The organism is Halorussus ruber (genome assembly GCF_004765785.1).
Taxonomy (GTDB): Archaea; Halobacteriota; Halobacteria; order Halobacteriales; family Haladaptataceae; genus Halorussus; species Halorussus ruber.
The window spans coordinates 337,569-390,210 of sequence record NZ_SBIT01000006.1; the positions used below are offsets into that span (position 1 = coordinate 337,569).

Below are 52,642 nucleotides of genomic sequence, written 5' to 3' on the forward strand. Positions count from 1 at the left end.
TGGGCGTGCCTCGTCTTCGTCACCGAGCGCCCCGTCACGGGGGCAATCCACCGGTTCGGCCCCGTTGTTGGCGATGTGGGCGCGAGTGGTGTCGAAGTGGGTGTTGTTGGGCACGTAGTCGCCGTCCTCGACCAGCGCGCCGTAGAGGACGTTCTCGGCCCCGCGGCCCTGATGGGCGGGGATGATTCGCTCGAATCCCATCACGTCCGAGACCGCCGACTGGAGGCGCTCGAAGCTCCGGCTCCCGGCGTAGGCCTCGTCGCCCTTCATTATGGCCGCCCACTGGTTCTCGCTCATCGTGCCCGTCCCGCTGTCGGTCAGCAGGTCTACGAACACCGCGTCAGAATCCAGATTGAAGACGTTGTATCCTGCTTGCTGGAGGTTCTCCTCGCGCTCGTCGCGGTCGGGGAGGCGAATCGGGGTGACGACCTTCGACTTGTAGGCTCGCATAGCTACACACTCGTCGTCCTCGCTGGTATGGTTTCCGCGCCGGTTCTGGCCCGAGATGCCCGCTTACGGCGACTTTCTCCCGTGTCTGCCCATCGCTTGTCGGACTTGTCGAGGAGGTCGCCGGACCTGTCGAGGAGTCCTCGCGGACGCCGACTGTCGCGGTTCGACGGCCCGGTTTGGGTAGCTGAATCCGGTTATCGTTTACGTAAACGCAAACGCTAACGGTTTCACTCGTTGATTTTATCGTCGCTGTCGTGTCTGCCCGACAGAACTAACCCTTCCGGGCCTCTGCCATGAGGTAACATGTCTGACGATCGCTCCGGTGGGGACGACCTACCGCCGTGGTTCGACGCGGGACCGTTGGACGGCGGAGAATCCATCGACTTGCTGGCCGACGCGCTGGCAGACCGGCGCGCCCGCCACGTCGTCTCCGCTCTCGAATCCCGGTCGGAGAACACCGTGGAACTCGGCGACCTCGTGGATAGCGTGGTCGAGCGCGAGGCCCGAGCGGAGCAGCCCGACGAGAAACCGGACCGGAGTGGACCGGCCGACAGGGAGAATCACCGCCAGCGAGTCGCCATCGCGCTCCACCACCGGAGTCTCCCGAAACTCGACGACGCGGCCGTCCTCGACTACGACCCGCGGACGAACACGGTCCGGTTCTGGGGCGACGGCCGAATCTCGGCGTATCTCGAATTTTTCGACCGCGAGGCGAATGTTTGAGACCGGTTTCCGTTCCGGTTCGATTCACGACAGAAGTAATTTGAGGCTCGTAGCCGCTAATTATATGGGCGCTCGCCCTCTATTCGTTCGTCGTTAGCGGGGGGAGGGGACGACTCGGCCGTGACGCGGGAGTCTGTCCTGTTGCCCGTTCACCGAACCTCGGTGATGCCATGATAGACACGAACGAGACCCGAGACGACGCTCCCGAGCGTCGAGCAGAACCGCATCGCGTTCACTACGACCCGGCGTCCGACGTGACCGCCAGCGAACTACTCGTCACGGCAGTCGCGGACATCGCGGACGCCGACCCGCTCGACCTCGACCCGCTCTACGAGACAGTAGACCCCGACATGATAGACGACTTCGTGGGGTCGGGCGGCACCGCCGACGTAGACGGTCACGTTTCGCTCGTCTACGAGGGCTACGCCGTGGGCGTGTACGCCAGCGGTCTCCTCGAAATCGAACCCGCGAGCTAATTCTCCTCGCTCGCCTCGCCTGCGCTCGCCAGCGACCCGCTTTCAGTCGCTTGCCTCGCCCGCGCTCGCCAGCGACCCACCCAACAGGTACAGCGGCGCGCCGAACAGCAGGCCGAGGAGCGTGAGGACGGCGGCGATGATGGCGACCAGTCCACCGGCCACCGAGGCCTCGGTGAACGAGACGAATCGGAGCGGCAGGGCCGCGACGAGCGCGAACGCGACCACTGCGGCCCGGCGCTTCGCGCGAGGGGCGTCGCCACCGAAGGCGTACCCGAGGGGGAACGTCGCTGCCAGCGGCACGGCGAACAGAATCGTCTCGGAAACTCCTCGGAGCGTGTTCGGATAGCTCACCAGCATCTCTACCGGGGCCGCGACCGCCGGGGTAGCCAGCGCGGGGGCGAGCAGCCACCACCACGAGATGCGTCGTCGGGAGCCGAATCGCTCGAACCGCCCGAATCGCCCGAATCGTTCGACGGAGAGCGCCGTGGCAGCGACCAGCGCGTAGGCGACTCCCGCGGCCGTCACCGGCGGGATGTAGTCGTTGACGAGCGGCACCGACCCCGCGTAGAATGGGTGGCCGACCGCCAGCAGGCCGATTGCGAAGATTCCCGCGGCGAGTCGCGTCGGTCGCTCGGAGGCGAAGTACCTAGAGACGACGGACCGGTAGCCGCCGAACCCGACCGCGAGCGCGATGCCCGACGGAACCAGGAGCGCGAGGTTGCCCAGAACCGTCGGGAGCGCCCGCCCGACGAGCGCGATTCGGAGCGCGACGCCCTGCAAGAGGCCGTCGTGCGGGCCGAACGCGATGTAGCTGTCCTCGACGTAGGAATCGACGTGGTACTCGTCGGACTCGGCGTAGTTAGTCCACACTACCTCGCCTGCGCTTCTTCCGCCTGCAGTGCTTCCTCTGTCCGTGCTTCCGCCGGTCGCTGTCGCGTTTCGGCCGACGGTCACTTCGCTGTCGTCGTCCCAACTCTCGTCGGGACCTTTCAGCACTCGACTTCCCTCGGGACCGATGACGGCGAACCGGTCGGCGACGAGGCCGTATCCCCGGCGACCGTCGGCGTGGAAGTACTCGACCAACAGGACGCCGCTTCCCACGTGGTCGGCGAAGTTCTCGTAGGCGAAGGTCACGACGACGGTCTGGTTCCGGACGCTGGTCGAGACGTTCGAGAGGAGATTCGGATTCGGCTTCCGGTAGCTATCGCCGAGCGCGGTGCGGACGATTCGGTCGAGGCGGTCCGGGTCGTTCCGGAGGCGGTCGGCGACCGATTCGTTTTCGAGGCGGTTCCTGACGGTCCACAGGCCCGTGCCGTCCTCGCGGACGCGGACCGTGGCCTCGCCGTGGGTGACGTTTGCTTGGAGGCCTCGCTCGTCGGCGGCGCGCTCGAAGCCGTCGTCGCAGACCGAACAGAGGGGCTGGGGCGGCGAACTCGCCGGGACGACGGCAGGCGCGACCGCCGTCAGCGCGAGGAGGGCGACGGCGAGGGAGGTGATAGCGGGGCACTTCATGTTGGCGGATGCTCGGGGCGTCGGTAAGTGCTTTCCGTCGTCGGACTGACCTTTGGGAAATAAGACTATTTACTAAAGAAATGAAACTCTTGCTTCAATCCGACCGCGAGACGCTCTGCTCCTCGGAGTTGGAACGCGAGAATCGGCGAACCCGAGAATTGAACTCGGACGGGAGACGTTTTCCACGACCTGTACGGCTCTTCTGACTTCTGTCAGTTTCACGAACGCCGTTTACACGACGTCCGTTACTTGGCCTTCACACCGCTCCTCCATGGTGGAGCGGTTCCGGGTCGCTGTGGTTCTCCTTCGGGGCTTTGACCTCGTGACCGTTTTACCGGCCATTTAGTGTTCGCCCTTAAACGACCTCTAATCGCCCTAATGGACGGTTCGAGACCGTTCGTCCGATGTGTCCTCCCGACTTCGCCGCAACTACACGTAGGAGCGAGACGGTATTAAGCGTTTTTCGGGATTTCGTGATATATGTTAACGTATAAAACTCCGGGCGACAGGTCCGTCGGGCGATGCGTTCATGCCCGTGGGGCCGAAACTGGCGACCAATGGCCGAGAACCCGCTCAAACAGCGGTTCGTCCTCGACACCTCGCTGTTCTTCACCGAGGAGATTCGCCGGGACGACGAGGACCTACAGGAGGCGGTTCTCCGCCTGCTGGATTTGATCGCCGAGGCGAAGCTCCGACTCAACATCTCCTGTTACGCCCCGCCGTCGATTTACGACGAACTCACGTCGATGCTCGAAGACCGCGGGGTCTCCGAGGAGGTGTTCTCGAAGCTCAACACGTGGGTCATCAAGAAACACCCCTCGCGCTTCGAGGTCTCCATCCCGGCCGAAATCGTCTTCGAGTTCATCGACGAGATGAGCGACCGGGTGGACCGCGGCCTGCGCGTCTCCGAGGAGGCGGTCCGCGAGGCCCAAGAACTGGAAGGCAAACCCCTCGACGACCAGGAGTACATGACCGACGTGGACCAACTTATCTCGGACCTCCGGGGAAAGTACCGCCGGGCGCTCCGACAGGGGGTGCTGGACTCCCACGAGGACTTCGACCTCCTCATTCTGGCGCGGGAACTCGACGCTGGCGTCGTGACCGAGGACATGGGCATCATCAACTGGTCGGAGGACTTCGGCCTGCGCTATCTCAGGGGCCGGGACTTCCCCTCCCTGCTGGAGGAGTACCTGAACGCTGGCGAGCAGTCCGAGTAAGCCGACTCACACCTTCGCGGCCAGACGAATCAAGACGCGGGTCGTAGTGCTACCGTACACGAATGTCTCAGGCCGAAAAACTCAGAGTCGGCGTCATCGGCGGCGGCTACATCGGCACCACGGTCGGACGACTGTTCAACCAAGACCCGCGCTCTACCGTCACGGCGCTGGCGGACGTGGACGCCGAGACGCGCCAGACCGGCGGCAAGACGCTCTACGTCGGCGACGGCTCCCGGTACGAGGACTACCGCGAGATGCTCGACGCCGAGGCGCTCGACGCCGTCCTCATCGGGACTCCTCACACGCTCCACTACGAGATGGTGACGGCGGCGTTAGACCGGGAACTCCACGTCTTCTGCGACAAGCCGCTGACGACCGACTTGGACCGCGCCCGCGAACTCGCCGACCGGTCCGAGGAGACCGACCGAGTCCTGATGGTGGGCTACCAGCGCCACCTGAATCCGGCGTTCGAGACCGCCCGCGAGCGCTGGCAGGGTAGCGCAGGGTCGGAGCAGGGAGCAGACGGCCGAGAAGATGATTCGACTGCTCTCGAACCTGACTTCCTCAGCGCCGAAATCACGCAGGACTGGATCGACCGCTTCGAGGGCAAGTGGCGGACCGACCCCGACCTCTCGGGCGGCGGGAACCTCTACGACACCGGGAGCCACCTCATCGACGCGGTGCTGTGGACCACGGGCCTGACCCCCTCGGCGGTCAGCGCCGAGATGGTCTTCGCGGACGACGAGAATCGAGTGGACGAGCGCGCGGTCCTCACCGTCGAGTTCGAGAACGGCGCGCACGGCACCATCTCGGTCCACAGCGACGCCCCGTGCGTGCGCGAACACATCCACGTCTGGGACGACGAGGGCGCGGTCTACCTCGAAGGCCGCCAGTGGGAGGAGCGCGACTTGGCGGAAATCGACACCGACAGCACGACGGTCATCCCCTACATCGACCCCGACAAGCAGAAGAACAAAGCCGAGGCCTTCATCGACTGCATCGAGACCGGGGAGGAGCCACCTGCGACCGCTCGGGACGCGCTGGCGGTGACGGCGTTGACGGAGGCGGCCTACGAGGCGGCTAGAAGTGGGGAGAAGGTGAGCGTGGAGTTGGAATAACCCTTCTCACTCGGGCCGACGGAACCCGCAGTCAGGGCACTCCAGAAACTGGACTCCATCGAGACCGAGCGACCACTCCAACCTCGCGCCACAGTCGTCACACGCTTTCGAGTCGGTCTGCTGTCCCTCCGAGGAGTCCGAACAGTGACAGTCCTTTCCGGGGATCGGTTGCATAGCTGGTCGCTCGCACGACAGGGTCAAAAGGTTGGGTGTTTCGGACGTCCAACGGAGTCAGGTTTCGAGTTCATCCACGACTTCCCGCACCGCCCGCTTCGTTTCCACCTTCCCGTCGTACCTCTCCCGCTCGACATCCACATCGACCACGTCGTCTCGCACGTCGCCGTCCATCTCCTCGGGAACGGGCACGTCCAGTAGCGAGCAGGCGGTCGGCGAGAAGTCGGTCAGGTCCACCGTCACGCCGGTCTCGCTCTCGACGGGGCCGCCCCACGCGTAGAAGATGCCGTGCATCTCGTTCATCGAGGTGTGCGAGCCGGTCTTGGGCGGGTCGGCGAACACGCGCTTGGTCTTCATCGTCTGGGGGTACTGAATCTGATACCCCGGCGCGGGCATGCAGACGAGGTCCGGGCGAGTGTCGGCGTACTCGTCGCCGTAGACGTCCTCGCCGTAGAGGACCGAGTCGATGACGCGGTCTCCTCGCTCGGGGTGTTCGATGGCCAGCAGTTTCTCGCGGAGGCGCTCGCGGACCTCGTCGTACTTGTGGTCCGGAATCGCGCCCTCGGCGTGGTCGTCGGTGTTGAGGTAGATTTGGCCCCCGCTGGCGACCGTGAAGGCCGCGGTCTTCGACCAGTCGATGTCCTTGCGCGAGATGGTCAGCAGTTCCGCGAGGTCCGGGCCGGAACTCCCGCCGCTGGTCCGGGCCACGCCCATCTTGAGCTTCGAGAACAGGTTGAGTTCGCTCATCACCGTCTCGACAGCGTCGTAGACGTGGTTGTAGCCGAACTGCTTGAGGCGGGTCCACGGCCGGGACTCGAGTTCGAGGTAGCCCGCGTTGTAGAGCCACGAGTTGAGGTTGATGGTCTGGTAGACCGGGCCGTGGCCGTGGTCCGAGAGGACCATCATCGTATCGTCGTCGTCCATCTGGTCCATCACCCAGCCGAGGAAGTCGTCGTAGAGTTCCAGCAGTTCGAGGGGCTTGTCGTCGAACCGGGCCGCGACCTGCGGGTCGTGCTTGGGGTGAGTCTCGTCCAGCACGTGGCCGAGGACGTGGAGGACGTTGTCCGGCCCCGAGAAGACCAGCGAGTAGAAGTCGCAGGGGTACTCCTCGACGAGCAACTTGGCGACCTCGATGCGGTTCTTCTCGATTTCGAAGAAGTTGTCGAGCAGGCCCTTCAGGTTCTGCTCGTCGGTCCCGTCGTCGTAGCCCTCGTAGGGGTCCACGTCGTACTCGCCGACGCGCTGTTCGATGTCCTGCTGGAGTTCGTCGGGGAAGGCGTACGAGCCCGAGGAGGGCGTCGTGATGTTGTCCGAGATGTGGAAGCCCGAGGTCCGAGAGGGCGGGTAGCCCGGCATGACGTTCATCACGCCCGAGCGATGCCCCTCGGCGTCTAAGTACTCCCAGACCGGCACGGACTGCTCGCGGAGGGTGTCGGCGTTGACGAAGTCGGTGCCGTACTCGCCCTCCTCTTTGAGCATGAAGTTGTAGATGCCGTGGTTGCCGGGGTTGCGCCCGGTGGCGAACGAACTCCACGCGATCATCGAGAGGGGCGGCACCGTAGAGCGCGTCGTGCCGTCGGTGCCCTCGGCGCGCATCCGCTCGAAGTTGGGGAGTCGCCCGGCGTCGATGCCTCTGTCGACAAGTTCGGGCGGGACGCCGTCCAGCCCGAAGACGTAGACTGCGCCGTCGCTCATCGTCACTTTTCGAGGTACCCCAGTTGTTCGAGGCGCTCCTCGACTACTTCGTCGTCGGCGCTGTCGGCGGCCGAGGCGGTGTCGCCGCGCTCGATTTCCTCGGCGGTGGCTTCGAGGACGTACTCGGCGAGTTCGTCGGGGGAGTCGAAGCCGTCGAGTCGGTCGGCGAGCGGTTCGTAGCGGTCGCGGAGGTTTGCGGGTAGCTGAACGGTAGTCATGATTCTGTTGGTGTTATTGGTTTTCCTTGGAGGGAATCGGTCGTCGTCGCTTGGCGAGTCGCGCGAGAAAGAGCATGACCGTCAGGCCGTGCTTGATGGGATTGTAGGTCTGGCCTTCGAGGTCGTCGTACCGGGCGTCGATGGGTCGCTCGGTGATGTCGAGGCCTTCGCTGGTGGCGGAGTCTATCATCTCGCTCTCGACGCCCATCCCGTCGGTGGTGAGCGAGAGTGCTTCGAGCGCCTCGGGGGAGAACGCCCGGAACCCGCTCTGGGTGTCGGTCAAGTCCGACCCCGTGACGCGGGAGGTGCAGTAGTCGAGGACGACTTGCCCGAGCCTGCGATAGACGGGCGTCTCGTCGCCCGGGTCGCGGTCGAGGTACCGGCTCCCGATGACCATGTCGGCGTCCTCCTCGACCACGGGCCGGGCCAGCGTGGGGATGTCGGCGGGGTCGTGCTGGCCGTCGGCGTCGAGCATCACCAGCGCGTCGCAGTCGGTGCGCCGCGCGTGGGCGAACAGGGTGCGGACCGCCGCCCCTTTGCCCCGGTTGCGCTCGTGTCGCAAGACCGTCACGTCGGCCTGCTCGACGATGGCAGGCGTGCGGTCGGTGCTTCCGTCGTCTACGACCACCACGTCGTCGGCCCACCGCTTGACGGCGAGGACCGTACTGCCGACGGCGTTCTCCTCGTTGTAGGCGGGGATGCCGACGACGACGTGGGCGTTGCCGAGTGACTCCTCGGCGGACTGGGCGGTTTTCCCGCCCTCCGCAACCTGTAAGCTCATGATTCCTTCGGCGTATCCATCCGCTTGTGTACACTTTGTTCTCCAGCGCCTATACGAAAATAGCGGGAGTTTGGCCGACTATAGGACGGTCGTACGGCGGTGGCCGTGTTTACGAAACGGTACAGGGTTCCTACAACTACGGAAAGCGATGATTTCTACGTATTTGATTGGGATTGCTTACGCCCCTACAGGCCGAGATTAGCCTACAAGCGATGGAAAACGAACCGAAGCGAGAGCCAGAAGAAACTGAATTCGGACGACCAGTGGGGAAGGTCGAGTTGTCGGTGAGGGGAAGTCGAGTAGCGCGGCCACGCGGAGAGACTGGATTCGAGCCGATGCCGGTCTGAATCCCGAAACGGAACCGAAGGGGGCGCGAGCGCGGTCCAGCGGACCGCGCTCGCGCCTTCCCACCGGAGCAAACTACGTATTGACAAAAGACAAGTAATCAGTCTCTAAGAAATTATTTACTAGTCTCAAAGAAATAGAAAGATGTTCTCAGTCGGATACGTCGCTCTTCGACCGTCTCCCGCCGCGTCGCCTACAGCACCGACTCGTAGACGCCTTCGATGCGCTCGCCCATCCGTTCCAAACTGATGTCTCGGACGGCCTCCCGACCGTCCGAGGGCCGAGGGTCGGCCAGCACGTCGGCCAGCGCGGCGGCCAGTTCGTCGTCGTCGTCCGAGACGCGGGACGGCGAGACGCCGTCGAGCCGTTCCGCCACGTCGCCCACGTCCACCGAGAACACCGGGAGGTTACAGCTCAGGGCCTCCTTGACCGAGTTGGGCGACCCCTCGTGTTCGGAGGTCAGCACGAGCGCGTCCGAGGCGTTCATGTACGTCGCCACCTCGGCGTGGGGCACGCCGTAGACGACTTGCAGGTTCACGTCGGCGTCGACTCGGTCGCTGGCGCGTTCGACCACCCGCTCGGCCCGGTCGTGGTTCTTGACCTCCTGCGAGGGCGGGTAGGGGAACAGGACGTGGCGGGCGTCTCGGTCCCAGCCGAGTTCCGCGCGGGCCTCCTCCTTGGGCCGAGGAGCGAACTTCTCCATGTCGATGCCGTGGGGGATGACGTGGCAGGGGTCGCCGAACTCGCGGGCCATCTCGTCGGACATCACGATGACGGCGTCGCAGTAGCGCGCGCACCGCTTCGTGAGCCACCCGTACTCGCCCATCAGGTCGGTCCCCCACAGCGAGAGGACCACCGGAAGCCGGACCTGCGCGAGCGCGGCCGGGGCGGTCAGGCCGTAGTTGGCGTGAACCACGTCGTAGCCGTCCAGCGATTCGGAGATGACCTCGGGGACGAACCGGAGGTAGTCGCCCGCCGTCCGCTCGGTCATGTCCTCTCGCGCGAGGTGGTCGCCCGGCGGGGTCGCCGTCGTGCAGTCGATGCCGCGGGCCTCCAGCGTCTCGACCTGTTGCTGGTAGAATCGGGCGTCCTCGTTCGAGACGAGGTTGAGGACGTTCATCTGTCGCGCCCTCCGCGTCCGCCCCGCTCGCCGTCGCATTCCTCTCGACCCCGCTCGGGACCCCCGTCGCTCCGGACCGCGTCGAGGCCGATTCCGCGACCCTGCTGTCGCTTCTGCCGACGCTCCACGCCGCCGATGCGGTCGATGCGGTCGGTGGCGTGAATCGACTCGGCCACGTCGAGGAGGACCTCGGTGAGGTTCACCTTGTCCGCCAGATAGTCGTCGCGCAGGTTCCGCCAGCGCTGGTCGGCCTCCTCGTCGGCCAGAATATCGGTCGCGGCGTCCAGCACGGCGTCGAACGCTCGGAGGTTGTAGATTAGCCCCGCGCGTTCGAGGTCCACGAAGTTGCCCATGTCGTCCTCGCCGACGAAGGAGTTCGACCGAATCGCCGGAGTGCCGAGCAGGGCCGCCTCCGTGACCATGGTCTGGGTGTCCGCGACCAGAAGCGAAGCTTCCGAGAGGGCGTCGTGGAGCAGGGCGGGGTGCAGGTCGAACGCTTGGGCGGGGGCCTCGTTCAGGTCCATGTCGCCGCCCTCGTCGGAGACGAAGACGGTGGCCTCCGCTGCGAGGGCATCCACGAGTTCCCGGCGCTTTGCGGGCGTGAATCCGGCCTCGCCCACGTCGTGGTGCGAGCCGAAGGCGTTGAGCCGGACGATGGCGTACTCCTCGTCCGGCCCCACGCCCAACTGTTCTCGAATGTCGGTCTGCGGCTCGTACTCGTCGGGGTGGAGGTAGGCGAGTTCCTTGAACCCGCGGAACTCGTAGTGTTTCTCGCCGAGGTCCTTGTCGAAGGTGTGGGGCGTGAGGACCACGTCGGCGAGCGGGACCGAGATGGCGTGGTCGATGTCGGTGTTGCCCGAGTCGTCCACGAGGACGACCGGCGCGTCGCCGACCGTGCCAGCGACGGCGGCGTACGCTCCGCGCCCGAACACGCAGTCCGGGTCGTACCGCCGGGCCTTCAGGGCGGCCTTGACGAGGTGTTTGGGCAGCTCGCGGGCCAGCGAGAACTTCTGGGTCTCGCACCGTCCGAAAATCTCGTAGGGGAGGTCGTAGTGGTCGAGCAGGGCCTCGGTGCAACCGTAGTCCCGCGCGAGGACCAGCACGTCGTGGCCGCGCTCTCGTAATCCCGCGACTGCTCGCCTGTACTGGTGGGCCTGCGCCGGGGTGTTAGTGAAGAACAGATACTTCATGGTGGTCTCTGGGTTCGGCCGGGGTCCGGTCGAGACACCGGCAGTCGCTGGGCGAACGTATCCCCGGAACGGCCATTGTTATGCGGTGCCTGAAGTCGTTGTGTGGCGCTGACAGGACGAAAATCGCGTGCGTGCCACTCTCACTCAGTCTGACATCTCTGTAAGATAGAACCCATAGCTGGGTGTTTCGAGTGAGAAATTGAATTTAACGGCCACCAAGCTTATAATTATAGAGGAACTATCGCCTTTCGTAACTCATGCACGACCTGACTGGTTTCCAGCGGGACCTGCTGTACGTCATCGCGGGCAAGGACGAACCTCACGGCCTCGCTATCAAGGAAGAACTCGAATCGTACTACGAGAAGGAAATTCACCACGGCCGACTCTACCCGAACCTCGACACGCTCGTGGACAAAGGTCTCGTGGACAAGGGTCAGCGCGACCGCCGCACCAACTACTACGCGCTCACCGACCGCGGGAGCCGCGAAATCGAGGCCCGCCGCGAGTGGGAGTCGAAGCACATCGGCGAGAAGGCTTCCGTCACCGCATAGACCCGCAGTCCCTCCTTTTGCCGCCCTTCACGCAGGTCGTCGAACGACGCTTCGCGTAGCGAGAGGTTCTTCACACGAGATAAAGCGTTCTACGCGGGCCGGACGCCCGAGTCGTCTACCTCCTCGGACTCGCCCTCCCCGCCCTCGAAGGTCTCGGGGCGCGAACCGCGGTAGGCCGACCGCAGGGAGAGCGCCAGCGCGCCCAGTCCGAGCAGGAAGACCGCGAGGTCCACCAGTCCGCCCAGAATCGGGACGCGAACGACCAGTGCCACCGCGACGAACCCGGCCACCAGCGCGACCCATTGGTTGTTCACGTCGGCGAGTTCCGCCAGCCACGACCCGACCGCGAACCGGCCGTAGAGCGCACCGGCCCACGCCGCGAGGCCGAACAGCACCGCGCCGATGACCGACAGCGGGATGCCGACGATGGTGATTGCGAGCAGGACCAGCGCGACGGGCACGGCGACTAGCGCCAGCAGGCCCACGCCGCCGGTTCGGAGAGGAGACTCGGTCGCTCGGGTCGCCACGCCGCGGGAGAACCGCGGGAAGACCACGAGGAGGGCCGCGGCCGCCGCGAGGCTCACGACGAACCCGTAGAGGTCGAACGCCCCCGAGCCAGCGAGGGGTCGCTCGAAGACGACCGGGCCGGTCCCGAGGTTGTCGCGGGTGACAGCGCCGGAGACGGTCGCGCCCTCGGCGAGCGAGAGCTTGCCGTCGTAGGTGAGGTCACCGCCGACCGTGCCGTAGACGACGACAGTTCCGCCGAAGGCTTCGAGGCCGCCGGTAATCGTTTCGCCTTCCGCGCCGACGACGGTCCCGCCAGCGCGGGGGTCGGCCGCTGCGACTCCGGCGGTCGTCGAGACGACGAGGAGGAAGACGAGCGATACGGCTACCAGTTGCTTGAGTACGGAGTTCATACTTCTAGATGCGTCGAGAAGTATCTTAAATTCGTAGCGAAAGGGTGTAGCACGGCGCGATACGCGACTTCCGGCAATCACTCGGCGCGGACGACAACGGTGTCGGCCAGCAAGTCGCCGACGCGCTGGGCGCGGTCGGACCCCAGCATCGAGAGGAACCCCAGCGCGTAGAACGGAACGAAGTCGAGGGGTCGGAGCAGGTTCCGGACGACGACGGCGCGTCGCGTGGCTCTCGACCCGTCTTCGGCGACGACGACCAGTCCGAGGAGCCACTTGCCGGGGGTGCGGCCGAACAGGACCTCCCAGACGACGAAGTAGAGGGCCGGGGAGGCGACGAGTCCTGCGAGGAGGCCCGAATCGAGGGCGGAATCGCCGAACGCGAGGGCGGCGACGGCACCGAGTGAGATACCGCCGACGAGGGCGGCGACGACGGCTCCGGCGAGGTCGAGAACCGCGGCGAGCGTTCGCCTGCCGAGTACGTCGGTCTCGGTACCGAGTCGGCCGTCGGGTCGGGCGAGACCGAACGCGGTCCGGAACCAGCCGAGTCCGGAGGTCTCGCCCAGCGACTCGGGGTCCGGATTCTCGGTCGCGTCGTCGGAGGGCCTGAGCCACCGGGAGACGTGCATGCGGCGGGTGTCGATGTCGCGGCCCCCGTCTTCCGCGAGACTGAGGAGGCCCGCAAGGTGAGCCTTCCCGGTGACGAGGCAGGCGTGGTCGTACTCCTCGCGGTCGCTGATTTCGCCGACTCTCCGGAGCATGTTGCGGTTGCGATGCTCGTTGATAGTACCCGCCGAACCGAGATAGAACAACAGCAGGACGAGAAGCAGACCGGTCGAGACGAGTCCGCTCGTCACGCTGAACCAGAGAACGCCCCACGTCGCGGGGATTGCGACGAGGAGCCAGAGCCGCCTGTCGAGGCGGGCCGCGCCGATAGTCACCGCGCTCGCCAGAATCAGGGCCCCCGCGGTGGCCAGAAACGGAACGCGAAAGAGCAACGCCAGCGCGGCGAGAGCGAGCCAGTTGGCCGCTATCCAGCGCGGTCCCGCCCTACTCGCGTAGAGGACGGGGTGGTCGTCTACCTCGTGAATCGGCAGGCCGCGCTCGTCGGCGATTCGGCGAACCGCGATGGCCTCGGCCTCGTCGTACTCGCGGTTCAACGCGACGTAGAGGGGCGTGAGGGCGACGAGTTGCAGGAGCGCCCCGAGGAGGAACACCGGCGCGCGAACGGCGGTGCGCCCGAAGGTTTCGAGCGTGATTTCCTCCTCGGGTTGTTCGATGAACAGCGCGTCGGCGTCGGCGGCGAAGCCGTCTAGTTCCGCTCGGACCTTGCCCGGCCGGTCCACGTGGAAGACGCCGAACAGGTCGAGCGTCGGCGATGACATGGACCGAACTGGTCAGCGGGGCGGTATAAATCCCCGCCCGACCGGTCGGGACCCTAGTGTCGCCCTCGTTCGACCGGTCCGCCGTCTCACACCCCGAACCGACTCCGGAGGAAGGAGGCCCCGGCCTTGAATCGGGAGGGGCGCTCGACTCGGACCATCTCGGTCGCGGTGAGCCTGAAGTCGAAGATGTCGAGGTTCTCTCGGAGGTGGTCCTCGCTGGTGGATTTGGGAATCGCAATCACGCCGTCCTGCTGGACGGCCCACCGGAGCGCGACCTGCGCGGGCGATTTCCCGTACTTGACGCCGAGTTCCCGAAGCGTGTCGTCGCGGAGGATTCCCCCGTGGGCTAGCGGACTGTAGGCGGTCAGAAGCACGTCGTGGGCCTGACAGTACGCCCGGAGGTCTCGCTGCGGTTGGTAGGGGTGAAACTGGACCTGGTTCGTGAAAATCGGCGCGTCGGCGTTGGCTCGGGCGGTCTTGAGCTGGTCCACGCCGAAGTTGCTGACGCCGACGTGGCGGGTGAACCCCTCGTCGCGGCAGTCGTCGAGTCCGGCCATGACCTCGGCGGTGGAGGCGATGGGATTGGGCCAGTGGATGAGCAGCAGGTCCACGTACTCGACGCCGAGCTGGGCCAGACTCGACGCGGTCGAACCCCGGATGGCCGTTCTATCGACGTGGCCGGGCCAGACTTTCGTGGTCAGAAACACCTCCTCGCGGGGGACCGACGACTCCTCGATGGCCCGCCCGACTTGCCGCTCGTTGTCGTAGGACTGCGCGGTGTCGATGTGACGGTAGCCCGCTTCGAGCGCGGCGTGGACCGTCTGCCGACAGATTTCCCCCTGCATCCGCCACGTTCCGAGGCCGATTTTCGGCACCTGCTCCCCCCGAACCGTCTCGTATTCCATGCCAATAGGATAGGGTGCGAGCGGGCAAAGAGGTGTGGGCGGGAGTGGGAGCGGGCAGACGCTACTCGACCAGTTTGGCGTGACGCCAGAGCGACCAGAGGCTAGCGAGCAGAAACAGCGTGAACCCCGCCCCGAGGAGCGGCCTCCCGACCAGAAATAGGTATCCCGCGCCAAGAGCGAAGACCGCGGCGACCAGCATCGAACTTCCTCGATTCGCTCGAAACTGGTGCAACTGGCGTCGGAACCGAGGCGACGCGTATTCGAGGACGAAAACGACGCCAGTCGCCGCCCAGAGAAGGGTCGGCCACGGTCCGGACTCGCTCCACCGGCCAGTCGCGGCGTATTCCCACAGCGAGAGCGCGGTCAGGAACAGCGCCAGCAGGCCGATAACCAGTCGGGCCTCGCGGAGTTGCTCGCTCGTCGGCACAGGTTCTGACTACGGGCGGGAGTCGGTTCACCGTTGGGGACGTGACACTTTTGAGCCTTCGTGTCGTTCTCACGACACTTCCGTGGCTCCCTTCGAGTGGCTGACACCCGACAAGACGATGCAGTCGATAGGGCTATTCGCCGGTCTCGGCATGCTCGCGGTGGGGCTGATCAGCCTCTACTTCGGACTGACCAGTCCCTCGGAGTGGGTCCTGTTCGGCGTCGATTCGCTGCTGGTCATCGGCGGTCTCCAAATCGTCTTCGGCATCTTCTTTCTCGTCGAGACGTTCGCCTTCCGACCGCGGGTCCCGCCGCGAAACTCGGAGTGAGGTGGTCGGCATTCGAGCAATGTAATCATTTCCTAAATATAGGAAAACAATTGATTACAAACTGTATAGATTGCTTAATCGCCGCTCTCGTCCGCGAGGAGGACCGCGACCTCCTCGCCGTGTTCGAGGTCCGCGTCCTCCAGCAGGCGGAGCATCGTCACGTCCTCGCCGCCGTCCACGACCCGAGCGCGGAGCGGGGTGCCGGTGGCTTTCGCGCCCGTGACCGCCGACTCCAGCGAGTCGAGTCGGTCGAGGACTTCGAGGCGGAAGGTCTCGGCCTCCCCGACGGCCGGGTACTCCTCGGGGTCCGGGGTCGAGGCGGCCGAGTCGGACGCCGCGGCGTCCGACTCGGCGGCAGCGGTTGGAGCATCCGACTCGGCGACAGCGGCGGGAGCGTCGGACACCGACGCCTCTGTCGCCGCGCCTCCCGCGGGCGATTTCGCCGAATCGTCGTCGCCCGACGACGACTCGGCTTCGCCGCTCGACTCCGCTTCTCGCGGGCCGAACCGACTGTCGAATCGGGCTACGTCGAGCCCCTCGGCTTCGAGGTCGGGTTCCGCGGCGCGGGCCACGCAAGGCAGGCCGTCGCCGTCCGACGCGATGCCGCCGAACCGACCGCCGTTCGACCGCCAGTCCTGTGCGCGGATAGACTGGACCGCCGTCTCGCTCAGCCACGGCGGCGGTGCCCACCGGCCCTCCTCGTACAAGGTCTGCTCTCGGTCGTCGTCGCTGGCCCAGACGAATCGCTCGTCGTACCGACCCCGGAAGTTTCGGAGCGCGCGCCGGGGGCCGTGGCCCGCGACGACGTGAATCGGGTCGAGGGCCTCGACCACGTCGTCGATGACCGAAATCGAGGTGTGGTTGACCACCTCGTAGTCGTAGACGGTACAGCCCGCGGTCTTGACCGGGTTGGTCGCGCCGCCGGTCAACTGGACGAGCGTGGCCCCCGAGTCGTCCTCGATCGCCCGGAACAGCCGACAGGCGCTCCCCTCGGTGGGGACCTCCGGCCCGGCGAAGGTAACGGTCCCGCGTTCGAGCAGTTCGCCGGGCGACTCGAACACCGGGGTCGCCTCGACGTTCGGCACGTCGTAGCCGAAGTCGGCGTAGAGTTTGGCGGCCTGCCCGGCCAGCGTGACGGGAATGGACTCGCCCAGCCGCTCGCCGAGGTGGCCCAGCAGGTAGGCGTAGTGGACCGCGGTCAGCGCGCTCGCAGTCGCCAGCACCGACGACCCGGCCTGCACGCGCTCGACGATGGTGAAAAGCGAGTCCGAGAGTGTCTCCTCGAACTCGTCGGTGGTCGAGACGTTGACGAACAGCGCGTCGATATCGACCGGGAGGTCGGTCGAGAAGCCCGGATAGCCCGCGACCCGCCGAGTGGTGAAGTCGCCGGTAAAGAGCAAGTGGTTGGTCCGCGACCCGTTCTCGAATCGGACGACGAACCCGGCCGCGCCGGGCGCGTGGCCCGCCGGAACCGGTGCCACGTCCACGTCGGGGACGACGGTCTCCCACCCGTCGATGGGTTCGACCGCCTCGGCCGCCGACTCCGCCGCGCCGATTTCGTAGTTCTTCTCGCCTTCGGTCAGTACGTCTTCGAGGACGGCGGCCGTGGGTTCGGCCGCGTAGACCGGCGCACCGTCCCGAATCGATTCCGCCAGCGAGGCGTAGTGGTCGAGGTGTGCGTGGGTCAACAGAATCGCCGCGAGATACTCGTCGTCGCCCAGAAGCGAGTCCAAATCGACGCCGACGCCGGAGTCCACGAGGAGGCAGGGAGTTCGTTCGAGAGATGCGTCTCGGAAGCGAAGGAGGTACGAGCCACCACCGGTCGATGGGTTCGCGTGCTGATAACTCAGGTTCATCGGTATGGGACTCGACCGTCACCTCTCTCTGTTCCGACACACGTCATATCGTTCCACAACGAACCGGGGTAACGTAAACTTTACTTAAACACCTTGAAGTACAAGGCCACTTTATATAAATCGGGTCGAAATTGCCGGAGGGCGTCGGAATCTCCCGCCCGAAATTGTCACTCCAAAACCATTAGTCTTCGTACGAAGTGACCCGACCCCACGAACTTTTCTTCCCCCAGAGACCGGAGCGCATGCACTCCAGTTCCACGATTTGAGAGTTGTCCACGAACAGGTTGACCTCCGGCCCGAAGTTCTTGATGTACCACTCGAACACCTGCGGGTCCGCGGCTTCGAACACGCAGTTCTCGGTGCCGACTTCGTTGGCGATTTCGAAGGCCACGTCGGTCCGCCACTCGCGGACTCGCTCGGTGATGCCCTCGGACTCGACCATGATTTTGTACGCGCCAGCGTCGAGGTGGCGTTCGGCCTCCCGAATCGCGCTCGCCGGGTCGATTGCGGCCTCGCTCTCCAGTTCCTCGACCGAGGAGGCCCCGCCAGCGCCGAACTGGACGTTGATTTCCGGCTTGGCCTTCAGGCCCTTCTGTTGGACCATCTCGGTCAGCGCCACCAAGTCGTCGGCGTCGATGGCGATGAACCCCGAGGAGATTTCAACGATATCGAACCCCAGTTCGGCGGCCTCCTCGACGTACTCCTCGACGTGGTCGTGGTCCCTGACGAGGACGCTCTCGACGAACCCGCCGGTCGAGACCTGCACGTCGTACTCGTGACAGGTCTCGATGAGTTCGGTCACGGCCTCCTCGGGCATCAGGGCGAACGACCCGCCCGAGAACTTGTAGATGTCCACGTACTCGCCCATCGTGTCGAGGATGTCGCGGAGTTCTCGCGGCCCCATCGGGTCGTAGTACGGTCCCCGAATCTCGGTGATGCCCTTCTCCCGCGGTTTCGATTCGCGCTCGTTGACGTGCAGGAAGTCGAATGCTCTGTCCATCGGAAACCCCGGCCCGAGTACGACGAACTGCCACTTTACTGTTGGCCGCCGGACACCGCCTGCCCCAGAACCCAATTGTCTCGAACCCGTACCTCGGCTATGACCTACCAAACTACGGCCGGGTGGTCGCTGGTCTCGTCGGGCGTCGTCACGCTCCTGCTCGCTTTCCTCCCCGGAGACTCGCTGTGGTGGGGCGTCCTGCTCCTCGCGGCGGGCATCGGGTTGCTGTACGTCAGGCAGTAAGCGAGTCGCCTACTTCTCCCCGACATAGACCCGGGTGACGTGGCCGCCGCACCCGCACTGCTCGACGTACTCCCACGAGAGGTCGTCGCCGAATGCGCCTTCGAGCGCGTCGTAGAGGTACTCCTCGGGGTGGCCGTGTTCGCCGTGGGTGACGAGGTTGACGTGGTTGCCGCCCGCGGTGTGTTCGACCGCGACTTTGGCCTGTTCGACCACGAGGCCCCGACTCCCGGCGTGATGGGGCTTTTCGAGGTTGGCCGACCACGAGTTGTCGTGGACGCGGTCGGTGATTGGCTCCACGTCACCGTCGAGGTCTGGGTCGGACTCCCGGCTACTGGTTCTCATATTTAAATCGATAGTGCGCGCGTGCGAACCGATTTCCCCGAACGTGTTCGGTCCGGCGCGGTGCCGAGAGTTTCGCTCGCTAACAGCTTCTAACCTCCCGTGTAGCAAGGTTTATGAATTACTTGTGTGAGGAACCGATATGAAACGGTCAGCCACCCGCAGGAACTTTCTCCGCGCGGGCGTCGGCGGAGTCCTCGGCGGGGCTTCGCTCGTCGGCGGCGTCAGCCGCGCCGTCGCGGCCGACACGGTGACGCTCTCGGGCACCGTGGTCGCCAAGAGCGGCGCGAAGGTCCAGAACGACGAAATCAACACGCACTGGGAGGACGTTTACCGGAACGTCCGCACCGACGGCGACGGCTACTTCGAGATGGAGGTTCCGAAGAACCGCAACTACACGCTCAGCTACTACAAGGCCGACTCGCGGAGCGACCTCGAAGCCGCGAAGAACGGCGCACCTCACATCTACGAGTTCGAGGGCACTTTCGTCGGCGAGGAGGACAAGGACATCGGCGAACTCGTCCTGCCGGAAGCCGACATCGTGGACCTCCGCGTCCTGAAACCCGACGGCGAACCCCTGATGGGGGCGAAGCCGGACTACCGATACAGCGGCTGGGGCGCGAATCCGGGCCGACTCTCGCTCAATACTGACGGGTACACCGTCATCGACGGCGCGTCGTTCACGGGCCTCGAACTCGCTGATTTCGGAACTGCCGAGGTCGAGCCGCCCGCGGGCGACGAGTACGAGGACCGGACCTACAAGCACCAGTTCTCCGTCGACGGACCGACCGAAGTGGTCGCCACGGTGGACTCCGATGGCGTGGAGTGGTCCGTCGGCGAGGCCGACGAGACGACGCCAAAGGGGACGACCACGACGACCGACGAAACCGCGAGTGACGCGACGAGCGAGACGACGAATCGCGGGACTACGCCGGAGTCCACGGCCGACTCCCCGACCACTCGAGAGGACCCGGCGACCGCCACGACTCAGCGGGGCGCACAGCGTGGCAACCGGACAAACGCCACGAGAACAACCACCGCGGTCGAGTCCGAGCGCGGGTTCTTCTCGAACGGCCCCGGAAAGAGCGATTTGGAGATGCTGAACGACCCGTTCGTGCTGACGGTCGGCGGGTTCGTCCTCTCGGCGGCGGGCATCGTCCACCAGCTCGTGAGGGGGTACTGACCATGGCACGCGGCGCACCTGCGCTCTGGAGTACGCTCCTCGGCCTCCCCTTCGTCGTGGTCGGCGGGTGGCTCTACGTCGGTCAGACGACCTACCCCTCGGTCATCGGCCTCCCGTTCGCGTTCTTCGGCGCGTTCGTCGTCGGAATCGGGGCCTACGTCCACGTGGTTTCGCCGACCGAACCCCGACTGAGCGACGGCGAGGAGTTGGTCGAGAAGCGCCACCCGACCCAGCGCGTGGCCCGGGTCAAGATTGTCGTCGGCCTGCCCCTGCTGGTGGCGACCATCTACCTGCTGTTCTTCACCACGGTCCCCTACGTCTACCCGACCGCGACCTTCGTGGTCGGCCTCTACGCCTTCTCGTCGGGGCTGTACACCTACTGGACCAACTCGCTGACGACCTACTACGTGACGACTCGGCGCATCATCAAGGAGTACCGATTCCTCTCGCTGGTCCGCCGGGAGATTCCCCGCGAGAAGATTCGCGGCGTCCAAGAGCGCAAGTCCGCAATCGAGGCGCTGGTCGGTCTGGGCAACGTGCTGGTCGCCAGCGGCGGCGGGCGCTCGCTGGAGATTCGGATGCGAAACATGGAACGGTCCGAGTCGTTCGCCGACAGCATCCGGAATCTGGTGTCGGAGTCTTAAATGAGAAATTCAACTGAGTATAGGATTCCCGATTAATCCTCCAAATACCACCTTAGATTCGGTCTCTTACCGAACTTTAGTTTTGATAGAGTTCTTCCGAGGTTCTCACGAGATTCAACCAGTGTTTCCTTATCCTCTGCTTTTTCTTTGATTTCATCTACTCCCAGGGATTCTTCGTGGCGATAAATGTGTAGACGACCATTTTCGTGTCCGCTGTCAACGATTAAGACATCTCCTTTTCCATCTGGGTCGGGGAGCCGATAAACGGAACCTTTGAAATTCATGTTATCTAATTATTAATAGCTACTTTGATGGAGTAGATTATCATCATCAGTATAGTTCGGTTCGGTCCGGACGTACTTTGTTCCCCCACGTTCCTCGGCGATTAAATCAGTTTGGTCACCTAAATATTCCACATAGAATGTCCGATCTCTCTCTTCTATTTTTTCGTATATTTGTTCTGGGCTACCGTGGGAGGTTGTGTCACCCACTTTGTAGCCGATTCGTTCGATACACCGACAGTCACCATTACCAGCGTATGGTGATGAGCGGTCAATATCTACGCAGACTACTTCAAACCCCATGAGGTTACTTATAACCTCCATAAACAAAAAGGTATAGAGACCAGAGTGAAAGTGAAATAGTTCCTAATCCAGCAGTTCCACTAAATCCGCGACCTCCCTGTCTTCCAACTGAAGCACGGTGTCGATAATCTGGTCGCGGCGCTCCTCGTCGTAGCGCTCTCCGGCGGTCTCGTGGAACTTGCGCTCGATTTCGTCCCACGACATCGAGTCGTTGGGGTGGCCCTCGAAGTGGTCCTTCTCGATTCGGTAGACCGTCCCGTCGTTCGTCTCGACCGTGACGTGGGCGGGCATCTCGCCATTCTCGAATCTCTCGGTGAGGTCCGGGTTCTCCTCGACTTCCACCTTCCGGAGGAGGTCCTGTACGTCGTCGCTCCGGATGCGCTCGGGGTCGTACTGGTCGTTGCCCATCTCGCGGTCGATGAGCGAGACGGCGAGCATGTAGGGCAGCGAGTGGTCGGCCTGCGCCTTGGTCTCGACCTCGTAGCGCGACCCCTCGCCGCCGCCGATGATGAGTTTCGCGCCAGCGAAGGTGTCGAGGTGGATTCGCGCGACCGACTCGGGGGCTATCTCCTCGCGCTCGGCGAGTTCGATGATGCCCTCGACCGCCGACTGGGCGTAGGTCTCGGCGACGTACTTCTTGGTCATCACGTCGTGGACGCGCTCGGCGGGCGAGAAGTCGGCCTCGAACTGGCCGGAGACGATCTGCTTCCAGCCCTTCTGGCCCTCGAAGAGGTTCGTCGGGCCGTCCATGCCGTGCTTGGCGAGGAAGGCCGAGTAGACCGCGTTTCTGGCGGCGTTGGCCGACGCGATGCCCTTCCACTCCGAGATGCCCTCCGTTCTGGTCACGCGGAGGGCGTTGTGGGCGGTGCCAGCGATACCGATGGCCGACCGCAACTCCTCGCGGTCTAAGCCCAGAATCGTCCCGGCCCCGGTAGCAGCGGAAATGACGGTGTGGGTGACGTGGTCCCAGCCGCGGTCGCGGACCGGGGCGTTCCACGCCAGCGCGGCCTGCACCTCGTAGGCCACGCCGACCGCCGTGATCAGGTCTTGCCCCGACGCCTCGGCGTACTCCCCGCAGGCGACGATTCCCGCGACGTTGTCGCTCGGGTGAGGAGTCTCGCCCGGCGCGAGAAACGAGTCCATGTAGTCGAGGTAGCGGACGAGCGTCGTGTTGTACATCGTCGCGTCGGGCGGCGAGGAGGTCGCCGGGGCGGGTTCCGCGTCGGGCGAACTGCCGCCCCAGAGCGTGCATCCCTCGCCGCCGAACTCGGCCACGGTGTCGCCGACGACGCCCACGGGTTCTTCGTCCATCGCCGCGACGGCGATGCCGATCGAGTCCAGAATGCGCTTTTTCAACTCCTCGACGGTGTCGTCGCTCAGGTCCGCGAAATCGAGGCCGAGCGCGAAGTCGGCGATGTCTGCGGTGGTGGTCATGCCGGATGGTCGTCGCGTGTTAGCAAAAAACAGGTCGTGCGTTCAGTCCGAAACGCGGGTTAGAACTGGGTAAGGGCCGGTTACGCATACGTCAATAACAATACGTAGTGGTGTCAAAAATAGAAATATATGTTCTAAGTAAAACAAATTATTGCTCATCAGTCTGGGCGGCGAACTGCGGGAACTCGCGGACGCGGTCACCTGCTGAGTGCGTCGAGGACTAACCCTCCGCCGACCAGAACGCGCCTTCGCCGTGGTCGTCCTGCCACGCGAAGGCGAACAGTCGCCGTGCGGCCACGCGCTCCAGCGTTCTGCCGTCGTCGCTCTCGCCGGTCGAACCGTCCCACGTCGCGCCGTCGGCCCGGAATCGCCCGTCGGCGCTCTCCTCGCTCCCTCCGTCACCCGCCTGCTCGAACTCGTAGCCCGGATTCTCGAAGGCGTGGATGCCCTCGGGCGTGGCGAAGACGACGATTTCGCGCCCGCCGATTTCTGCCTCGGCGACACCGCCCGACTCCTCGACGCGGGGGAGCGGGAACCCGAGCGCCGAACGCTCGCCTTTCGCTTCAACGCCCAGCACGACCGTCTTGGGGTCCAAGTCCTCGCGGTCCCACTCCCGTCCGCCCTCGCCGCGGTGGGCACCCAGACCGAAGCCCTCGCTCTCGAAGTAGTCGGCGTAGGGGGCGTCGTCGTAGTCGATGGGTTCCGGTTCGTCGCCCGGCCCGCTGGCCTCGCTCTCGCCGCCGGGGCGCTGGAGGACCGCGCCGTCGGGATGCTCCTCGCGGAATCGCTCGTAGGTCGTCACGGCCGAGGAGCGAACTGCGAGCGTCTCGCCTGCCAACTCGCCCGCGATGGCCTCACCGAGCGACTGCTTCCACTCCGAGTCGGTCTCGCGGTCGTACATCACGAGGTCGTCGTCCGCGAGTTTGCCCGAAACGCCGAAAGACAGCACGAGACCGTCCACTTCCCGGTCGTAGACCACCGCGCTCCCGCAGAGCGGGCACCACGTCACAGCGATCGGCTCGCCGCCGAACTCGTCGTTGACGATTTCGTGGTAGTTCAGGACGCGGACCGGGTAGGCTCTGGCGTTTTGCTCCGCTCGCTCTACGACGATGACCTCGTCGTCGGGGTCGCCGAAGTACTCCGCGCCGAACTCCGGGTCGTCCACGCTCGGAATCGCGTCCCGCGGGACGACTTGCCTGACGTTCATGGCCGGGGCTTCGAACCGGCGATTCAAAACGCTATTCGTCCCAGTAGATGCTGGGCTCGCCGTCTGCGTCTTCGCCGCCCGGTCCCTCCCCGTCGGCGCGGGCCAGCGCGTCCAGTTTCTCGCGGTTGACGTGCGCTACGATGTCGAGGGCCTCCTCCATCCAAGCGTACAGTCCCACGGTGAGTCGCTTGCGGACCTCCTCGACCGGGACCGGCGAGTAGACGTTGACGTACCCGCCGCCCTTGAGGAGTCGCTGGCGCTTGTCCAACACGCCGATGTTCGTCAGGTGGTTCAACTGTCGCCCCACGGTACTCCGGTCGATGTCGAGGCGCTCGCCGATGTCCGCGGCGGTCGATTCGCCGTCCTCCATCAGGCAGAGACAGACCTTCAACCCCGTCTCGGAGATGCCGAACACCTCTCGGAGGACCACCGCGAGGTCCGGGTGTTCGACCGGGGTCGCCTCGACTCGCTGCATCGTCCCGCCGCAACACGACGACCCCGAGGCGTCCGCCGAATCGCGCTCCTCGAACTCGACCGACCCGCAGTCGTCGCACTCGTAAATCTGACTGGCCATGGTACTCTCACTCATACCAGTCGGTTCGGCGCGAGCGAACAAGACCGTTTGGTGAGTCTCGGCACAGTCGGTTTCGAGGAGGTAACCGCCCGTCGGCGAGTCGAAAGCCGCGAAAAAAGTCGAACACCGCGAGAAAAACGCGATTCGGAGCGTTCAGCGCCGCCGAGCGACGAACGCGCCCGCCGCCAGCAGGACCGCGAATCCGGCCAGCAGCGTAATCGGCCCGAATCCGGGGGCCGGTGCGGACGCCTCTATCGTCGTGGTCGTCTCGGTCGGCGTCGCGTCGCCAGCGGCCTCCGTCGTCTCTTCTGCTGTCGTGGTCGCTTCGGCCATCGTCGTCTCCTCGGCCGCAGTCGTCGTTTCTTCGCCAGTCTCGCCTGCGGCCGTGGTCGTCTCACCGCCAGCGTCGCCCGCTGCGGTCGTGGTCTGGTCGCCCTCTGCCGCGGTCGTCTCTTGGCCGCCTGCCTGCTGGTCACCGCCCGCCGCGCCGCCAGCGACCGTGCCGGTCGCGCTGACCGCGGGGTCAGTTATCGAGACGCTGAAGTTGGTTCCTTCCGGCACTTCCGAGAGGTCGAACGAGGTCTCCCACGTTCCGTCCCCTTGGACGGTCGCGGTCGAGCGCCGGAGGAAGGGATTCCGCCCGGTGTTAGCGATTTCGACGTTGAGTTCAGTCCCCGGGGCGAGCGTGCTGGTGCCCGAGATGGTGGCCTCGCCCGCCGAGACGTTTATCGGTCGGTCGAAGGAGACGTTGCGCTCGACCACCGAGAAGTTGGTCGTGAGCGAGGCCCCGTTTCCGGCCTCGACGTAGGGGTTCGCGTCCGAAATCGTGAAGTTCGCGGTGTAGTTCGTGTCCCGGTCCAGCGTGTTCGTGTCGAACACGACGAAGAACTGGTCGCCCTCCTCGTCGACGACGAGGTTGGCCTGGTCGAGCGACACCTCTCGGGACGGCACGTTAAGCTCGCCCTGCCGGGTGAGCGTCATCGACAGGCCGGTCGTGTTGTTGTTGAGGTCCGACACGCTCTGGACGTAGGCGTACAGCCCCGAAGCCTGCACCTGCACGACGGCCCAGTCCTGATACGCGATGTCGCTGTCTTGGCTCGCAACTTCCGCCAGCCGCGCGGCGCTCCCGACGTTTTCGCGGTCCGGCGCGGTCCACATCTGGATGCCGCCGGTCGAGCGCTCGTTCAGGAGGACGGACCCGACGTCGGTCCGGGTTGCGCCGACGAACACCTCAATGGGATAGGTGGCCGCGTCGAGTCGGCCCGGAATCGGGTCGGTATCGAGTCGGACGTTGGTGACGTTGTCCTCACCGGTCGCCGAAATCCCCGGCGAGTCGGGCGAAATTCCCGCCCGGTAGGTGTCGAGGACAACTGTCGCCACGCCGTCGCCGTTGGCGTCGTTGACGGTGAACTGCGAGCGGTAGCCGACCTGCTGGGACCCGATTGCGACGGTCGCCTGGTCGGTCTCGTCGAACGAGACGTTGAATCGAACCACGTCACCGCGCTGTTCGGTCACGGTCGCGTTCTCCAGCGAGGCAGACCCCTCGACCGGTTCGCTCACGGTGATGGTGGCGTCGTCCGTTGCGGTCCCGTCTCGGGTAACCACCGTGAAGTTGTACGTCCCCGCCTCGACGCCCGTGAAGTTGGCGTCGAGGACTTCGTCGCCGCTAATCGGCCGCGTCACGACCGCTCGATCTCCTCGGACCTCGACTGCGGTGAACACCTCGGCGAGTTCCGAGTTGCTCAGTTCGTCCGAGGTAAGGAAGACGTTGTAGCCCGCCCGGTTCGACTGGACGCGGAGGTCGGTCCGCGCGTTCGGACTGTCGTCGTTGCGGACCACCGTGTCCGTGAAGGTGGCGTCGAGCGTCTGGTTGGCGATTTCGAAGCTCGCCTCGTCTACGGTTCCGGTCGATTCGACCGTCCCGTTCTCGATGACGACCGGTTGGTCGTTCTCGTTGACGACGACATACTGGCCGTCCAAGTTCCCAGTGGCGAACACCGCTGATCCGGTGCCGTCGAGCAAGACCTCGGTGGCGAGGCCGCCGATTTCGCCGTCTTCGACCCTCCGTATCGACCAGACCTCGCTGGCGTTGCCCTCCCCGGCGCTGAATTGCAGGAACTGCCCCTGCCAGAATACTTCGTCGGAATCGACGGGCACGTCCGCGAGACCTCCGTCTTGGGCCTGATTCGTCGTTTTACTACTCGACACCACAGCACCCGACAGTCCCGCCGTCGCCGCGCTGACGACGAGCAGAGCTGTCAGGAGTACACTCGTGCGTGTTCGTGTCATGATTTCCCCCATCTCCCCTCCCGCATTCGCGTTCTCTAATCGCGTTCTCCGACCGCTTTCTCCGCTTCTCTCGAACGGTCCTGCGGGCGTTCGGAGGAACTTCGGCGAATTTCGATAAGTATCTTGTGACGGTAGTGGGAGATTGCGCGGGGATAAAGAGAGCCTAGCCCGGGGTATCGACGCCGATTCCTTGGTTGTGAATACTCCGGACCAGAATTAATTGACGTGTCTACGAGTATCTCGCAATCTCGACTCGTACCGAATCGAAAACATCCCTTAGACAGCTCTCTACGATTGTTTAGAAACTCAGAATGTTGTCGAAGTCGCTAGTTCGCCAGCGTGGTGAACCGGTTGACGCCCTCGTCGGTGCCCGCGACGATGACGTCGTCGCCGCGCTGGAACCGGACGTCCGGGCCGACCTCGGTCAGCACGTCGCCGTTGCGCTCGATTGCGACCACGGTGCAGCCGGTCCGCGCCCGAACGTCGGCCTCCGCGAGGCTCTGTCCGGTGAGTTCGGGCGCGGTCGTCCGGACGATTTCGACCTGCTTGTCCATCGAGATGACCTCCTCCTGTTCGAGGATAGTGGAGGCCAGCATCCGGCCGGAGACGGTCGCCAGCGCCAGCACGTAGTCAGCGCCCGCTCGGTAGATTTTCTGGACGTTCTCGGTCTCCTCGGCCCGCGCGAGCACCTCGATGTCGGGGTTGAGGTCGCGCGCGACCAGCGTTCCGAACCCGGTCAGGGTGTCGTCGGCGACGGTGAGGACGACGGTCCGGGCCTGCTCGATGCCCGCCTCCTGTAGGGTCTCGGGGTTGGTGGTGTCGCCTATCACGTCCACGCCGGGTTTGTCCTCGATGTCCACCGTGGTGTAAGGGACGTTGGCCCGGGCCAGCGCGTCGGTGACGGTCGAACCGACCTCGCCGTGGCCGACCACGAGGACTGTGCCGCGACCGGGCCGATGGGCCTGCGACCGGGTGAGTTCCTTCAGTCGTTCGAGTTGGGTCTGTCTGCCCGCGACCAGCAGGACCGTCCCGGCTCCGAGTTCCATGTCGGGCGAGGGCGGGGTCTCGAACTCGCCGCGAATCCACGCGCCGATGACGTTCGCGCCGGACCGCTCGCGGATGCCGCTCTCTGCCAGCGTGCGCCCGACGAGTTCGCTCCCGCGCTGGACCGGCAACTCGGCGATTTCGAAGTCCTCGCCGATTTCGACCGCGCCGTCGAGTTCGGTCGAGACGGCGGTGGTCACCTTGTCGGCCAGACTCTCGCCGACGAGTCGCCGAGGAGAGAGGACCCTGTCCACGCCAGCGAGTTCGTGGTACGTCGCCAGCTCCGGCTCCTCGACCACGCTGACGACCCGCACGTCGTCGGCGGCCTCGTGGGCGGTCAGGACGATGCTCACGTCCACTTCGTCACTCGCGTCGGCGACGAGGGCTTTCGCGTCCCCGAGGTTGACCCCCTCCAGCGTCTCGACCGACTCGGGGTCGCCGTGGACGACCGAGTAGCCCGACTCGTAGAGGTCCATCGCGGTCTCGCGGTCGGGTTCCACGATGACGTACTCGACGTCCCACGAGTCCAACTCGGAGATGAGCGTCTCGGCCCGCGGCGAGTAGGTGCAGATGACGACGTGGTCGGATAGCTCCTCGGCGGTGGTCGGAAGCGTGGTTGAGAGCGCGTCCTCGAACAGCGGGACGACGAAGACCGGCAGCGCCATGAAGATGAGTACGACCCCGGTCAGGTCCATGAGTATGACGAGGAAGTTCATCTGCGGCGTCGCCCACGGCGCGTCCGACCCGTATCCCGTGGTCGTGAACGTCTCCACGACGACCTGAACCGACTGATAGAACGGCTGAGAGTGGCCTTCGTAGGCGGCCATGCCGTAGTCGTAGAGGAGCGCGTACCCGAACAGCACCACGACCAGCGTGGTGATGTAGTAGGCGGTTCTGCGCTTCCAAGTGTTCATCGCGTGGTGTTTGACGGGAGAGTGGTATATCAGTTCGGGACTCGACAGGCGGCGAATCCGCTACCGTGCGGCCACCCGCGGCTTTTATTATCTGGTGGTATAACCTAGTGGTTGAATGCAGACGCAACGTCAGGCCGCCCGCGAGGGCACGGTTACAGCGGAGATGGAGCGAGTCGCCGAGCGCGAACAGGTCGACGCGGAGTTCGTCCGCCAGCAGGTCGCCGAGGGACAGGCCGTGATTCCGGCGAACGTCGAACACGACAGCCTCGACCCGATGATTATCGGTCGGGAGTTCGGGACGAAGGTCAACGCCAACATCGGCAACAGCGACGAGGCCAGCGGCGTCGAGGAGGAACTGGAGAAACTCCACACCGCGGTCCACTACGGCGCGGACACCGTGATGGACCTCAGCACGGGGGGCGATTTGGACCGGATTCGGGAGGCCAACGTCTCCCACTCGCCGGTCCCGGTCGGCACGGTCCCAATCTACGAAGCCGTCAAGCGAGCCGAGAGCGTCGCGGACATCACCCACGAACTCCTGTTGGAAGTCATCGAGAAGCAGGCCGAGCAAGGTGTGGACTACCAGACCATCCACGCCGGAGTCCTGCTGGAACACCTGCCGCTGACCGACGGTCGGAAGACCGGCATCGTCTCGCGCGGCGGGTCGATTCTGGCCCAGTGGATGGAGGACAAGGGGATGCAGAACCCCCTCTACGCCAAGTTCGAGGAAATCTGCGAGATTTTCGCCGAGTACGACGTGACCTTCAGCCTCGGCGACGGCCTCCGGCCCGGATGCCTCGCCGACGCGGGCGACGACGCCCAGTTCGCGGAGTTGGACACGCTCGGCGAGTTGACCCGCATCGCGTGGGACCACGGCGTGCAGGTCATGGTCGAAGGGCCGGGACACGTCCCGATGGACCAAATCGCGGGGCAAGTCGAGCGCCAGCAGGAGGTCTGCGACGGCGCGCCGTTCTACGTCCTCGGACCGCTCGTGACCGACGTCGCGCCGGGGTACGACCACATCACCAGCGCCATCGGCGCGACGGAGGCCGCCCGCGCCGGGGCCGCGATGCTCTGCTACGTCACGCCGAAGGAACACCTCGGATTGCCGGACGCCGAGGACGTGCGTGACGGCCTCGCAGCCTACCGCATCGCGGCCCACGCCGCCGACGTGGCGAACGGCCGAGAGGGTGCCCGCGACTGGGACGACGCGCTCTCGGAAGCGCGCTACGAGTTCGACTGGCGACGGCAGTTCGACCTCGCGCTGGACCCCGAGCGCGCCAGAGAGTACCACGACCAGACGCTCCCCGGCGACAACTACAAGGAGGCCAGATTCTGCTCGATGTGCGGCGTCGAGTTCTGCTCGATGCGCATCGACCAAGACGCGAGAGACGCCGACGGCGAGATGAGCGAAATTGAGGGCGAAACCGACGTGGAGGGGTCGCCCGCGGCCGAGGTCAATCGCCCGCCGGTCGGGACGCACGAGGCGGAGGGCGACGACTTGCTGGCCGACGTGGACTTGGAGCGGGAGTATCCGTCGACGGACGACTGAGACGAACAATCGTATAGCCACTTTAGAAAATCGATTTCGTTGTCTAAAAAATTAAAAATATTTCTCAGGGGTGGCAGGCGCGCTACGGGTCGGTACACTTGTAGTACGAGCAACACGACGCCCGCGTCGCCACGCGGTCGCCGTCGTACGTCACCGTACTCGACGCGTAGCACGACCCGTCACCGGTCGTGCAGGTGTACTGAGTGCAGTGGTCCGTCTGCGTGGTCGCGTCCTCGCCGAGGACGCCGACTTCGGGGTTGAAGACGGTCACGGACTCGCCGTCGTCGAGGAGCGCGTACGACTCGCCGGTTTCGGGTTCGACTGAAACCGTGAGCATCCCGTCGGTAACTTCCGTCACGACGACGAGTCTGGCGGGGTTGGCTCCACTCTCCACGAACGCAGCACCAGATTCGCCGCGGAGCGGCGCTTGCGGCGACGCCGCACGGTCGGTCGCCAACTCCGTGATGGTGCCAGCGTCGAGGACGCCCTCGTTGGCGAGGAGCGTTAGCAGGTCGCTACCGTGAGTCCCGAGTAATCGCTCGGCCTCTCCTCGTTCGGCGGGGCGGCCCAGTTCGTCCGCGTCGCTTGCTGTAGCACTTCCCGCGGCGAGTCCGGTCGCCACACTCGCGGCGGCAGTTTTCTTCAGGAGCGAACGCCGGTCGATGGTTGTGTTATCACGTGTCATGGGACGGCACACGACTGTTTCTAGTTAAGGAACTAATATTTCTAGTCTAGCTATTTGAATCAACGGCCCCGGGATGCGTTTCGATGGCTCACTCCACGCGCTCTAGAACGATTCCCTCCGCGAACCCGCCGCGCTCGTCGGCCTTCTCCTCGCGGAGCGTTTCGAGTTCCGCGCCATCGAGGTCCTCGGCCTCCCGAATCGCGGCGAGGACTTCCAGCACGTCGGCGAGTTCCTCGGGGTCGCCCGCGTCGCGGAACTCCGCGGCCTCCTCGCAGAGTTTTTCGCGGAGCCGTCGGCGGTACTCCTCGCCGTCTGCGACGTGGGTTTCGGGCGTCTCGCCGCTCTCGCGGATACTCTCGGGAATCCCGTCGCGGACGAGTTTGTCGTACTCGGTCACGGGGCCATCGACTCACGGCGAGAAGGAAGTTGTTTCGAACTGAGAGGACGCAGGTTCAGACCGCCTCGGCGCTCTCGACCGCGGCCTCGCCAGCACCCAGACACTCCTCCACCGAGTCGCTGAGGATGTAGAGTTGCTTGCGAGCGTCGGGGATGTAGACGCGCTCCTCGATGACGTCCTGTTCTTTGAGTCGCTTGATGGAACTCCGGACGGTTCGGGGCGAGAGTCGCGTCCGGTCGCTGATTTGCTGCTGTGTCAGGGCGTCGTCGCTGTATTCGAGGACCTTCACTACCAGTTTCGCGCTCGGTGGCGCGTCGTCGTCGAGACAGTCAGACATCGTGTTCCAAGCGTAGAGCGCGACCGAATTATACGTTTGCTAACGCCGGTGAAACGTGGTTACGTCGAGGTAACCTCCTCGTGAGGAGTGATAGCTTTTGACGCACTTTCGCGGGGAAGAACTTTACTCGCTCGCCGCCCGCCTACCGGTATGTACCTCGCCGACCAGACGTGGCCGGACCTCGCGGACTACGTCGCCGAGGAGTCGCTGGCAGTCGTTCCTCTCGGCTCGACCGAACAGCACGGACCGCACCTCCCGCTCTCGACCGACCACACGATTGCGGAGGGGTTGGCCCGCGAGGCCGCCGACCGGACGGGCTACCTCTGCACGCCGACCGTGAACGTGGGCGTCAGCGTCCACCACAAGCAGTTCCACGGAACGATGTGGGCCGACCCGCCGGAGTTCCGCGACTACGTCGAGAGCTTCGCCCGCAACCTCTCGTACCACGGCATCGACCGCATCGTCTTCGTCAACGCTCACGGCGGCAACCAGACCCACCTCCGCGAAGTCGGTCGTCGCCTGCGCGAGGACGAAGTCGCCTACGCCGTCGAGTGGATGTGGGACGAGTCGATTCCGGACCTCGTGGACGACCTCTTCGAGACCAACGGTCCCCACGGCGGGCCGAAGGAGACCGCGATGATGATGCACCTCGACCCCGAGAACGTCAAGCCCGACAAACTGGAGGAGGCCCGCGACGGCGGCCTCGTGGACTGGGCCAACAGCGACGAGGCGTATATTCACGGCGCGCGCAACTTCTACGACTCCATCGACAACACCGAGAACGGCGTCCTCGGCGACCAGACCGACGCCACCCCGGAGAAGGGGAAACAGTTGTTCGACGCCGCCAGCGAGCAGTTGGCGATGCTGCTGGAATGGCTGGACGACCGGCGATTCGAGGACCTGCTGGCGAAGCCGCACGTGGACCCCCAACCCGGCAGTCGGCGGTAATATTATTCCAACGATTCTAGTATCGCTTTCGCTTGATTAGCTTCTTCTCGAATTCCTTTTGATAGCTTGTCTGCATTGCTGACATTAAAGTCCGAAAGTGTTTCTTCAATTTTATCAACATTTGTGTTTGAGATTTGTATCGTGTCTCCTATCTCGTTTTGGATTTTCGTCTGATTCCGGATTATTTCTTCTAGTTGTTTTTCGGAAGCATACGGTATAGACAGGAGGACTATATTTTTCCTCAATTCATCTTTTAAAGAGAATCGGTCAGTTTCATCAAGAAGATGAGCAAGATCCTTTGTTTTGATTACAGGATCTTCTTCGAATATATTGTTGATTATCTCTGAACCAAAGCCGTCCGTGTCTTCACGAGACTCGTCTCTTCCAAATACTTCACTTAGACTTACAAGAGACAAAAGCTCTAGCCTGTAATTTAGATCTTTTCTACCACCTAATATCTCGCTCTCAAACCAACTTTCTAACTCCGATTTAGATTCAATATCTTGGTCAATACTTCTTGGTGGAATCACCCTAGTAGCACCTTGGAGGGATTGAGACCCAAGTTTGTCAAGATTATCATGAATGAACTCAGCATCCTTCTCAGAGTTGTGCTTTGGAGAATTGAAATGTGTGAGTACTAAAAGTGGAGCTTTGAGCGATTCACCATACTCTTCAACAATATAGGCAGGATCAATCCCTTTTCGTTCGAGAAACCGCTTTAAGTTACTAAATCGTTGGCTCTTTTGTTGCTTCTCTAACTGCACCTCTTTATTTTTCTTTTTAACCTGTTTCAAGTCTTCCTCAAGGTTTTCTTTCTCTCCGAGAATTTCAGCCAGAATCCTTTCATATGTTGCGACACGTTCTTCTTTTCTTGTTAATTGCTTTCTTTCTTTTTCACCACCTGCAAGCGATACCACACCTACAAAAAAGGATAATAATGAGAGGAGAACGGGCATATCTAAAAGAAAGCTTATAATACCAGACAAGGTCATCAAAAAGAACCCTGCGTAAAATAATATATTCTTTTTATTGAACATGATTGGCTTTTCATATTTATTCCCTATATATTTTTCTAAATTCAATGAGTCATAACCGCGCCTCAACTTTAGCAGGTTTGGCCACAGCCCATAACCGCCTCAGAACCCAATTCCCGAACATGGCGGACGACCCGTACACCGACGACGAGTACGACGACACGTACAAGGAGGTCCACGGGGACGAACCCGCGCGCGACCAGTACGCCGGGGAGGAGGCCACCGACGACACCTTCTTCCCGTCGGGCGTCGGCAGTTCGCTCTACCCCTCCGGGTGGGGCATCTGGCCAGCGGGCGACGCCGTGGACGCGACCGCCGAGGAGGACCGCGGCGAGGCCGAAACTGCCGGGAAGTACGACACCGCGAGTGGGACGGGGACTGACGACTCTGAGGATAGTTGGTGGGACGTGGGCCTCATCGGCACGCTCCTCGTGGTCGGTGTCGCGCTGTTCCTCTTCCCCGAGCCAGCGACCTCGGCCCTCGGCATCGGTCTCATCACGCTCGGCGTCATCGCGTGGGTCGTGGACTGGTTGGCGTAAGCCGGTCAGCCGGGCGACCGGCGGGGAGCGATTCGTCGGAACCTACAACCGCCCGGCGGACGACGGTCGGGCATGGCGAACCTGAATCCAGACTTTTCGGACTCGACGGTCGTCGTCACCGGCGCGAGCGCCGGTATCGGTCGAGCAGTCGCGCTGGCGTTCGGAGCGGCGGGCGCGACCGTCGTCAACGCCGACGTGCGCGAGGAGCCGAAAGCCGAGGGCGAGGCCGCGCCGACCCACGAGAGAATCCGCAATTCGGGCGGCGAGGCCGAGTACGTCGAGACCGACGTGTCCGACCCCGACCAGATTCGCGCCGTAATCGAGGCCGCCCGCGAACTCGGCGGCGTGGACGTGATGGTGAACAACGCCGGAGTCTACACCAAGCGGCGCTTCCGAGACGTGACGCCCGAGGAGTTCGAGGAGGTGCAGGCGGTCAACGCCCGCGGCACGTTCTTCGGCACGCAAATCGCCGCCAACGACATGCTAGACCGGGGCGAACCGGGCGTCGTGGTCAACACCTCCTCGGACACGCAGGGCCGGGCGGCGTGGGACCACAGCCACTACGCCGCGACCAAGGGCGCGATTCGAATGATAACCCGGAGCGCGGCGCTCGAACTCGCACAGGACGGGGTTCGGGTCAACGCCGTCGCGCCCGGCCCGGTCGCCACCGAGATTCGGGAGGGCTGGTCCGAAGAGGCCGAGGAGATGGAACCCGAGGGCGAGACGCCGGACCTGCCGCTTCGGGCCGCCGACCCCGAGGAGTTGGCGGGCGCGTACCTCTTTCTGGCGAGCGACGAGGCCTCCTACGTGACCGGCGAGACCGTCTGGGTGGACGGCGGCGGGCACGTCTGCTGACCGCCTCGGCGGAACCGCCGAGGCGGTCAGCAGGAACTGTCTTTCAATTTCTAAGCAATAATTTGCGATGTGAAACAATGAATTAGATACTTCTAACTGCGTATCCCTTCACTTCCGGAAGCTCACCGCGATGCCCTGTCCGAGCGGAATCGCCGATGTCTCGAAGTCCGGGTCGTCGCGGACCGCCACGAGGTAGTCGGCGATGCCGCGGGTGTCCTCGTCCACGACGTCGGCTTTGCCGCCCTCCAGAATCTCCAGAATCGTCTCGAAGTCCTGCGCGCTGCTCTGCATCGCGTTGTCGGCGACGACGACGCCGCCATCTGCGACTTTCTCGCGCACCGCGTCGAAGGCGTCGGGGTAACCCGACTTATGGCAGTCCACCAGCACCACGTCGAAGGGGCCGTCGTGGCGTTGGACGGTTTCGAGGGCGTCGCCCTCCTCGAAGACCGCTCGGTCGGCGTATCCGCCCTCGGCCAGATACTCGCGGGCCTCGTCGAGTTCGTCGCCGTCGTACTCGGTCAACACGATTTCGCCCTCCTCGGGCAGCGCCTCGGCGAACCAGTAGGCCGAGTAACCGAACCCGGACCCGAACTCGAAGATTCGCTCGGCATCGACCATCCGGGCCGCGAGTCGCAGGAAGGCTCCGACTTCCGGCCCGACCGTGGGGAAGCCGATGTCCTCGCCGTGGGCTTCCATCTCCGCCAAGGTGTCGTCGCGGTCGGGAACCATCGCGCGGACGAATCGCTGGGTCTCCTCGGGCAGTAGCTCCATGGAGTCGGATTCGCGCGCGAGAAAAGTTAATACTGGTTACTCGGTCGGTGCGACTCTGCTCGCCGTGGTGGTACTCCGGCGCGACTCGTTGCCGACCGTCACGAACGCGACCGAACTGACCGGCAGGCCGTTGGCCTGCAAGTACGGTCGGTCGGTGGCGTTCTCCGCACCGGCCTGCTGGGCCTGCGTGGCGTTGAAGTCGAACGTCTGGTTGTCGTTGGTGTCGAGGTGCGGGGCCGCGATGACGACCTGCGAGCGACTCAGCGGGGTCGTGAGGTTCACGGTGAGGTTCTCGTGGGTCCCGGGTTCGAGGTACGAGGTGTTGCCGAGGACGGTCCCGTTCTGGGCGAAGACGACGACGTAGCCGCCCGCCGAGAGGTTGGCCTCGCTGACGACGAGCGACGAGTTTTCGACCGACTGGTCGTCGAAGGTGACGTTCGCCGACTCGTTAGCCGTCTCGTTGCTCTGCGTCGTCGTGGTCTCCTGCGCGAGCGGTGCGGGCGAGGTCGCCGCGCTCGCGCTACTTCCGGCGGGTGCCGCGCCGACCGCTCCTGACAGGCCGGTCGTGACCAGCAGTACCGCGAAAACGAGCGCTCCGAACGTCGCGTTTCGTGTCATTCTCCGGGCAGATACTCGGCGTCCCGACGAATAAACGAAAGCGACCGTTTCGCCGCGTTTTCGCTCGTAACGCTCGGATACGTAGATTACGGCCGTTCGAGCGGTCAGTTAAGTTGGACTTACGAGTGTGATCCGAACTGGACGGACGACGAGAACCTGACGAACGACGCGAGCGGCGGTCCGAGGTCAGCCGACGGAACCGCCACGTATATTCCGTCTTCCGGACACTTCTGAGCTATGGTCTCCGTCGAAGTCGCCGAAACCGTCCACGCGGAGGGTATCTGCCGGGTCTGTACCGCCGGATGGCGTGACGCTTACGCCGATGTACTCCCGTCCAGATACGTCGAGGCCAACATTCGTACGTTCTATCGTCCGGAACGCATCGCCGAACAGGTCAGGAGTGACGTAGACGATACGTGGTTGGTCGCACTTGAGGACAGTGATTCGAGCACTGACGAGAGAGTCGTCGGTGCAATCTGCGACGTCCGGTCTGAGACCGATATCGGTGAGGTCTCGGGTCTCTACGTCTCCCCCGAACGACGGGGCGACGGAGTCGGTTCTCGGCTCCTTTCGGCCCTCACCGAGCGCCAGAGCGAGTCTGGCGTCACCGAACAGCACACGTTCGTCTTCGCCGACCACGAGGACGCGCTCGGGTTCTACCGTTCGAAGGGATTCGACGCCGACGAGCGATTTCCGGCCGCGACAGTCGACGGGGTGAATCCCGACTGCGAGTCGGTACGGCTCACGCGGTCGATCTAAGCACCGCCGAGGTCGGCCAGCGCACCGGCCAGCACCCTCGTCGCGGTCGCGCAGTCGTCCCAGTCGGTCCACTCCTTCGGGTTGTGCGAAATTCCGTCGCGGGAGGGCGCGAACAGGAGTCCGGCGTCGGTCTTCTCGGCGACGTGCATCGTGTCGTGGGCCGCGCCTGAGTGGAGGTCCATCGTCTCGATTCCGGCCCGTTCGCCAGCGTCGTGGGCTGATTGGCGCACCCGGTCGCTCATCGGCGTCGGTTCGAGGTCGAAGGGCCGGGCAAACTCCGTCTCGACCCCACGCTCGCCTTCGAGACGGTCGAGACTCTCTCTGGCGCGCGAGACGACGGTCTCCATCGAGTCGTACTCCACGTCCCGAACATCGACGCCCATCTCGACCGCGCCGGGGACGACGTTGGTCGCGTTCGGTCGCACGTCGAAGCTCCCCACGGTCCCGACCGCGGTGTCGCTGGATTCCGCGACGACCTCGTTCGCGGCCCGCTCCACGTCGAGGACGAACTCGCTGGCCGCGGCGAGCGCGTCGGTCCGGTCGTCCATCGGGGTCGCTCCGGCGTGGTTGGCCTCGCCGCGGACGGTAGCCTCGCAGTGGGTGATGCCGGTAATCGCGGTCACGACGCCGACCGGGACGTCGGCGCTTTCGAGGCGCTCGCTCTGCTCGACGTGGAGTTCGAGCCAGCCGTCCCACTCGCCCGCGTCGAGGAGTCCCTCGCCCCGGAAGCCCATCGCTTCGAGTGCCTCGCCGAGCGTCGTGCCATCGTCGGCTTCGAGCGCGAGTGCCTCCTCGACGGTGCGCTCGCCGACCGCGACCGAGGAGCCGAGCAGCCCCGAGGCGAACCGCTGGCCTTCCTCCTCGGTGAACGAGACGACTTCGACCGGGCGCGTCGGCTCGACCCCGGCGTCCTGCATCGCCCGGACGGCTTCGAGCGCCGCGTAGACCCCGAGCGGACCGTCGAAGATGCCGCCCTCCGGCACCGAGTCGAGGTGGCTCCCGGCCGCGACTGGGGCGGCCTCCGGGTCCGCGCTCTCGGGAGTCCACCGGCCCGCGACGTTACCCACGGCGTCGATTCGCACGTCGAGACCGGCGTCTTCGAGTCGCTCCACCAGGTGCTCGCGCGCCTCGCGGTTGGCCTCGGTTCCGGTCAGGACCGTCCGGCCCCGGCCCGAATCTGTCTCGATTCGCCCGAACTCGGCGTTCTCCTCGATGTCCTCGCGGAGTCGCTCGCGGTCTACGTCCATGCCGGTGACTCGCACGCCGGGCTAATGAGTGGTGGGTTAGCGGTAGAGAGGGTGTCAGGTTCCGCGAGACGTAACTTCGTCCGAAGCGTGAAGACGATTTCACTTCCCGGCGCGTGCTGGCGCGGTCTCTCGTGACCGCGCCAAACCGCGCGAGGGACGAGTGGCGTGGTTCGAAAATCGGAGATTTTCGTCATCCCAGAAATCTCCGATTTCTGGAGACAACGTAGTGAGCAACGCAGGCGGTTGGGGAGGTTCGAGGTTTGCGGTTGCGGTGCGGGGCTGTCGCGGTGACGCCGAGGCTTCGGGAGTAGCTAGCTTCAACCGGGCTTTCGCCTTCCAGCTACCGACTCTAACAATCAAATCTGTAACCATAACAAAGCAAGAGACCAGTCCAGCGCGTAGTCGGCAACAACGCACTTCCCCGCGGCCGCCGTCCCCTGAAACATGGCAACAATCGTGGGAATCCGAGCGGACGGCGGCGCTGTCATCGCGGGCGACAGACTGCTCACTCGCGGCGGAACCGTCCAGAGCGAGGAGAAGCGCCACGTCTTCGACCTCGGCGAAGTCGGCGCGGCCGCGGTCGGCGACTCGGGCGGCATCGACGAGTTCGAGCGACGACTCGATTCCGAGGTCGGGTCCTACGAAACCGAGGAGGACGAAGCGATGGACCTCACGCGCCTCGCCAACGTCGCCAGCGACATCGCCGCCGAGGAGGGCGTCGAGGCCATCGTCGCGGGGCGCGACGACGGCGCGGCCGACGTGCGGGGCATCGGCAGCGACGGAAGCATCCTGAGCGACGACGCGATGGTCTTCGGGTCCGGCGCGCAGGTGGCGCTTGGCGTGCTGGAGAGCAAGGACGAGGGAATCAGTCTGGCCGACGCCGAGGAGTTGGCGACGGACGCGGTCGAGACCGCGAGCGACCGCGATACTGGCACGGGTGGGGACGTGGACACGTATCGGTTGGCCGACGAGTGAGGTGTCGTCGGGTTGAGCAATAGTTACGTTTCTTAAGCTCGTGTATAGGAATGTTTGATAACGGATTAGGTTGCTTTCCTCGCGCCGCGTCCGCTGCTTTTCAGTCTCGTTTGCCCACGCATCCGCTTTTAAGTGCGTTCGATTCTTACGTGCGAACGAACATGACGGACGTCGAAATCGAATACTGCGTCCCCTGCGGGATGCTCGACCGGGCACAGGACCTTCAGCACGCGCTCCTCAGCGAGTACGGCGAACGACTGGATTCGGTGGCGCTCGTGACCGGAGATAGCGGCGTGTTCGAGGTGCGTGCAGACGGTGAACAGCTTTTCGACAAGGAAGACGACGAGTACGACGCGGATTCGATTGTTGAGTCTGTGGGTGAGAAGGTTTCGGCGTAACTCTACCCCTCACGTCCTCCCGCCCTCACTCGTCGTCTTGTTTTCCACCGCCCGCTGATACCACGCCGGGCGCTCGACGGTCGTGTTCCCCATCTCCGAGACCTGAATCGTCCGACTGACGACGACCGGCCGGTCCTCGAATATCGTTCGATGGAGCGTCTGCATCGAGTGGACGACGCCCTGCGAGTCCACCAGCACCGTGAACGTGTACTGTAATCTGACCGGCGTCTCCTCGTCCGAGGGCGTCGAGACGATTTTGGTCAGCGTCGTCCCGTCGCGCTCGACCTGGCCGACGACCTCGCCGCCTCCGTCCCCGAACGCGGCGTAGAGGAGTTCCCACTGCGAGGTCGGCTCGAAGCCCGCTCGCTCCCGACTCGTCCAGTGATACGTCGTCTCCTCGTCCGGGACTTTCCGAGCGGACACCGAGTCGGTCTCGTTCGCCCAGACCGCGAGGTCGTACCGTTCGCCGACGAACCAGCGGGTGTCGTTTTCGACTGTCTGCGTACTGACCGCGTAGTACGAGTTCGCGCCGGGTGCGACCTGCGTGACGGTGTAGCCCTGCCCGACCAGCGTGCCGTTCGGCCGACGATACGTCATGCTCGTCGAGAGCGTGTAGGAGACGTTTTCGAGCGTCCGCTGGTGGGCCTCGACGAGCGCCAGCGGGTCCGTGATTCCGGATTCGTTCACGCCCGGCGGGAGGTCGGTCGCGTCGGAGTCGGTAGTTGCGTTCTCCTGCGCTGGAGCAATCGACGGTGACGAAACCGATGCAGTCGTGGACGACGCGGGGACCGCGCTGCCGACCCACCCGAGGACGAGGAGGCCGACCAGAAGTGCGCGCTTCATGGTTCGCTCTTCGTAGAACGCTCGTGACGAATATTTAACTACTGCCTGTCGTCACGTCAGGTCGTCCTAATTTCTACCTGTGGGCGTCGAGAACGCTTCAGGACGCCGAGAGGGATGGCCGGAAAACGGGCAAACGGCGGGGCGACGCGGGAGCGAGTGGGTTACGCCCCACCTGACGCCGCGAGTTATCGCTTCGGGGACAAAACCGTACTGAGGATTTATACCGATACCCGTGGTTTCCCCCCGCGGGGGCTACGGAATGTATACCAACCAGTACGGGGGTAGTTTCGGAGTTACAGGTGCTGTCAGCGGCGACGACAGGCACCGATTGAATTACGCGACGGAGGGGTCGCCGTGAAGTTAGCGATGGTCGGCTTCGGGCAGGCCGGTGGCAAAATCGTAGACAAGTTCATCGAGTACGACCGGCGCACCGGCAGCGAGGCCGTGCGCTCGGCAGTCGCGGTCAACACCGCGAAGGCCGACCTGATGGGACTGGAGTACGTGCCCGAGGAGAATCAGGTCCTCATCGGCCAGTCCCGCGTCAAGGGCCACGGCGTCGGCGCGGACAACGAGTTGGGTGCCGAAATCGCCGAGGAGGACATAGACGAGATTCAAGGCGCGGTGGACAACGTTCCAATCCACGACATCGACGCCTTCCTCATCGTCGCGGGGATGGGCGGCGGCACCGGTTCCGGCGGCGCGCCGGTCCTCGCCAAGTACCTCAAGCGCATCTACACCGAACCGGTCTACGGTCTGGGCATCCTGCCGGGCAGAGACGAGGGCGGCATCTACACGCTCAACGCCGCGCGGTCCTTCCAGACGTTCACCCGCGAGGTGGACAACCTGCTGGTGTTCGACAACGACGCGTGGCGAGAATCGGGTGAGAGCGTCGGGTCGGGCTACGACCGCATCAACGAGGAGATCGTCAAGCGATTCGGCATCCTGTTCGGCGCGGGGGAAGTCGAGCGCGGCGACGCGGTCGGCGAGAGCGTCGTGGACTCCAGCGAAATCATCAACACGCTCGACACCGGCGGCGTCTCGACCGTGGGCTACGCCGCCGAGGAGGTGGACAACCCCTCGGGCGGCCTCCTCTCGCGGTTCAAGAGCGACGGGACCGACGAGGTGGACTCGACTCACGCGACCAATCGGATTACCAGCCTCGTCAGAAAAGCCGCGCTGGGGCGACTCACCCTGCCCTGCGAAATCGACAGCGCGGAGCGTTCCCTGCTGGTCGCCAGCGGGCCGCCGGAGTACCTGAACCGGAAGGGCGTCGAGAAGGGTCGCAAGTGGCTCGAAAACCAGACCGGGTCGATGGAGGTCAGAGGCGGCGACTACCCGGTCGGCGGGTCCCAGCAGGTGGCGGGCGTCGTCCTCCTGTCGGGCGTCTCGGAGGTGCCCCGCGTCGAGGAGCTACAGGACGTGGCAATCGAGACGCAGGACAACATCGACGAGATTCGCCAAGAGAGCGAGGAGAAGACGACTGATTTGATCAAGGACGACGAGGACGAGTTAGACCCGCTGTTCTGAGCCGCTGAACTTCCGTTTTCGTCAATTTCCGCCCTGTTCGTTCGAGTTCTTATCGCCTTGCTCCCCGCCCATCACCTCGAAGACGATGACGCCGTCGTTCTCGTAGACCGTCCGGTAGCGCGGCGAGAGGTGCATCGACATCGCCAGTCTGCTGGTGCGCTGGTACTGCATCCCCCGGACCGTGAACTTACCTTTCGGCAGGTAGATGTAGTCCGGATTGACCCCGGCGCTGGAGAGCGTCTGGGACATGCAGTGGGCGCTGTTACACGACGAGATATCCCGGAAGAGGCCCAGTTGGCGGTTGTACGGTTCGTGGCCCTCCCACTCGACGCCCCACGGCCCGACCAGCATCGAGCGGTCTGCCTGCTGTGGGAACCACTCGGCGGCGTCGCCCTGCACGACGAAGGTGGCGCTTGGCTTGGTATTCTTCTCGGCCCACTCCATCGCCTCAACGTCGTCGTGGGTGATGAACTGCGGGAGCGACGGACTACCAGCGTGGGCGTCCATCTCGCTGGTCGTGTACATCGCGCCACCGGCGAGGCCGACCGTGGCGATGAGGACCAGCGCGACCGTGACGACTCCTCGGCGACCCACGCCGAGGCGGGACTCGCGCTTGAGCCATACCCCGACACACTCCAGCAGGAAGACCGCGGTGATGAACGACCCGACGACCAGCGAGAAGCGGGCCTTCCCGATGACGACCGTCACCGCGAGGAACCAGACCGGGAGGAAGAAGCGTCGCTCCTTCAGGAGGTAGACGATGCCGAGCGCGGGGACGAGCGACCAGAGGGTTCCGAGGAACGCGCTCTCGACCGGGATACTCAGAAGCGCGGAGACCGACGGGATGCCGCCGCCGATGCCGCCGTGGGTGCCCGCCGCGGCGGTGAACACGTCGACGCCGTGGTAAGCCATGACCTGCGTCCACCACGGCGCGGCCAGAAGCAGGCCGCCGAAGCCGACGACCGCGCCCCAGACGAGTCCCTTCAGGGTGCGGTCGAACTGGACGAACAGCAGGAAGTACGACAGCGCGAAGAAGACGGTGTAGACCGGATGAGTCAGCACCGTCAGCGTGAACAGTACGAGCGAGGGCACCATCCACCGGGGGTCGCGGTCCTGATACAGCCGAAGTCCCGAGTAGATGCCCGACAGCGCGAACAGGAAGGCGGGGGCGCGGACGATGCCGCCCGCCGAGATGTGCCACTGGAGGACCGGCGGCGTGACCGCGACGAGGAGACTCGTCAGCGCGGCCTCGGGGCGCGAGTCGAGCAGGTCGCGGGCGAACAGATACAGCGGGACGAGATACGCGACGGTCACGACGCCGGGGAGGTACCGCGAGATAGCGATGGGGTCGAGGCCGGTCAGGTCGCGTATCGCGGCGACCGTGTAGAACATCAGCGGCGGGTACGAGAAGGGGACGCCGTCCTTCGTGTAGTGGGGAATCGACTTCGGGAGGGCGTAGCCCAACTCGGAGATGCGCTCGGCGATAGCCAGATAGAGGCCCGCCCCGAACGAGGGGTAGGGATGCGAGCGGAGATACACGAAAAATAGCACGATACCGGAGAGGAGCGCGGGTGCGAGCCAGAGTAGTTCCTGTTTCCAACCTTGCTCTCGTACCGTCGTCTCCTGTGCGATGTTCTGTTCGGTCATAGGGGGTTCCTGCGTCCGAGCCGGACGCTCGTCGGTCTCGCCTCTCGCTTCTACGGGGGACCCCTTTGTTATCGGGGGGCTATTTCGTTCCCGAATATCGGTGTCTCTCGCGTCGGCGTCGTTACTTGGGAGTTCAAATCGTTCAACGCCCGGTTTCGGCGAAAACAGTTCGAAACGAATAAAGTGTCTTTCGGCCGCCCGGAATCGGGCGAGAGACGTGATACCGCGCTTATAGAGGATTGTTGGCACACCTACTCGTACCGGAGCGCGTCGATGGGGTCGGTGTGGGCCGCGTCCCACGCCGGGTAGAGGCCAGCGAGGACGCCGACCACGACGCCGACCGCGACCGAGGCGAGGAACCACACCGGTTGGAAAGCCAGCGGAAGCCCGATGGCTTCTGCTCCGGCGTACCCCGCGGCGACGCCGACGACCGCGCCGAGCGCCGACCCGAGGACGCCGAGCATCACGGCCTCGACGAGGAACAACTGAAGCACGTCGCGGTTCTGCGCGCCGACGGCCTTCATGATGCCGATTTCGCGGGTTCGCTCAGTAACCGAGACGAGCATGATGTTGGCGATGCCGATGGACCCGACGATGAGCGAGATGACCGCGATGCCGGTGATGTAGGCGGTGAACGTGCTGGTCAACTGCTTGACCTGCCCGATGATTTGGTCCTGCGTCGTGACCTCGAACTGGTAGGACTGGGCCTTGAGCTGTCGAGCGTCGGACCGCTCGCCGAGGTAGTTGTACACCCGGCCCTGCACGGCATCGACCTGTCCGGGCGACTCGGCCTTGACGAGGACCCGCCCGTAGACCAACTGGCGCGTCTTGAGGTTCGGACTCGACACCGTCCGCTCGTAGTAGGGTTGGGTCGGCGCGTAGATTCTGGGTTGGGCCTTGCTGCCCTGCGTGAACCCGGCGACCGCCCCGCCGCTTTTGGGCTCGACGATGCCGACGACCGTCGCGTTCAGCACCTCGCCGTTGGCGGCCCTCGTGAACGAGATGTTCTCGCCGACCGAGACGTTCTCGTTGAACATCCGGGCCGCCGGGCGGTTCAACACCACCTCGCGTTCGCCCATCCGATAGGGTCTCCCGGCGTCGAACGAGATGTTCCGCACCCGGAAGTAGCCCGGCGAGGAGACCGTAATCCACTGTCTCCCCACCGACGAGTTGTTGTACGTCATCGACCCGGCCGCGATGCCGCTCTCGGGCGCGGCGAGTTCCACCCCCTCGACGTTGCGTATCTGCTCGACGTCGTACTGCGTGAAGACCGCCGACCCGCCGCCCCCGAGCGACGGGACGCGACTGTCGCCCGGCGACTGGGCGGTCACGTACATCGTCGCGGCGTTGCCGCCCGCGACGGTGCTGATGATGTCCTGCTGGAGACTCGCGCCGAGCGTGACGAAGGTGATGACCGCCGCGACGCCGATGATGACCCCGAGCGTGGTCAGCGTCGAACGGAGTTTGTGCTCGCGGATGTTGCGCCAACTGATTCGTGCCCCCTCGATGACGTTCATCGTAATCCCCGGTCCCCGTGTGGGGTTGCCGTGGCGCGGATTACGACACCGAGTGACAAAAACCCCCGAACAGAAACGAAGTGTTGAATCGGGTTAGCCGGTTTTAAACGACCGTTCCGTCAGTTTCAGACCGGGTGCGTTTGCTTTCTGTCGTGTCCGAGCGAGTGGTCTGAAACGTGCGGTCGAAACGGTCGCCCGGGCGGGCCGAGAACGAGGTCGAATCCACCCCAAGAACAACTATATATTTACTAAACAAATTAAAACAATCGTCTAGCACGTGTCTAAGTTTCTGTTTCGGCGAGCGCGGAGAGTTTCCCGTTCAGTTTCCCCGCGTAGACGACCCCGTCGGCGACCGACAGCGGCGCGCGAATCGCGCCGTTCTCGTCGTGGCTCCACAACTGCTCGCCCGTCTCGGCGTCGAACCCGTAGATTCGGTCGAGCGCACCGCCGACGCACCCCGCGAGCGAGGCCGAGAGGGCCGCGCCACCGATTTGGAGGAGTTTCCGGCGCGAACTGGTGCCGGACAGAGAGGGCAAAGCGGTGTCGCTGGAGGGCATGGGCCTCCGTACAGCGTCCGGATTTGTAATTTCGTCTGAAGGAATCGGGAAGAGCGAACCACCGGGGCGCGCTCGGCCGACCAGCCGATATGGGTAGGATGAAGGGGCCGCCCGGTCGCGCTCGAAGAGCTTGGTCGCTGAGTGACCTCTATCGGCGCGGGCGGTGTCTCACCGAACGAAGTGAGGTCGTTCGAAAGGCGAAGCCTTTCGTGATCACGAAAACCTCCGATTTTCGGACGATGATGGCTCGGAAGACGTGGTTTGTCTTCCGGTGCGGAGAGCGCCGACATGTCACTCAGCGACCGCGACCGGGCGGGGGCTTCAAAAACGTTCACAGCCCCAATCGCAGTTGCGGTCACGCTGGTTCTGCTGTTTGCTCTCGCAATTACACCAAGATACAGTGATTCTCCTAATCCCGCCCGAAGCTACAACCCGCTCGGAGACGTATCCCGCACGTCATGGACCGATTCAATCCCGCGACTGGCGAGGCGCTCGAACCCGTGCCCGACGACTCCGAGGAGGACGTCGACGACGCCCTCTCTCGCGCCACCGACGCCTTCGAGGAGTGGCGAGAGGTGCCGATTCGCAAGCGCCAGCAACTCCTCGAAAACGCGGGCGACGTCCTCCGCGAGAACAAACGGGAGTACGCCGAGTTGATGACCCGCGAGATGGGCAAGACGCTCGCGTCGGCCGTCTCGGAGGTCGAGAAGTGCGCGTGGGTCTGCGACTACTACGCCGAGAACGCCGCCGACCATCTCGACGACGAGCGTCGGCCGAGTCCGCCCCACGCCGAGGCGAAGGTCTCCTACGAGCCGCTCGGGCCGACTCTGGCGGTCATGCCGTGGAACTTTCCGTTCTGGCAGGTGTTCCGGTTCGCCGCGCCGCACCTGACCGCGGGCAACGTCGGCCTCCTCAAGCACGCCTCGAACGTGCCGGGCTGTGCGCAGGCGATTCAGGAAGTCTTCGAGGAAGCCGGATACCCGGAGGGCGTCTTCCAGTCGCTCATCATCCGCTCCGACGAGGCCGAGCAGGTCATCGAAGACGACCGCGTGGTCGCGGTGACCCTGACGGGGAGCGCCCGCGCCGGTCGCTCGGTGGCGAAGACGGCGGGCGAGAACCTCAAGAAGTCGGTCCTCGAACTCGGCGGCTCGGACCCCTTCGTCGTGCTGGACGACGCGGACTTAGACGCCGCCGCGAAGACCGGCGCGACGGCCCGGACCATCAACGCCGGGCAGTCCTGCATCGCGGCGAAACGCTTCATCGTCCACACCGACGTCTACGACGAGTGGCTCGAGAAGTTCGTCTCGGAGATGGACGCCCTCGCGGTGGGCGACCCGACCGACGACGAGACAGACCTCGGTCCGCAGGCCCGCGAGGACCTGATGGAGACGCTCCACGAGCAGGTACAGGACACCGTCGAGGAGGGCGCGACCCTCGAACTCGGCGGCGAACCCCTCGACCGCGAGGGGTTCTACTACCCGCCGACGGTCCTGACCGACGTGCCCCGCGACTCGGTGGCGGCCTGCGAGGAGGTCTTCGGTCCCGCCGCGGCCGTCTTCGAAGTCGAGAGCGAGGCGGAAGCTATCGAGGTCGCCAACGACGTTCACCTCGGTCTCGGGGCCTCGGTCTGGACCCAGGACCTCGACCGCGGCGAGCGACTCTCCCACCGCATCGACGCCGGGATGGTCTTCGTCAACCAACTCGTCAAGTCCGACCCCCGCGTCCCCTTCGGCGGCGTCAAAGACTCGGGCTACGGCCGCGAACTGGCCGAACACGGCATCGAGGAGTTCGTGAACAAGAAGACAGTCTGGGTGCAGGAGGCCGACGCGAGCGAAGAGGACGTGACGATTGAGTGAGGAAACCTACTCGCCGTCTCGTCGCCGCATCTCCGAGAACGGCAGACCGAGGAGTCCCGCGACCAGCGCCCCGCCGACCCCGAGCGTGAGGAGTTCGTCGGTCGCCATCCCGGAGTCGCCGGACGCGGACGCCGACTCCGCCTCGGTCGCACCTTCCGTTCCGACCGCGACAGCGCCCTTCATGCCCATCCCTTGTGGGGCGAGCAGGCGTACTTGAACACGCCCTCCTCGAAGGTGTGAGAACTGGTGGCCCTCCTCGCCGACCATCTCGGACTCGAACGCGCCGCTCTCGCTCACGACGTTGTGGCTCCCGCCCTTGCCGTTCCACTTCCAGACGACGTTCGTGCCGGGGTCCACCCGGACCGCGGCCGGACCGAACGCGAAGTTACCGTTGTCGCCCTTCGCACCGACCTCGACCGCGACTTTCGATTTGCCGGTCGTATCGACCACGCCGTCGTAGTTCGAGACGTTCTCGAACCACCTTCGTCGGTCCGACGCGCCACCGGTATCGGAGGTCTCCGCGTTCATACTTGCAGGTTCCGCGGAAGGAGCGATAGAAACCCTCTCCGGTTCCCGGTCGGTGACAACCCGGCAGAACGTGTTCGGTGGTCGGGTCTCGGACCGGCCTCAGTCGAGGACGACTTCGACCAGCGACAGCTCGTCGCTCGGGACTGCCTCCGTGAGCGCGTCTTCGAGTTCGTCCCAGCTCTCGGGCCGGTAGGCCTCGATGCCGAAGCTCTCGGCGAAGGTCTGGAAGTCGGGATTCTGGAGTTCGGTGCCGAAGTGTTCGCCGCGGTGTTCGACCTGCTCCTCGGTGATGAGACCGTACTCGTCGTCGCGGAACAGCAGGATGGTGTACTCCCGGCCCATCCGGGTCGCGGTCTCGATTTCCGCGGCGTTCATCATGAACCCGCCGTCGCCCGTCGCGGCGACGACGTTCGCGTCGGTTGCGAGGTCGGCCGCGAGGCCGCCGGGGACCGAGATGCCCATCGAGGCCAGCCCGTTCGAGATGATGCAGGTGTTGGGTTCGTAGGTCACGAAGTTCTGAGCGATGGCCATCTTGTGGCTCCCGACGTCCGAGAGGAGGACGTCCTCGGCGTCCATCGCGTCTCGGAGGTACGGCAGGACCGCCTTGACGGTGAAGGCGTCGCCCTCGTCGGGTTCCGGGGACACGTCGGCGAGGATGTGTTCTCTGAGGTCGTCGTACCACCCGCGTTCGAACTCGGCGTCGATTTCCTCACAGCAGGCGTCGAGTTCGCGGACGGCCGCCGCGATGTCCGAGACGACTTCCACGTCCGGGTTGTAGTGTTCGTAGACCTCGGCGGGTTCGCTGTCCACGTGGACGATGGTGGTGTCCTTCTCGGGGTTCCAGTCGGCGGGGTCGTGTTCGGCGATGTCGTAGCCGACCGTTATCACGAGGTCCGACGACTCGATGGCGTCGGAGGCCTCCTCGTGTTCGCCCGAGTCGAGCGTGAGCAGGGAGTGTTCGTCGTCGTCCGAGACCGCGCCCTTGCCCATGTAGGTCGCCGCGACCGGGAGGTCGTAGCTCTCGACGAACGCCCGGAGGTCGTCGCTGGCGTCGGTCCGGACCGCGCCGTTGCCCGCGATGACGATGGGTCGCTCGGCGTCGGCCAGCAACTCGCGTACCTTGTCGATGGATGGCACGTCGGGTTCGGGCCGCCGGACGCGCTGGCGGGGTTCCATCGGTTCCACGTCGCAGTCCTCGTCGGCCACGTCCTCGGGGAGTTCGAGGTGGGTCGCGCCGGGCTTCTCGTACTCGGCGGTCTTGAACGCTTTCCGGACCGACTCGTGGACGATGCCGGGGTCGGAAATCTGGGCGTTCCACTTCGTCACCGGCGCGAACATCTCCACCACGTCGAGTTTCTGGTGGCTCTCGACGTGGAGGCTTTCGAGGCCGCCCTGCCCGGTGATGGCCACGAGCGGGGCTTTGTCGAGGTTGGCGTCGGCGACCCCCGTCAGCAGGTTGGTCGCGCCCGGCCCGAGCGTCGAGAGACACACCCCCGCGTCGCCGGTCAGTCGGCCGTACACGTCGGCCATGAAGGCCGCGCCCTGCTCGTGACGCACCGGGACGAAGGTGACGTCCGAGTCCCGGAGCGCGAACATGGTGGCTTCGTTCTCCTCGCCCGGAAGCCCGAAGACGTGTTCGACGCCTTCCTGTTCGAGTCCGGCCACGAGGACCGCTGCGGTGTTCATGGAACCCGAGTACGGTTTCGCGCCTCAAAGGTTCCATTGCCGAATCGGTGGTCCGGGAGCGTCCGACGCCGACCCCAGCGAATCGAGGGAGACTCACGTCAACTTTCAAGCCATTCGGCTACGATACCAGAACCGATGGGACTCATCCAGCGACTGCTCGGCGACGGCGACGAGGAGGAACAGCGAATCGAAGACGCCCGCGAGAGCGCCGACGACGCGCTCCGGAATAGCGCCGACCCGGACGCCCACGGAATCGAAGACGCCGCCGTGACCGGCGTCGCGGTGGTCAACGAGGGACCCGACGAGGAGCCCGTCACGGTCCCCATCGCGCGGTTCTCGCTCGGCGAGGACGTGGAAGACCCCGACTACGACACGGTCTGGGAGCTGGTCGGCGAGGCGCTCCGCGCCCTCGAACCGGCCTTCGAGGACGTCTTCGTCCGCCACTTCGACGTGCAGTTCACGTTCGACGGCGACGAGTTATTCGAGGCCGAGGAGTGTCGCCGAGTCGCGGTCACGACCGACCTCGCAAATCGGTTCGTCTCGGACCCCGGATTCGGCGTACAGGCGCTCCGCGAGGCGATGACGGACGGCCACGACATCGACGACGAGGTCGCGCCGGTCGCGTGGGGCGAGTGCAAGGACTACAGCCAGAACTCCGGGATGGCCGTGGTCGCGGGCGGCGGTGCGGCTGGTGCCAGCGCGGCGGCCTGTGCCGGTGCGGGCAGTGGGGCGGCCGGGTGCGGCGGTGCTGGCGGGGTCTGACCCGACGGTACACCGTCAGGCTTCGACTTCGAAACCGTCGGCCTTCGCCCGCGCTTTCTCGACTATCGACTCCTTGGCCTCGAACTCGACGCGCACCTCGTCGTCGCGGTACGCCACCTCCGAGACCGACGCCCGGTCGTAGAGCCACGAGACCAGACTCATCGCCGCGTCGTCGTTCGGAAGCACGAGTTCGGCCTCGCGGCGGTCGGCCAGCGCGTCGCCGATTCGCTCGCGGAGCGTGTCCAGATTTCGCCCCTCGGTCGCGCTGACCGGTACGGGGTTGGCCGAGCATTCCACGTCGGCGTTCCCCGCGACTTTCCGGACAACCGCCTCGCGCTCGCCCAGTTCCGACTCCGAGAGGAGGTCTGCCTTGTTCAGGACCGGAATCACCTCGCCCTCGGCGTCGTCCAGCAGGTCGAAGCCGGTTTTCAGTTTCTCGCGCAACGCCGCGGGCGAGTCGCTGGCGTCGGCGACCAGCGTCGCGCAGTCGGCCGTCTCGGTCGCCGAGAGCGTGCCGTGGAAGTCGGCCACGAGGTCGTGGGGTAGGTCGCTCACGAACCCCACGGTGTCGGTCACGAGCGTCCGTCTGCCGTCGATTGTCGCCCGGCGCGTGGTGGTGTCGAGGGTCTCGAACAGGCGGTCCTCGATTTCGGCCGTCGCGTCGAGGTCCGCGTGGTCGGCCCCGCTGGCCTCGAAATCGAGGTCGTCGGCGAGGCGGTGCAGGAGCGTCGATTTCCCGGCGTTGGTGTAGCCCGCCAGCGCGACGAACTCGAAGCCCTCCTCGCGCCGTCGCTCCCTGCGGGCCTCGGCGTCGTCGCCGAGGTCCGCGAGTTTCCGGTCCAGCTCGTCGATGCGGTCCAACACGTCGTAGTACCGCGTGCCGGACTCGGTGAACTTGTTCATCGACTGCTCGTCGGTGTTCTCCCGAATCCGGGGCAGGTTCCACGCCAGTTTGGTGCGCTCTACCTGTAGCGCGGCGCGCTTGCTTCCGGCTTGGGCCTCGAAGATGTCGAGGACGAGGCGGTGTCGGTCCACGATTTCGGTTCCGTCGGGACAGAGTGCGGCGAGTTCGACGGTCTGAGTCGGCGTGAGGAGGTTGTCGAACACCACCCGGCCCGCACCGGTCTCCTCGACCGTCCGGGCCAACTCCTCGGCCTTGCCGCGACCGAACTGGAGCGAGGAGTCCTCCGGCCGGGTTTGGGTCACTTCGGCGACGACTTCGTGGCCCGCGGCCTCGGCCAATCGGCGTATCTCCTCGGTGTCGGGTGTGGTCTCGGCGTCGGGGGTCGTCTCGGCGTCTGGAGCGCCGTCGTCCGCGCGCTTGGCGATGACTACGTCTCGGGACTGCGTGTTTGCGTGTCGGGATTGCATTGGATGGATTCGATGGTGGGCGATTGCTCGGCGCTACCTCGACTGGTTCTGCGCTGAACCGACGAAATCGCAGGCCCGAACCGGACGCCGCCCTGCGCGCGACGACGACTACACGAACCGCACGACGCTCGCACTGCCCGACTACCGAGAATCGACAGTCGTCGTGGCCGCGGACGCTGGTCCGGTCACCGACGGAGGAGAGAGAGCTTCATTCGACGTGAAACTGAATTGTTCGGTATCTGTAATAAAAGTTGGGTGGGTATGTGACATCGTGTTTAGTTAGTGGAATTGTGCCAGACGGCGAACGCTTGCAACCATGTTTCAGCAGTTGCTGGTTCGACATGGCTAAAACAGTTACTGAACGATGAGGTTCGTCGTTTTACCTCGCGGAAG

The 52,642-nt window shown here is 64.6% G+C and carries 55 protein-coding genes and 1 pseudogene (1 of these 56 running past the window's edge); 19 read left to right on the forward strand and 37 right to left on the reverse strand.

The features are described from left to right. On the reverse strand, positions 1-450 hold the 5' end (the start) of the coding sequence (locus EPL01_RS11005) for a tryptophanase (RefSeq protein ID WP_135825307.1). The gene continues 990 nt to the left of window position 1, outside the view; the window shows 450 of its 1,440 coding nt (coding positions 1-450); its start codon is at positions 448-450; its stop codon lies beyond the left edge, outside the window. A 303-nt stretch (positions 451-753) separates the two neighbouring features. Between EPL01_RS11005 and EPL01_RS11010 the strand changes: the two genes are divergently transcribed. Continuing rightward, complete coding sequence (locus tag EPL01_RS11010; protein WP_135825308.1) at positions 754-1,173, forward strand: DUF7344 domain-containing protein; 420 nt, start codon at positions 754-756, stop codon at positions 1,171-1,173. A gap of 170 nt (positions 1,174-1,343) precedes the next feature. Then, positions 1,344-1,649, forward strand: a complete 306-nt coding sequence (locus EPL01_RS11015; RefSeq protein WP_135825309.1) for a HalOD1 output domain-containing protein — start codon at positions 1,344-1,346, stop codon at positions 1,647-1,649. Positions 1,650-1,691: 42 nt separating this feature from the next. Here the strand turns inward: EPL01_RS11015 and EPL01_RS11020 are convergent, their stop codons facing one another. Continuing rightward, positions 1,692-3,161, reverse strand: coding sequence for a hypothetical protein (locus EPL01_RS11020; RefSeq protein ID WP_135825310.1), 1,470 nt, complete (start codon positions 3,159-3,161; stop codon positions 1,692-1,694). 557 nt (positions 3,162-3,718) lie between these two features. Between EPL01_RS11020 and EPL01_RS11025 the strand changes: the two genes are divergently transcribed. Together EPL01_RS11025 and EPL01_RS11030 are read left to right on the forward strand one after the other, a co-directional pair. Continuing rightward, the gene (locus tag EPL01_RS11025) at positions 3,719-4,378 is read left to right on the forward strand and encodes an RNA ligase partner protein (protein WP_135825311.1); all 660 of its coding nucleotides are present in this window, start codon (positions 3,719-3,721) and stop codon (positions 4,376-4,378) included. A gap of 62 nt (positions 4,379-4,440) precedes the next feature. Then, positions 4,441-5,496, forward strand: coding sequence for a Gfo/Idh/MocA family protein (locus EPL01_RS11030; RefSeq protein WP_135825312.1), 1,056 nt, complete (start codon positions 4,441-4,443; stop codon positions 5,494-5,496). A gap of 6 nt (positions 5,497-5,502) precedes the next feature. Here EPL01_RS11030 and EPL01_RS21615 read toward each other — a convergent pair whose 3' ends face one another. From EPL01_RS21615 to EPL01_RS11055, 6 genes are all read right to left on the reverse strand, one after another. Beyond that, on the reverse strand, positions 5,503-5,670 hold the full coding sequence (locus tag EPL01_RS21615; RefSeq protein ID WP_168215878.1) for a hypothetical protein: 168 nt from the start codon (positions 5,668-5,670) through the stop codon (positions 5,503-5,505). A gap of 57 nt (positions 5,671-5,727) precedes the next feature. Next, on the reverse strand, positions 5,728-7,365 hold the full coding sequence (locus EPL01_RS11035; protein WP_135825313.1) for an alkaline phosphatase family protein: 1,638 nt from the start codon (positions 7,363-7,365) through the stop codon (positions 5,728-5,730). A 2-nt stretch (positions 7,366-7,367) separates the two neighbouring features. Then, the gene (locus tag EPL01_RS11040) at positions 7,368-7,583 is read right to left on the reverse strand and encodes a hypothetical protein (protein ID WP_135825314.1); all 216 of its coding nucleotides are present in this window, start codon (positions 7,581-7,583) and stop codon (positions 7,368-7,370) included. Positions 7,584-7,596: 13 nt separating this feature from the next. After that, complete coding sequence (locus EPL01_RS11045) at positions 7,597-8,364, reverse strand: glycosyltransferase family 2 protein (RefSeq protein ID WP_135825315.1); 768 nt, start codon at positions 8,362-8,364, stop codon at positions 7,597-7,599. Between the two features lie 538 nt (positions 8,365-8,902). After that, complete coding sequence (locus EPL01_RS11050; RefSeq protein WP_135825316.1) at positions 8,903-9,829, reverse strand: glycosyltransferase; 927 nt, start codon at positions 9,827-9,829, stop codon at positions 8,903-8,905. Further along, positions 9,826-11,019, reverse strand: coding sequence for a DUF354 domain-containing protein (locus EPL01_RS11055; RefSeq protein WP_135825317.1), 1,194 nt, complete (start codon positions 11,017-11,019; stop codon positions 9,826-9,828). The genes EPL01_RS11050 and EPL01_RS11055 overlap by 4 nt, the downstream gene beginning before the upstream one ends. A 257-nt stretch (positions 11,020-11,276) precedes the next feature. Here EPL01_RS11055 and EPL01_RS11060 point away from each other — a divergent pair, with 257 nt between their 5' ends. Next, positions 11,277-11,570 (forward strand): PadR family transcriptional regulator, encoded by a 294-nt coding sequence (locus EPL01_RS11060; RefSeq protein ID WP_135825318.1) that lies wholly within the window; start codon positions 11,277-11,279, stop codon positions 11,568-11,570. A gap of 89 nt (positions 11,571-11,659) precedes the next feature. On the opposite strand, the gene EPL01_RS11065 is transcribed toward EPL01_RS11060, so the two are convergent. From EPL01_RS11065 to EPL01_RS11080, 4 genes are all read right to left on the reverse strand, one after another. Beyond that, positions 11,660-12,487: a DUF8173 domain-containing protein gene (locus EPL01_RS11065; RefSeq protein ID WP_210424126.1), complete on the reverse strand. Its 828-nt coding sequence runs from the start codon at positions 12,485-12,487 to the stop codon at positions 11,660-11,662. 77 nt (positions 12,488-12,564) lie between these two features. Continuing rightward, on the reverse strand, positions 12,565-13,869 hold the full coding sequence (locus EPL01_RS11070) for an RDD family protein (RefSeq protein ID WP_135825319.1): 1,305 nt from the start codon (positions 13,867-13,869) through the stop codon (positions 12,565-12,567). 86 nt (positions 13,870-13,955) lie between these two features. Continuing rightward, complete coding sequence (locus EPL01_RS11075) at positions 13,956-14,774, reverse strand: aldo/keto reductase (protein WP_135825320.1); 819 nt, start codon at positions 14,772-14,774, stop codon at positions 13,956-13,958. 61 nt (positions 14,775-14,835) lie between these two features. Further along, complete coding sequence (locus tag EPL01_RS11080) at positions 14,836-15,201, reverse strand: hypothetical protein (RefSeq protein WP_135825321.1); 366 nt, start codon at positions 15,199-15,201, stop codon at positions 14,836-14,838. Between the two features lie 82 nt (positions 15,202-15,283). Here EPL01_RS11080 and EPL01_RS11085 point away from each other — a divergent pair, with 82 nt between their 5' ends. Then, a complete protein-coding gene (locus EPL01_RS11085) occupies positions 15,284-15,529 on the forward strand; it encodes a hypothetical protein (RefSeq protein ID WP_135825322.1) in 246 nt (81 codons plus the stop codon). Positions 15,530-15,603: 74 nt separating this feature from the next. On the opposite strand, the gene EPL01_RS11090 is transcribed toward EPL01_RS11085, so the two are convergent. Together EPL01_RS11090 and EPL01_RS11095 are read right to left on the reverse strand one after the other, a co-directional pair. Beyond that, positions 15,604-17,385, reverse strand: coding sequence for an MBL fold metallo-hydrolase (locus EPL01_RS11090; RefSeq protein ID WP_135825323.1), 1,782 nt, complete (start codon positions 17,383-17,385; stop codon positions 15,604-15,606). A gap of 181 nt (positions 17,386-17,566) precedes the next feature. Beyond that, positions 17,567-18,385: a phosphosulfolactate synthase gene (locus tag EPL01_RS11095; protein WP_135825324.1), complete on the reverse strand. Its 819-nt coding sequence runs from the start codon at positions 18,383-18,385 to the stop codon at positions 17,567-17,569. A 99-nt stretch (positions 18,386-18,484) separates the two neighbouring features. Between EPL01_RS11095 and EPL01_RS21620 the strand changes: the two genes are divergently transcribed. Beyond that, entirely contained in the window at positions 18,485-18,628 is a 144-nt protein-coding gene (locus EPL01_RS21620; RefSeq protein WP_168215879.1) for a hypothetical protein, read from the forward strand. A gap of 9 nt (positions 18,629-18,637) precedes the next feature. Here the strand turns inward: EPL01_RS21620 and EPL01_RS11100 are convergent, their stop codons facing one another. Beyond that, positions 18,638-18,970, reverse strand: a complete 333-nt coding sequence (locus EPL01_RS11100; protein ID WP_135825325.1) for a CGCGG family putative rSAM-modified RiPP protein — start codon at positions 18,968-18,970, stop codon at positions 18,638-18,640. Between the two features lie 139 nt (positions 18,971-19,109). Here EPL01_RS11100 and EPL01_RS11105 point away from each other — a divergent pair, with 139 nt between their 5' ends. Together EPL01_RS11105 and EPL01_RS11110 are read left to right on the forward strand one after the other, a co-directional pair. After that, positions 19,110-20,150: a hypothetical protein gene (locus tag EPL01_RS11105; RefSeq protein ID WP_135825326.1), complete on the forward strand. Its 1,041-nt coding sequence runs from the start codon at positions 19,110-19,112 to the stop codon at positions 20,148-20,150. Between the two features lie 2 nt (positions 20,151-20,152). Then, positions 20,153-20,794 (forward strand): PH domain-containing protein, encoded by a 642-nt coding sequence (locus tag EPL01_RS11110; protein WP_135825327.1) that lies wholly within the window; start codon positions 20,153-20,155, stop codon positions 20,792-20,794. A 32-nt stretch (positions 20,795-20,826) separates the two neighbouring features. Here the strand turns inward: EPL01_RS11110 and EPL01_RS11115 are convergent, their stop codons facing one another. The 7 genes from EPL01_RS11115 to EPL01_RS11145 form a co-directional block, all read right to left on the reverse strand. Next, positions 20,827-21,078 carry a hypothetical protein gene (locus EPL01_RS11115; RefSeq protein ID WP_135825328.1) on the reverse strand — a complete coding sequence of 84 codons (252 nt, stop codon included), beginning with the start codon at positions 21,076-21,078 and terminating at the stop codon, positions 20,827-20,829. 12 nt (positions 21,079-21,090) lie between these two features. Beyond that, positions 21,091-21,399, reverse strand: a complete 309-nt coding sequence (locus tag EPL01_RS22600; protein ID WP_135825329.1) for a DUF3892 domain-containing protein — start codon at positions 21,397-21,399, stop codon at positions 21,091-21,093. A gap of 42 nt (positions 21,400-21,441) precedes the next feature. Continuing rightward, complete coding sequence (locus tag EPL01_RS11125; protein ID WP_135825330.1) at positions 21,442-22,812, reverse strand: MmgE/PrpD family protein; 1,371 nt, start codon at positions 22,810-22,812, stop codon at positions 21,442-21,444. 220 nt (positions 22,813-23,032) lie between these two features. Beyond that, positions 23,033-24,019, reverse strand: coding sequence for a DUF3179 domain-containing protein (locus EPL01_RS11130; RefSeq protein ID WP_135825331.1), 987 nt, complete (start codon positions 24,017-24,019; stop codon positions 23,033-23,035). A gap of 31 nt (positions 24,020-24,050) precedes the next feature. Beyond that, entirely contained in the window at positions 24,051-24,608 is a 558-nt protein-coding gene (locus EPL01_RS11135) for a helix-turn-helix domain-containing protein (protein ID WP_135825332.1), read from the reverse strand. 138 nt (positions 24,609-24,746) lie between these two features. Then, entirely contained in the window at positions 24,747-26,882 is a 2,136-nt protein-coding gene (locus EPL01_RS11140; protein ID WP_135825333.1) for a DUF7827 domain-containing protein, read from the reverse strand. A gap of 326 nt (positions 26,883-27,208) precedes the next feature. Then, entirely contained in the window at positions 27,209-28,840 is a 1,632-nt protein-coding gene (locus EPL01_RS11145) for a potassium channel family protein (protein WP_135825334.1), read from the reverse strand. A gap of 115 nt (positions 28,841-28,955) precedes the next feature. Between EPL01_RS11145 and thiC the strand changes: the two genes are divergently transcribed. After that, positions 28,956-30,392 (forward strand): phosphomethylpyrimidine synthase ThiC, encoded by a 1,437-nt coding sequence (gene thiC, locus EPL01_RS11150; RefSeq protein ID WP_135825335.1) that lies wholly within the window; start codon positions 28,956-28,958, stop codon positions 30,390-30,392. An 82-nt stretch (positions 30,393-30,474) separates the two neighbouring features. Here thiC and EPL01_RS11155 read toward each other — a convergent pair whose 3' ends face one another. From EPL01_RS11155 to EPL01_RS11165, 3 genes are all read right to left on the reverse strand, one after another. Next, the gene (locus EPL01_RS11155; RefSeq protein ID WP_135825336.1) at positions 30,475-31,077 is read right to left on the reverse strand and encodes a hypothetical protein; all 603 of its coding nucleotides are present in this window, start codon (positions 31,075-31,077) and stop codon (positions 30,475-30,477) included. Between the two features lie 88 nt (positions 31,078-31,165). Continuing rightward, entirely contained in the window at positions 31,166-31,474 is a 309-nt protein-coding gene (locus EPL01_RS11160; protein WP_135825337.1) for a nucleoside triphosphate pyrophosphohydrolase, read from the reverse strand. A 55-nt stretch (positions 31,475-31,529) separates the two neighbouring features. Next, a complete protein-coding gene (locus EPL01_RS11165; protein WP_135825338.1) occupies positions 31,530-31,811 on the reverse strand; it encodes a winged helix-turn-helix domain-containing protein in 282 nt (93 codons plus the stop codon). Between the two features lie 150 nt (positions 31,812-31,961). Between EPL01_RS11165 and EPL01_RS11170 the strand changes: the two genes are divergently transcribed. After that, entirely contained in the window at positions 31,962-32,759 is a 798-nt protein-coding gene (locus EPL01_RS11170; protein WP_135825339.1) for a creatininase family protein, read from the forward strand. Positions 32,760-32,761: 2 nt separating this feature from the next. Here EPL01_RS11170 and EPL01_RS11175 read toward each other — a convergent pair whose 3' ends face one another. Continuing rightward, positions 32,762-33,796 carry a hypothetical protein gene (locus EPL01_RS11175; RefSeq protein WP_135825340.1) on the reverse strand — a complete coding sequence of 345 codons (1,035 nt, stop codon included), beginning with the start codon at positions 33,794-33,796 and terminating at the stop codon, positions 32,762-32,764. A gap of 119 nt (positions 33,797-33,915) precedes the next feature. On the opposite strand from EPL01_RS11175, the gene EPL01_RS11180 reads away from it, so the two are divergent. Beyond that, positions 33,916-34,332 carry a hypothetical protein gene (locus tag EPL01_RS11180; RefSeq protein ID WP_135825341.1) on the forward strand — a complete coding sequence of 139 codons (417 nt, stop codon included), beginning with the start codon at positions 33,916-33,918 and terminating at the stop codon, positions 34,330-34,332. A 72-nt stretch (positions 34,333-34,404) separates the two neighbouring features. Beyond that, positions 34,405-35,187 (forward strand): SDR family NAD(P)-dependent oxidoreductase, encoded by a 783-nt coding sequence (locus EPL01_RS11185; protein ID WP_135825342.1) that lies wholly within the window; start codon positions 34,405-34,407, stop codon positions 35,185-35,187. Between the two features lie 108 nt (positions 35,188-35,295). Here EPL01_RS11185 and EPL01_RS11190 read toward each other — a convergent pair whose 3' ends face one another. Both EPL01_RS11190 and EPL01_RS11195 read right to left on the reverse strand, forming a co-directional pair. Then, positions 35,296-35,958, reverse strand: a complete 663-nt coding sequence (locus tag EPL01_RS11190; protein ID WP_135825343.1) for an O-methyltransferase — start codon at positions 35,956-35,958, stop codon at positions 35,296-35,298. A 36-nt stretch (positions 35,959-35,994) separates the two neighbouring features. Continuing rightward, positions 35,995-36,576, reverse strand: coding sequence for a DUF7282 domain-containing protein (locus EPL01_RS11195; protein ID WP_135825344.1), 582 nt, complete (start codon positions 36,574-36,576; stop codon positions 35,995-35,997). 237 nt (positions 36,577-36,813) lie between these two features. On the opposite strand from EPL01_RS11195, the gene EPL01_RS11200 reads away from it, so the two are divergent. Then, positions 36,814-37,335, forward strand: coding sequence for a GNAT family N-acetyltransferase (locus EPL01_RS11200; protein WP_135825345.1), 522 nt, complete (start codon positions 36,814-36,816; stop codon positions 37,333-37,335). Here the strand turns inward: EPL01_RS11200 and EPL01_RS11205 are convergent. Beyond that, entirely contained in the window at positions 37,332-38,582 is a 1,251-nt protein-coding gene (locus EPL01_RS11205; RefSeq protein ID WP_135825346.1) for a M20 family metallo-hydrolase, read from the reverse strand. The two genes, EPL01_RS11200 and EPL01_RS11205, sit on opposite strands and share 4 nt — an antisense overlap. 444 nt (positions 38,583-39,026) lie before the next feature. Here EPL01_RS11205 and EPL01_RS11210 point away from each other — a divergent pair, with 444 nt between their 5' ends. Both EPL01_RS11210 and EPL01_RS11215 read left to right on the forward strand, forming a co-directional pair. After that, a complete protein-coding gene (locus EPL01_RS11210) occupies positions 39,027-39,557 on the forward strand; it encodes a 20S proteasome subunit A/B (protein WP_135825347.1) in 531 nt (176 codons plus the stop codon). Between the two features lie 161 nt (positions 39,558-39,718). After that, positions 39,719-39,955, forward strand: coding sequence for an Rdx family protein (locus tag EPL01_RS11215; protein WP_135825348.1), 237 nt, complete (start codon positions 39,719-39,721; stop codon positions 39,953-39,955). A 9-nt stretch (positions 39,956-39,964) separates the two neighbouring features. Here the strand turns inward: EPL01_RS11215 and EPL01_RS11220 are convergent, their stop codons facing one another. Further along, complete coding sequence (locus EPL01_RS11220) at positions 39,965-40,798, reverse strand: hypothetical protein (RefSeq protein WP_135825349.1); 834 nt, start codon at positions 40,796-40,798, stop codon at positions 39,965-39,967. Positions 40,799-41,152: 354 nt separating this feature from the next. Between EPL01_RS11220 and EPL01_RS11225 the strand changes: the two genes are divergently transcribed. Further along, on the forward strand, positions 41,153-42,325 hold the full coding sequence (locus tag EPL01_RS11225) for a tubulin/FtsZ family protein (RefSeq protein WP_210424127.1): 1,173 nt from the start codon (positions 41,153-41,155) through the stop codon (positions 42,323-42,325). A gap of 21 nt (positions 42,326-42,346) precedes the next feature. Here the strand turns inward: EPL01_RS11225 and EPL01_RS11230 are convergent, their stop codons facing one another. From EPL01_RS11230 to EPL01_RS11240, 3 genes are all read right to left on the reverse strand, one after another. After that, positions 42,347-43,972: an ArnT family glycosyltransferase gene (locus tag EPL01_RS11230; protein WP_135825350.1), complete on the reverse strand. Its 1,626-nt coding sequence runs from the start codon at positions 43,970-43,972 to the stop codon at positions 42,347-42,349. A 251-nt stretch (positions 43,973-44,223) separates the two neighbouring features. Continuing rightward, positions 44,224-45,489, reverse strand: a complete 1,266-nt coding sequence (locus tag EPL01_RS11235) for an ABC transporter permease (protein ID WP_135825351.1) — start codon at positions 45,487-45,489, stop codon at positions 44,224-44,226. Positions 45,490-45,770: 281 nt separating this feature from the next. Then, entirely contained in the window at positions 45,771-46,046 is a 276-nt protein-coding gene (locus EPL01_RS11240) for a PQQ-binding-like beta-propeller repeat protein (RefSeq protein WP_135825352.1), read from the reverse strand. A gap of 458 nt (positions 46,047-46,504) precedes the next feature. Here EPL01_RS11240 and EPL01_RS11245 point away from each other — a divergent pair, with 458 nt between their 5' ends. Then, complete coding sequence (locus EPL01_RS11245; protein WP_135825353.1) at positions 46,505-47,902, forward strand: NAD-dependent succinate-semialdehyde dehydrogenase; 1,398 nt, start codon at positions 46,505-46,507, stop codon at positions 47,900-47,902. A 6-nt stretch (positions 47,903-47,908) separates the two neighbouring features. On the opposite strand, the gene EPL01_RS11250 is transcribed toward EPL01_RS11245, so the two are convergent. Both EPL01_RS11250 and EPL01_RS11255 read right to left on the reverse strand, forming a co-directional pair. Then, positions 47,909-48,430 carry a halocyanin domain-containing protein gene (locus EPL01_RS11250; protein ID WP_246045677.1) on the reverse strand — a complete coding sequence of 174 codons (522 nt, stop codon included), beginning with the start codon at positions 48,428-48,430 and terminating at the stop codon, positions 47,909-47,911. A gap of 99 nt (positions 48,431-48,529) precedes the next feature. After that, positions 48,530-50,116 carry an acetolactate synthase large subunit gene (locus EPL01_RS11255; protein ID WP_135825354.1) on the reverse strand — a complete coding sequence of 529 codons (1,587 nt, stop codon included), beginning with the start codon at positions 50,114-50,116 and terminating at the stop codon, positions 48,530-48,532. Positions 50,117-50,251: 135 nt separating this feature from the next. Here EPL01_RS11255 and EPL01_RS11260 point away from each other — a divergent pair, with 135 nt between their 5' ends. Further along, complete coding sequence (locus tag EPL01_RS11260) at positions 50,252-50,878, forward strand: hypothetical protein (RefSeq protein ID WP_135825355.1); 627 nt, start codon at positions 50,252-50,254, stop codon at positions 50,876-50,878. A 15-nt stretch (positions 50,879-50,893) separates the two neighbouring features. Here the strand turns inward: EPL01_RS11260 and hflX are convergent, their stop codons facing one another. After that, positions 50,894-52,249 carry a GTPase HflX gene (gene hflX / locus EPL01_RS11265; RefSeq protein WP_135825356.1) on the reverse strand — a complete coding sequence of 452 codons (1,356 nt, stop codon included), beginning with the start codon at positions 52,247-52,249 and terminating at the stop codon, positions 50,894-50,896. A gap of 275 nt (positions 52,250-52,524) precedes the next feature. Continuing rightward, a pseudogene (locus EPL01_RS11270) lies at positions 52,525-52,642 on the reverse strand (IS6 family transposase); the annotation flags it as partial.

Bases quoted from the DNA above. Each gene is read 5' to 3' on its own strand.
- EPL01_RS11065 (WP_210424126.1), bottom strand. From the start codon at position 12,487: ATGAACTCCGTACTCAAGCAACTGGTAGCCGTATCGCTCGTCTTCCTC.
- EPL01_RS11060 (WP_135825318.1), top strand. From the start codon at position 11,277: ATGCACGACCTGACTGGTTTCCAGCGGGACCTGCTGTACGTCATCGCG.
- EPL01_RS11075 (WP_135825320.1), bottom strand. From the start codon at position 14,774: ATGGAATACGAGACGGTTCGGGGGGAGCAGGTGCCGAAAATCGGCCTC.
- EPL01_RS11245 (WP_135825353.1), top strand. From the start codon at position 46,505: ATGGACCGATTCAATCCCGCGACTGGCGAGGCGCTCGAACCCGTGCCC.
- EPL01_RS11110 (WP_135825327.1), top strand. From the start codon at position 20,153: ATGGCACGCGGCGCACCTGCGCTCTGGAGTACGCTCCTCGGCCTCCCC.
- EPL01_RS11130 (WP_135825331.1), bottom strand. From the start codon at position 24,019: ATGAACGTCAGGCAAGTCGTCCCGCGGGACGCGATTCCGAGCGTGGAC.
- EPL01_RS11050 (WP_135825316.1), bottom strand. From the start codon at position 9,829: ATGAACGTCCTCAACCTCGTCTCGAACGAGGACGCCCGATTCTACCAG.
- EPL01_RS11230 (WP_135825350.1), bottom strand. From the start codon at position 43,972: ATGACCGAACAGAACATCGCACAGGAGACGACGGTACGAGAGCAAGGT.
- EPL01_RS11205 (WP_135825346.1), bottom strand. From the start codon at position 38,582: ATGGACGTAGACCGCGAGCGACTCCGCGAGGACATCGAGGAGAACGCC.
- EPL01_RS11125 (WP_135825330.1), bottom strand. From the start codon at position 22,812: ATGACCACCACCGCAGACATCGCCGACTTCGCGCTCGGCCTCGATTTC.
- EPL01_RS11210 (WP_135825347.1), top strand. From the start codon at position 39,027: ATGGCAACAATCGTGGGAATCCGAGCGGACGGCGGCGCTGTCATCGCG.
- EPL01_RS21620 (WP_168215879.1), top strand. From the start codon at position 18,485: ATGACCTACCAAACTACGGCCGGGTGGTCGCTGGTCTCGTCGGGCGTC.
- EPL01_RS11090 (WP_135825323.1), bottom strand. From the start codon at position 17,385: ATGAACCTGAGTTATCAGCACGCGAACCCATCGACCGGTGGTGGCTCG.
- EPL01_RS11190 (WP_135825343.1), bottom strand. From the start codon at position 35,958: ATGGAGCTACTGCCCGAGGAGACCCAGCGATTCGTCCGCGCGATGGTT.
- EPL01_RS11260 (WP_135825355.1), top strand. From the start codon at position 50,252: ATGGGACTCATCCAGCGACTGCTCGGCGACGGCGACGAGGAGGAACAG.
- EPL01_RS11185 (WP_135825342.1), top strand. From the start codon at position 34,405: ATGGCGAACCTGAATCCAGACTTTTCGGACTCGACGGTCGTCGTCACC.
- EPL01_RS11145 (WP_135825334.1), bottom strand. From the start codon at position 28,840: ATGAACACTTGGAAGCGCAGAACCGCCTACTACATCACCACGCTGGTC.
- EPL01_RS11055 (WP_135825317.1), bottom strand. From the start codon at position 11,019: ATGAAGTATCTGTTCTTCACTAACACCCCGGCGCAGGCCCACCAGTAC.
- EPL01_RS11045 (WP_135825315.1), bottom strand. From the start codon at position 8,364: ATGAGCTTACAGGTTGCGGAGGGCGGGAAAACCGCCCAGTCCGCCGAG.
- hflX (WP_135825356.1), bottom strand. From the start codon at position 52,249: ATGCAATCCCGACACGCAAACACGCAGTCCCGAGACGTAGTCATCGCC.
- EPL01_RS11180 (WP_135825341.1), top strand. From the start codon at position 33,916: ATGGCGGACGACCCGTACACCGACGACGAGTACGACGACACGTACAAG.
- EPL01_RS11040 (WP_135825314.1), bottom strand. From the start codon at position 7,583: ATGACTACCGTTCAGCTACCCGCAAACCTCCGCGACCGCTACGAACCG.
- EPL01_RS22600 (WP_135825329.1), bottom strand. From the start codon at position 21,399: ATGGAGGTTATAAGTAACCTCATGGGGTTTGAAGTAGTCTGCGTAGAT.
- EPL01_RS11100 (WP_135825325.1), bottom strand. From the start codon at position 18,970: ATGAGAACCAGTAGCCGGGAGTCCGACCCAGACCTCGACGGTGACGTG.
- EPL01_RS11020 (WP_135825310.1), bottom strand. From the start codon at position 3,161: ATGAAGTGCCCCGCTATCACCTCCCTCGCCGTCGCCCTCCTCGCGCTG.
- EPL01_RS11165 (WP_135825338.1), bottom strand. From the start codon at position 31,811: ATGTCTGACTGTCTCGACGACGACGCGCCACCGAGCGCGAAACTGGTA.
- thiC (WP_135825335.1), top strand. From the start codon at position 28,956: ATGCAGACGCAACGTCAGGCCGCCCGCGAGGGCACGGTTACAGCGGAG.
- EPL01_RS11115 (WP_135825328.1), bottom strand. From the start codon at position 21,078: ATGAATTTCAAAGGTTCCGTTTATCGGCTCCCCGACCCAGATGGAAAA.
- EPL01_RS21615 (WP_168215878.1), bottom strand. From the start codon at position 5,670: ATGCAACCGATCCCCGGAAAGGACTGTCACTGTTCGGACTCCTCGGAG.
- EPL01_RS11030 (WP_135825312.1), top strand. From the start codon at position 4,441: ATGTCTCAGGCCGAAAAACTCAGAGTCGGCGTCATCGGCGGCGGCTAC.
- EPL01_RS11240 (WP_135825352.1), bottom strand. From the start codon at position 46,046: ATGCCCTCCAGCGACACCGCTTTGCCCTCTCTGTCCGGCACCAGTTCG.
- EPL01_RS11105 (WP_135825326.1), top strand. From the start codon at position 19,110: ATGAAACGGTCAGCCACCCGCAGGAACTTTCTCCGCGCGGGCGTCGGC.
- EPL01_RS11200 (WP_135825345.1), top strand. From the start codon at position 36,814: ATGGTCTCCGTCGAAGTCGCCGAAACCGTCCACGCGGAGGGTATCTGC.
- EPL01_RS11070 (WP_135825319.1), bottom strand. From the start codon at position 13,869: ATGTCATCGCCGACGCTCGACCTGTTCGGCGTCTTCCACGTGGACCGG.
- EPL01_RS11025 (WP_135825311.1), top strand. From the start codon at position 3,719: ATGGCCGAGAACCCGCTCAAACAGCGGTTCGTCCTCGACACCTCGCTG.
- EPL01_RS11095 (WP_135825324.1), bottom strand. From the start codon at position 18,385: ATGGACAGAGCATTCGACTTCCTGCACGTCAACGAGCGCGAATCGAAA.
- EPL01_RS11235 (WP_135825351.1), bottom strand. From the start codon at position 45,489: ATGAACGTCATCGAGGGGGCACGAATCAGTTGGCGCAACATCCGCGAG.
- EPL01_RS11255 (WP_135825354.1), bottom strand. From the start codon at position 50,116: ATGAACACCGCAGCGGTCCTCGTGGCCGGACTCGAACAGGAAGGCGTC.
- EPL01_RS11215 (WP_135825348.1), top strand. From the start codon at position 39,719: ATGACGGACGTCGAAATCGAATACTGCGTCCCCTGCGGGATGCTCGAC.
- EPL01_RS11035 (WP_135825313.1), bottom strand. From the start codon at position 7,365: ATGAGCGACGGCGCAGTCTACGTCTTCGGGCTGGACGGCGTCCCGCCC.
- EPL01_RS11250 (WP_246045677.1), bottom strand. From the start codon at position 48,430: ATGAACGCGGAGACCTCCGATACCGGTGGCGCGTCGGACCGACGAAGG.
- EPL01_RS11135 (WP_135825332.1), bottom strand. From the start codon at position 24,608: ATGAGTGAGAGTACCATGGCCAGTCAGATTTACGAGTGCGACGACTGC.
- EPL01_RS11140 (WP_135825333.1), bottom strand. From the start codon at position 26,882: ATGACACGAACACGCACGAGTGTACTCCTGACAGCTCTGCTCGTCGTC.
- EPL01_RS11010 (WP_135825308.1), top strand. From the start codon at position 754: ATGTCTGACGATCGCTCCGGTGGGGACGACCTACCGCCGTGGTTCGAC.
- EPL01_RS11175 (WP_135825340.1), bottom strand. From the start codon at position 33,796: ATGTTCAATAAAAAGAATATATTATTTTACGCAGGGTTCTTTTTGATG.
- EPL01_RS11220 (WP_135825349.1), bottom strand. From the start codon at position 40,798: ATGAAGCGCGCACTTCTGGTCGGCCTCCTCGTCCTCGGGTGGGTCGGC.
- EPL01_RS11015 (WP_135825309.1), top strand. From the start codon at position 1,344: ATGATAGACACGAACGAGACCCGAGACGACGCTCCCGAGCGTCGAGCA.
- EPL01_RS11155 (WP_135825336.1), bottom strand. From the start codon at position 31,077: ATGACACGTGATAACACAACCATCGACCGGCGTTCGCTCCTGAAGAAA.
- EPL01_RS11170 (WP_135825339.1), top strand. From the start codon at position 31,962: ATGTACCTCGCCGACCAGACGTGGCCGGACCTCGCGGACTACGTCGCC.
- EPL01_RS11195 (WP_135825344.1), bottom strand. From the start codon at position 36,576: ATGACACGAAACGCGACGTTCGGAGCGCTCGTTTTCGCGGTACTGCTG.